The sequence below is a fragment of the Pectobacterium araliae genome (assembly GCF_037076465.1).
Classification (GTDB): domain Bacteria; phylum Pseudomonadota; class Gammaproteobacteria; order Enterobacterales; family Enterobacteriaceae; genus Pectobacterium; species Pectobacterium araliae.
Map to the genome: position 1 here is coordinate 634,388 of NZ_AP028908.1, position 57,671 is coordinate 692,058.

47 protein-coding genes, 1 tRNA gene, 1 pseudogene and 1 riboswitch (2 of these 50 running past the window's edge) are annotated in these 57,671 nt (G+C 52.2%); of the genes and pseudogenes, 25 read left to right on the plus strand and 24 right to left on the minus strand.

Annotation, left to right across the window (positions count from 1 at the left end; translation table 11 throughout):
* Nucleotides 1–1,686, minus strand: partial view of an LPS assembly protein LptD gene (gene lptD / locus AACH44_RS02885; RefSeq protein ID WP_261849012.1) — the 5' portion only. 684 nt of this gene lie to the left of the window's left edge; 1,686 of the gene's 2,370 nt are visible here — the first part of the coding sequence; its start codon is at nucleotides 1,684–1,686; its stop codon lies off the left edge, out of view.
* Nucleotides 1,687–1,873: 187 nt separating this feature from the next.
* On the opposite strand from lptD, the gene djlA reads away from it, so the two are divergent.
* The gene (gene djlA / locus AACH44_RS02890) at nucleotides 1,874–2,749 is read left to right on the plus strand and encodes a co-chaperone DjlA (RefSeq protein WP_261849013.1); all 876 of its coding nucleotides are present in this window, start codon (nucleotides 1,874–1,876) and stop codon (nucleotides 2,747–2,749) included.
* A 96-nt stretch (nucleotides 2,750–2,845) separates the two neighbouring features.
* Here djlA and rluA read toward each other — a convergent pair whose 3' ends face one another.
* The 4 genes from rluA to AACH44_RS02910 all read right to left on the minus strand — a co-directional run bounded on the left by rluA (nucleotide 2,846) and on the right by AACH44_RS02910 (nucleotide 10,821).
* Nucleotides 2,846–3,499: a bifunctional tRNA pseudouridine(32) synthase/23S rRNA pseudouridine(746) synthase RluA gene (gene rluA, locus AACH44_RS02895; protein ID WP_261849014.1), complete on the minus strand. Its 654-nt coding sequence runs from the start codon at nucleotides 3,497–3,499 to the stop codon at nucleotides 2,846–2,848.
* 184 nt (nucleotides 3,500–3,683) lie between these two features.
* Complete coding sequence (gene rapA, locus AACH44_RS02900) at nucleotides 3,684–6,587, minus strand: RNA polymerase-associated protein RapA (protein ID WP_261849015.1); 2,904 nt, start codon at nucleotides 6,585–6,587, stop codon at nucleotides 3,684–3,686.
* A gap of 162 nt (nucleotides 6,588–6,749) precedes the next feature.
* Nucleotides 6,750–9,116, minus strand: a complete 2,367-nt coding sequence (locus tag AACH44_RS02905) for a DNA polymerase II (protein ID WP_338659493.1) — start codon at nucleotides 9,114–9,116, stop codon at nucleotides 6,750–6,752.
* Between the two features lie 124 nt (nucleotides 9,117–9,240).
* On the minus strand, nucleotides 9,241–10,821 hold the full coding sequence (locus tag AACH44_RS02910) for a sensor domain-containing diguanylate cyclase (protein ID WP_261849017.1): 1,581 nt from the start codon (nucleotides 10,819–10,821) through the stop codon (nucleotides 9,241–9,243).
* A gap of 147 nt (nucleotides 10,822–10,968) precedes the next feature.
* On the opposite strand from AACH44_RS02910, the gene AACH44_RS02915 reads away from it, so the two are divergent.
* A complete protein-coding gene (locus AACH44_RS02915; RefSeq protein WP_261849018.1) occupies nucleotides 10,969–11,739 on the plus strand; it encodes a DedA family protein in 771 nt (256 codons plus the stop codon).
* Between the two features lie 35 nt (nucleotides 11,740–11,774).
* On the opposite strand, the gene ilvN (AACH44_RS02920) is transcribed toward AACH44_RS02915, so the two are convergent.
* From ilvN (AACH44_RS02920) to AACH44_RS21160, 3 genes are all read right to left on the minus strand, one after another.
* Entirely contained in the window at nucleotides 11,775–12,068 is a 294-nt protein-coding gene (gene ilvN, locus AACH44_RS02920) for an acetolactate synthase small subunit (RefSeq protein WP_201877942.1), read from the minus strand.
* Between the two features lie 5 nt (nucleotides 12,069–12,073).
* Nucleotides 12,074–13,738 carry an acetolactate synthase large subunit gene (gene ilvB / locus AACH44_RS02925; RefSeq protein WP_261849019.1) on the minus strand — a complete coding sequence of 555 codons (1,665 nt, stop codon included), beginning with the start codon at nucleotides 13,736–13,738 and terminating at the stop codon, nucleotides 12,074–12,076.
* Between the two features lie 110 nt (nucleotides 13,739–13,848).
* On the minus strand, nucleotides 13,849–13,956 hold the full coding sequence (locus tag AACH44_RS21160) for an ilvB operon leader peptide IvbL (RefSeq protein WP_072012954.1): 108 nt from the start codon (nucleotides 13,954–13,956) through the stop codon (nucleotides 13,849–13,851).
* A 272-nt stretch (nucleotides 13,957–14,228) separates the two neighbouring features.
* Between AACH44_RS21160 and AACH44_RS02930 the strand changes: the two genes are divergently transcribed.
* Nucleotides 14,229–15,851: a family 43 glycosylhydrolase gene (locus AACH44_RS02930; protein WP_338659494.1), complete on the plus strand. Its 1,623-nt coding sequence runs from the start codon at nucleotides 14,229–14,231 to the stop codon at nucleotides 15,849–15,851.
* Between the two features lie 4 nt (nucleotides 15,852–15,855).
* Here AACH44_RS02930 and thiQ read toward each other — a convergent pair whose 3' ends face one another.
* The 4 genes from thiQ to sgrR form a co-directional block, all read right to left on the minus strand.
* Complete coding sequence (gene thiQ, locus AACH44_RS02935) at nucleotides 15,856–16,566, minus strand: thiamine ABC transporter ATP-binding protein ThiQ (RefSeq protein ID WP_261849021.1); 711 nt, start codon at nucleotides 16,564–16,566, stop codon at nucleotides 15,856–15,858.
* Nucleotides 16,553–18,160: a thiamine/thiamine pyrophosphate ABC transporter permease ThiP gene (gene thiP, locus AACH44_RS02940; RefSeq protein ID WP_338659495.1), complete on the minus strand. Its 1,608-nt coding sequence runs from the start codon at nucleotides 18,158–18,160 to the stop codon at nucleotides 16,553–16,555. The genes thiQ and thiP overlap by 14 nt, the downstream gene beginning before the upstream one ends.
* The gene (gene thiB / locus AACH44_RS02945) at nucleotides 18,136–19,119 is read right to left on the minus strand and encodes a thiamine ABC transporter substrate binding subunit (RefSeq protein WP_338659597.1); all 984 of its coding nucleotides are present in this window, start codon (nucleotides 19,117–19,119) and stop codon (nucleotides 18,136–18,138) included. Before thiB ends, thiP begins: the two co-directional genes overlap by 25 nt.
* Before the next feature lie 80 nt (nucleotides 19,120–19,199).
* Nucleotides 19,200–19,296: riboswitch (TPP riboswitch) on the minus strand.
* Nucleotides 19,297–19,333: 37 nt separating this feature from the next.
* The gene (sgrR, locus tag AACH44_RS02950) at nucleotides 19,334–20,992 is read right to left on the minus strand and encodes an HTH-type transcriptional regulator SgrR (RefSeq protein WP_261849023.1); all 1,659 of its coding nucleotides are present in this window, start codon (nucleotides 20,990–20,992) and stop codon (nucleotides 19,334–19,336) included.
* Nucleotides 20,993–21,082: 90 nt separating this feature from the next.
* On the opposite strand from sgrR, the gene sgrT reads away from it, so the two are divergent.
* The 4 genes from sgrT (at nucleotide 21,083) to AACH44_RS02970 (ending at nucleotide 23,444) form a co-directional block, all read left to right on the plus strand.
* Nucleotides 21,083–21,247 carry a glucose uptake inhibitor SgrT gene (gene sgrT, locus AACH44_RS02955; RefSeq protein ID WP_010299720.1) on the plus strand — a complete coding sequence of 55 codons (165 nt, stop codon included), beginning with the start codon at nucleotides 21,083–21,085 and terminating at the stop codon, nucleotides 21,245–21,247.
* A gap of 213 nt (nucleotides 21,248–21,460) precedes the next feature.
* On the plus strand, nucleotides 21,461–22,300 hold the full coding sequence (locus AACH44_RS02960; RefSeq protein ID WP_261849024.1) for an AraC family transcriptional regulator: 840 nt from the start codon (nucleotides 21,461–21,463) through the stop codon (nucleotides 22,298–22,300).
* Between the two features lie 101 nt (nucleotides 22,301–22,401).
* Nucleotides 22,402–23,136: an AzlC family ABC transporter permease gene (locus AACH44_RS02965; protein ID WP_338659496.1), complete on the plus strand. Its 735-nt coding sequence runs from the start codon at nucleotides 22,402–22,404 to the stop codon at nucleotides 23,134–23,136.
* Nucleotides 23,133–23,444, plus strand: coding sequence for an AzlD domain-containing protein (locus AACH44_RS02970; protein ID WP_261849026.1), 312 nt, complete (start codon nucleotides 23,133–23,135; stop codon nucleotides 23,442–23,444). Before AACH44_RS02965 ends, AACH44_RS02970 begins: the two co-directional genes overlap by 4 nt.
* Nucleotides 23,445–23,531: 87 nt before the next feature.
* Here the strand turns inward: AACH44_RS02970 and ltrA (AACH44_RS02975) are convergent, their stop codons facing one another.
* The 5 genes from ltrA (AACH44_RS02975) to leuA form a co-directional block, all read right to left on the minus strand.
* On the minus strand, nucleotides 23,532–24,920 hold the full coding sequence (gene ltrA, locus AACH44_RS02975) for a group II intron reverse transcriptase/maturase (protein WP_338659228.1): 1,389 nt from the start codon (nucleotides 24,918–24,920) through the stop codon (nucleotides 23,532–23,534).
* A gap of 512 nt (nucleotides 24,921–25,432) precedes the next feature.
* Nucleotides 25,433–26,035 carry a 3-isopropylmalate dehydratase small subunit gene (gene leuD, locus AACH44_RS02980; protein ID WP_338659497.1) on the minus strand — a complete coding sequence of 201 codons (603 nt, stop codon included), beginning with the start codon at nucleotides 26,033–26,035 and terminating at the stop codon, nucleotides 25,433–25,435.
* Nucleotides 26,036–26,048: 13 nt separating this feature from the next.
* Entirely contained in the window at nucleotides 26,049–27,449 is a 1,401-nt protein-coding gene (gene leuC, locus AACH44_RS02985; RefSeq protein WP_338659498.1) for a 3-isopropylmalate dehydratase large subunit, read from the minus strand.
* A 2-nt stretch (nucleotides 27,450–27,451) separates the two neighbouring features.
* Entirely contained in the window at nucleotides 27,452–28,543 is a 1,092-nt protein-coding gene (leuB, locus tag AACH44_RS02990) for a 3-isopropylmalate dehydrogenase (protein ID WP_338659499.1), read from the minus strand.
* Entirely contained in the window at nucleotides 28,543–30,141 is a 1,599-nt protein-coding gene (leuA, locus tag AACH44_RS02995) for a 2-isopropylmalate synthase (RefSeq protein WP_261849030.1), read from the minus strand. The genes leuB and leuA overlap by 1 nt, the downstream gene beginning before the upstream one ends.
* Nucleotides 30,142–30,551: 410 nt before the next feature.
* Here leuA and AACH44_RS03000 point away from each other — a divergent pair, with 410 nt between their 5' ends.
* The 4 genes from AACH44_RS03000 (at nucleotide 30,552) to ltrA (AACH44_RS03015) (ending at nucleotide 36,837) form a co-directional block, all read left to right on the plus strand.
* Nucleotides 30,552–32,357 carry an AMP-dependent synthetase/ligase gene (locus AACH44_RS03000; RefSeq protein WP_261849031.1) on the plus strand — a complete coding sequence of 602 codons (1,806 nt, stop codon included), beginning with the start codon at nucleotides 30,552–30,554 and terminating at the stop codon, nucleotides 32,355–32,357.
* A gap of 362 nt (nucleotides 32,358–32,719) precedes the next feature.
* On the plus strand, nucleotides 32,720–34,438 hold the full coding sequence (ilvI, locus tag AACH44_RS03005) for an acetolactate synthase 3 large subunit (protein WP_338659500.1): 1,719 nt from the start codon (nucleotides 32,720–32,722) through the stop codon (nucleotides 34,436–34,438).
* A gap of 2 nt (nucleotides 34,439–34,440) precedes the next feature.
* Nucleotides 34,441–34,932: an acetolactate synthase small subunit gene (ilvN, locus tag AACH44_RS03010; protein WP_261849033.1), complete on the plus strand. Its 492-nt coding sequence runs from the start codon at nucleotides 34,441–34,443 to the stop codon at nucleotides 34,930–34,932.
* Nucleotides 34,933–35,448: 516 nt separating this feature from the next.
* The gene (gene ltrA / locus AACH44_RS03015; protein WP_338659501.1) at nucleotides 35,449–36,837 is read left to right on the plus strand and encodes a group II intron reverse transcriptase/maturase; all 1,389 of its coding nucleotides are present in this window, start codon (nucleotides 35,449–35,451) and stop codon (nucleotides 36,835–36,837) included.
* 75 nt (nucleotides 36,838–36,912) lie between these two features.
* On the opposite strand, the gene AACH44_RS03020 is transcribed toward ltrA (AACH44_RS03015), so the two are convergent.
* On the minus strand, nucleotides 36,913–37,176 hold the full coding sequence (locus tag AACH44_RS03020) for a helix-turn-helix domain-containing protein (RefSeq protein WP_039303153.1): 264 nt from the start codon (nucleotides 37,174–37,176) through the stop codon (nucleotides 36,913–36,915).
* Nucleotides 37,177–37,364: 188 nt separating this feature from the next.
* Between AACH44_RS03020 and AACH44_RS03025 the strand changes: the two genes are divergently transcribed.
* Together AACH44_RS03025 and AACH44_RS03030 are read left to right on the plus strand one after the other, a co-directional pair.
* A complete protein-coding gene (locus tag AACH44_RS03025; RefSeq protein WP_261850121.1) occupies nucleotides 37,365–37,754 on the plus strand; it encodes a DNA-binding protein in 390 nt (129 codons plus the stop codon).
* A 248-nt stretch (nucleotides 37,755–38,002) separates the two neighbouring features.
* The gene (locus AACH44_RS03030; RefSeq protein ID WP_261850122.1) at nucleotides 38,003–38,377 is read left to right on the plus strand and encodes a DNA-binding protein; all 375 of its coding nucleotides are present in this window, start codon (nucleotides 38,003–38,005) and stop codon (nucleotides 38,375–38,377) included.
* A gap of 78 nt (nucleotides 38,378–38,455) precedes the next feature.
* Here the strand turns inward: AACH44_RS03030 and ispB are convergent, their stop codons facing one another.
* Nucleotides 38,456–39,427, minus strand: a complete 972-nt coding sequence (gene ispB / locus AACH44_RS03035) for an octaprenyl diphosphate synthase (RefSeq protein WP_261850123.1) — start codon at nucleotides 39,425–39,427, stop codon at nucleotides 38,456–38,458.
* A 256-nt stretch (nucleotides 39,428–39,683) separates the two neighbouring features.
* Between ispB and rplU the strand changes: the two genes are divergently transcribed.
* The 4 genes from rplU (at nucleotide 39,684) to cgtA (ending at nucleotide 42,757) form a co-directional block, all read left to right on the plus strand.
* The gene (gene rplU / locus AACH44_RS03040) at nucleotides 39,684–39,995 is read left to right on the plus strand and encodes a 50S ribosomal protein L21 (protein ID WP_010283026.1); all 312 of its coding nucleotides are present in this window, start codon (nucleotides 39,684–39,686) and stop codon (nucleotides 39,993–39,995) included.
* Between the two features lie 19 nt (nucleotides 39,996–40,014).
* The gene (rpmA, locus tag AACH44_RS03045; RefSeq protein ID WP_005971498.1) at nucleotides 40,015–40,272 is read left to right on the plus strand and encodes a 50S ribosomal protein L27; all 258 of its coding nucleotides are present in this window, start codon (nucleotides 40,015–40,017) and stop codon (nucleotides 40,270–40,272) included.
* An 89-nt stretch (nucleotides 40,273–40,361) separates the two neighbouring features.
* Nucleotides 40,362–41,324, plus strand: a complete 963-nt coding sequence (locus tag AACH44_RS03050; RefSeq protein ID WP_261850124.1) for a DMT family transporter — start codon at nucleotides 40,362–40,364, stop codon at nucleotides 41,322–41,324.
* Between the two features lie 260 nt (nucleotides 41,325–41,584).
* The gene (gene cgtA, locus AACH44_RS03055; protein ID WP_261850125.1) at nucleotides 41,585–42,757 is read left to right on the plus strand and encodes an Obg family GTPase CgtA; all 1,173 of its coding nucleotides are present in this window, start codon (nucleotides 41,585–41,587) and stop codon (nucleotides 42,755–42,757) included.
* Nucleotides 42,758–42,824: 67 nt separating this feature from the next.
* Here the strand turns inward: cgtA and dacB are convergent, their stop codons facing one another.
* A complete protein-coding gene (gene dacB, locus AACH44_RS03060) occupies nucleotides 42,825–44,258 on the minus strand; it encodes a serine-type D-Ala-D-Ala carboxypeptidase (protein WP_261850126.1) in 1,434 nt (477 codons plus the stop codon).
* A 268-nt stretch (nucleotides 44,259–44,526) separates the two neighbouring features.
* On the opposite strand from dacB, the gene greA reads away from it, so the two are divergent.
* Nucleotides 44,527–45,006: a transcription elongation factor GreA gene (greA, locus tag AACH44_RS03065; RefSeq protein ID WP_005971506.1), complete on the plus strand. Its 480-nt coding sequence runs from the start codon at nucleotides 44,527–44,529 to the stop codon at nucleotides 45,004–45,006.
* Between the two features lie 128 nt (nucleotides 45,007–45,134).
* On the opposite strand, the gene yhbY is transcribed toward greA, so the two are convergent.
* Nucleotides 45,135–45,428 (minus strand): ribosome assembly RNA-binding protein YhbY, encoded by a 294-nt coding sequence (yhbY, locus tag AACH44_RS03070; protein WP_261850127.1) that lies wholly within the window; start codon nucleotides 45,426–45,428, stop codon nucleotides 45,135–45,137.
* A 143-nt stretch (nucleotides 45,429–45,571) separates the two neighbouring features.
* Between yhbY and rlmE the strand changes: the two genes are divergently transcribed.
* The 7 genes and pseudogenes from rlmE to AACH44_RS03105 form a co-directional block, all read left to right on the plus strand.
* The gene (gene rlmE / locus AACH44_RS03075) at nucleotides 45,572–46,201 is read left to right on the plus strand and encodes a 23S rRNA (uridine(2552)-2'-O)-methyltransferase RlmE (protein ID WP_261850128.1); all 630 of its coding nucleotides are present in this window, start codon (nucleotides 45,572–45,574) and stop codon (nucleotides 46,199–46,201) included.
* 56 nt (nucleotides 46,202–46,257) lie between these two features.
* On the plus strand, nucleotides 46,258–48,192 hold the full coding sequence (ftsH, locus tag AACH44_RS03080) for an ATP-dependent zinc metalloprotease FtsH (RefSeq protein WP_261850129.1): 1,935 nt from the start codon (nucleotides 46,258–46,260) through the stop codon (nucleotides 48,190–48,192).
* Nucleotides 48,193–48,324: 132 nt separating this feature from the next.
* Complete coding sequence (folP, locus tag AACH44_RS03085) at nucleotides 48,325–49,158, plus strand: dihydropteroate synthase (RefSeq protein WP_261850130.1); 834 nt, start codon at nucleotides 48,325–48,327, stop codon at nucleotides 49,156–49,158.
* Nucleotides 49,159–49,165: 7 nt separating this feature from the next.
* Entirely contained in the window at nucleotides 49,166–50,503 is a 1,338-nt protein-coding gene (gene glmM, locus AACH44_RS03090) for a phosphoglucosamine mutase (RefSeq protein WP_261850131.1), read from the plus strand.
* 248 nt (nucleotides 50,504–50,751) lie between these two features.
* Complete coding sequence (gene secG, locus AACH44_RS03095; protein ID WP_261850132.1) at nucleotides 50,752–51,084, plus strand: preprotein translocase subunit SecG; 333 nt, start codon at nucleotides 50,752–50,754, stop codon at nucleotides 51,082–51,084.
* 24 nt (nucleotides 51,085–51,108) lie between these two features.
* A tRNA-Leu gene (locus tag AACH44_RS03100) sits at nucleotides 51,109–51,195 on the plus strand.
* Between the two features lie 196 nt (nucleotides 51,196–51,391).
* A pseudogene (locus AACH44_RS03105) lies at nucleotides 51,392–52,469 on the plus strand (tyrosine-type recombinase/integrase); the annotation flags it as partial.
* A 322-nt stretch (nucleotides 52,470–52,791) separates the two neighbouring features.
* On the opposite strand, the gene AACH44_RS03110 reads toward AACH44_RS03105, so the two are convergent.
* The 3 genes in view from AACH44_RS03110 to AACH44_RS03120 are tightly spaced (each overlapping or abutting the next) and all read right to left on the minus strand, a layout consistent with a single transcriptional unit that may run on beyond the window.
* Nucleotides 52,792–53,193 carry a hypothetical protein gene (locus tag AACH44_RS03110; protein ID WP_261850133.1) on the minus strand — a complete coding sequence of 134 codons (402 nt, stop codon included), beginning with the start codon at nucleotides 53,191–53,193 and terminating at the stop codon, nucleotides 52,792–52,794.
* Nucleotides 53,190–57,479: an RHS repeat-associated core domain-containing protein gene (locus tag AACH44_RS03115; RefSeq protein WP_338659502.1), complete on the minus strand. Its 4,290-nt coding sequence runs from the start codon at nucleotides 57,477–57,479 to the stop codon at nucleotides 53,190–53,192. The genes AACH44_RS03110 and AACH44_RS03115 overlap by 4 nt, the downstream gene beginning before the upstream one ends.
* Nucleotides 57,472–57,671: the 3' end of a DUF1795 domain-containing protein gene (locus tag AACH44_RS03120; protein ID WP_261850220.1), read on the minus strand. Its footprint extends 244 nt past the window's final position; the window shows 200 of its 444 coding nt (coding positions 245–444); its start codon lies beyond the right edge, outside the window — the gene reads right to left on this strand; the stop codon is at nucleotides 57,472–57,474. The genes AACH44_RS03115 and AACH44_RS03120 overlap by 8 nt, the downstream gene beginning before the upstream one ends.

Below are 57,671 nucleotides of genomic sequence, written 5' to 3' on the forward strand. Positions count from 1 at the left end.
TGCGGAGGCGATACGATCCAAACCGCTGTAGCTGCGATCGCGGAATAGGCCGGAATAGTCGGTCTGCATCAGCGTGGAGTCATAGGTATGGATGCTGCTCTGGTCGCGGTAAGGCACGTACAGGTATTGTGCGCGAGGCTCCAGCGTCTGGGTATAGGCCTGCGACCAGTCCATTTCGCGTTCAAAGACCATCTTACCGTCGACTTTATATTGCGGCATGACCCGATTCACCGAGTCTTTCAGTGCATCTTTTGTACTTTGGTCAATATTTGGTGTCGAGGAAGCACGGTAACGATCCAGATTATCCTGCTGGTAGTGCGTCGCTAACAGCTTGGCTTCGGTATTCAGGCTGGCCCAGCGGTTTGCCAGCGGGAGATTTAGCGTTGGCTCAACGTGCAGACGCGTCGCTTCCGGCCGATTGTCGTTGACGTTGGTAAATTTTACCGCTTGACCGTAAAGGTGCATATCAACCGGGCCGATATCATTCTGGTAATAATTGATATCAAGCTGTGGTTCTGCGCGATAGACATCACGGCTGGTTGCATTAGAAAAAACCTGGAACTGCTTGGTGGACAGCGTGGTGTTCCAGTTTTGGTTTGCATAACCTGCACTGAGTTTTTGGGTGATGTAGCCGTCAGTGGTTGAACCATAGTGCGAGTCCAGATCGGTGAAGTAACGGTCGTCACTGACTTTTGTATAGTCCGCGTTAAAACGCCACACTTGATCCATCACGCCGCTGTGACCCCAATGGAACAACCAGCGGGTATCATTATCGTCTTGCGGTGCGACTTTGGCGTATTCATTATCGCTGGGCAACCAGTCAAATTGAATAACGCCAAGGCCCGGTGTGGTCAAATAGCGGAATTCGTTCTGCCACTGCATGCCGCGTTTGGTTTGCAGATGTGGCGTGATCGTGGCGTCAAAATTAGGGGCGATATTCCAGTAATAGGGCGTCAGCAGTTCGAAGCCATTGCTGCTACCATATTTCGCATTGGGGATCAGGAAACCAGAGCGTCGTTTATCGCCGATAGGAAGTTGTAAATACGGGCTATAGAACACCGGTACGCCACCAATCTTAAAACGTGCGTTCCAGATTTCAGCAACCTGCTCTTCTCTGTCTTGAATCACTTCCGAACCGACGACACTCCAGCTATTATCTCCCGGCAGGCAGGAAGTGAAGGAGCCGTTTTCCAGAATGGTGTAGCGATTGCTGTCACGCATTTTCATTTTGTCGGCGGAACCACGCCCTTGACGGCCTACCATCTGATAATCGCCTTCATAGACGTCGGTATCTTTGGTGTTCAGGTTGGCCCAGGCTTTAGGGCCCTTTAGGATGACCTGATTGTCGTCGTAGTGGACATTCCCCGTTGCGGTAATGGTGCGCGTCGGTGTGCTGCCCTGTGTTGCCGGGTCCAGTTGGTTCAGCTCCACCTGCTCGGCAGTCATGACGCTGTTACCCTGCTGGATGTTAACATTGCCGATGAATTTGGCATTGTCGGGATAGTTGGCTTCGGTTTTGTCGGCCTGAATATTGACCGGCAGCTGATTGGGCTCGCCTGTGACCAGCGGCCTGTTGTACGTGGGTACACCCAGCATGCACTGTTCAGCGAGATCGGCCAGCGCGTGCTGGCTGTAAAGCGCGGACCAAACCAGAGTGGCCAGCAGAGTTGGGAAACTTTTTTTCATACGTATTATCAGGTGTTCCGTCATCAGGGGCATCATGCCGGCAAACGGTCAGAGACTATATCACTCGTTGGCGTTGCGCCAGTGTTAAATCCCCACCGCTTATATACGCACCGCCGTTAGGTGCAAAGATAAATGACAGGTATGATAAAGCAATTTTTAGCTGACGGCATGAGGATTTGAGGAGTATATGCGGTATTGGGGAAAGTTGCTGGGGTTGGCGCTGGGAATTGTTTCAAGCGCTGGCATCTGGGGAATGATCATGGGCTTACTGATGGGGCATTGGATTGACCGAGCCCGGGCATCGCGTCGCCGTGATTATTTCTCCGCTCAGTCTACCCGTCAGTCATTGTTCTTTCTCACCACCTTTCAGGCCATGGGACACCTGACCAAATCTAAAGGTCGGGTGACGGAAGCTGATATCAAAATCGCGACCAAAATGATGGATCGCCTAGAGCTGTTTGGTGAGGCCAGAGCGGCTGCCCAGCGTGCTTTCCGTGAAGGAAAGACCAGCCATTTCCCGCTGCGAATAAAATTACGCAAGCTGCGCGATGCCTGTCTGGGACGTTTTGATTTAATTAAGATGTTTCTGGAAATTCAGCTTCAGGTCGCGTTTGTCGACGGGGTACTACACCCAAATGAACGTCGTGTGCTGTATGTGATTGCTGATGAATTGGGTGTGACGCGCGAGCAGTTTGAATTTTTTCTGCGGAATATGGAAAGTACTACAGGGCAGCAGTCTCGGCAAAACCAGTCACGACAGAATGGTAAATCACATCAGCGGCGCAACAGTAGTTATTCTAACGGGCATTCTTATGGTGGCCAACGCCCGCCTTCGGCACCGCGCGAGCCAACGGTCGAAAGTGCCTGTCGTACATTGGGGGTACGCAGCAGCGATGATGCCGCTACGATCAAACGCGCCTACCGTAAACTCATGAGTGAACATCATCCCGACAAGCTGGTTGCGAAGAAGCTTTCACCAAGGATGATGGAGATGGCCAAGCGTAAAGCACAGGATATTCAGGCTGCCTATGAATTGTTGAAGAGTGCGAATCAGGCAAAATAATCCGTATTCTTCCCTTTTTTAATGCCTCTCTGTTTACCATTCGACCATATCTGATTAAAAACACCTGATATAAAAAATACCGTCAGCGCATTCGGCTCAAAAATCGGCTTCGCAACGAAAGTGCATTGGTGTGTTGAACGCTGGGTGTGTGATAGCCAGTTCTTGTGCGTGCAGTAACAGGCGGGGTGCCATTGCTTTGGCATCGGGATGTGCATAAAAGCCATCGCCGAGGATCGGGTGACCCAGTGCGAGCAGGTGGACGCGCAGTTGATGAGAGCGACCGGTAATCGGCATCAGCTTGACGCGTGTTGTACCGTCATCGTCACGCGAGAGTACCTGATACGCTGTCTGCGCTGATTTTCCTGTTTCAAAGCAGACTTTCTGTTTCGGGCGGTTCGGCCAGTCGCAGATCAGCGGCAGATCGATGACGCCTTCATCCTGTGCCATATGACCCCAGACGCGGGCAAGGTAGGATTTCTTGGGCTCGCGTTCGCGAAACTGGCGTTTTAATTCGCGCTCTGCGGCTTTTGTGAGTGCCACGGCAATCACACCGCTGGTTGCCATATCCAGACGATGAACAGATTCTGCCGTGGGGTAGTCGGCTTGAATACGGCTCATGACGCTATCTTTGTGTTCTGGCGCGCGGCCGGGAACCGACAGCAGACCGCTGGGTTTATTCACCACCATGATGTGCTGATCCTGATACAGAATATGCAACCAAGGATCGGTAGGCGGATTATAGGGTTCCATTCGCGCTCCAAAATACGCAAGAGACAGAGACGTCGTTGCTGTTTGATCGAGATACTCGGGCTTATCACGGGGCGAGGTGTTCCTGCGGAAACCTCATCCCCGTGCTTTCCCTAATATGCAGCTATCCGTGTGCTGAAAAATCTGGCTGCCCATAGTACGCATAACGCATAGTACGGGCGGCACATTACTGATGCGTCACTACGACCAGACGAATTGCATCCAGACGCCAGTTGGCTTCGTGCAGGTTGCTCAGCACCTGTTCGCGCTGGTTTTCCAGTGCAGTCAGCTCATCTTCACGAATGTTCGGGTTGACGGCTTTCAGCGCTTCCAAACGTTCCAACTCGCGGCGCAGTTGCAGATCAGCCTGTTGTTGCGCTTCAGTGATAAGCTGGCGCGCCTGCGTTTCTACCAACGCTTCCGCCTGTTGTAGCATCGCATGAACATCGGATTGTACCGCATTCACCAGTTTGCTGGACGTATGACGGTTTACCGCATTGAGCTGGCGGTTGAAGCTTTCAAATTCAACCTGTGCCGCCAAATTGGTGCCTTTACGATCCATCAGCAGGCGAACCGGCGTGGGTGGCAGGAAGCGGGTCAGTTGCAGGTGTTTTGGTGCCTGTGCTTCTACGACGTAAACCAGCTCCGCCAGCAGTGTGCCGACTGGCAGCGCTTTATTTTTCAGCAAAGAAACCGCACAGCTTCCGGTATCGCCGGACAGCACCAGATCGAGCCCGTTACGGATAAGCGGGTGCTCCCAACTGATAAACTGTGCGTCTTCGCGGGAGAGCGCCTGATCGCGATCGAAGGTGATCGTACAGCCGTCCTGCGGCAGACCAGGGAAATCCGGCACCAGCATATGATCGGATGGCGTCAGGATGATCAGGTTATCGCTGCGATCTTCCTGATTGATGCCGACAATATCAAACAGGTTCAGAGCGAATGTCACCAGATTGACGTCATTATCCTGTTCAGCAATGGCCTGCGCCAACAACTGAGCCTGTTCGCCACCGTTAGAATGCATTTCCAGCAGACGATCGCGCCCCTGTTCAAGCTGTTGCTTCAGGCTGTCGTGTTGCTGGCGGCAGGTATGGATAAATTCATCCAGACCCTGCTGTTCGCCGACGGTCGTCAGTCGCTCAATCAACTGTGTATGGTGGGCATCATAGATAGTGCGACCTGTTGGACAAGTGTGCTCAAATGCATCCAGCCCTTCGTGATACCAACGTACCAGCAAGGCTTGAGCGGTGTTTTCCAGATACGGCACTAAAACCTGAATTTCTTTTGCCTGCCCGATTCGGTCCAGACGACCAATACGCTGTTCCAGCAGGTCGGGATTGAACGGCAGATCGAACATCACCAAATGGCTGGCAAACTGGAAATTCCGGCCTTCGGAACCGATCTCTGAACAGATCAGCACCTGTGCGCCTTCTTCTTCGGAAGCAAAATAGGCGGCGGCGCGGTCACGTTCCAGAATCGACAACCCTTCATGGAAAACGGCGGCACGAATGGCTTCGCGCGTGCGCAGCACTTGCTCCAACTGTAACGCCGTGGCGGCCTGTGCACAGATCACCAGCACTTTTTCATCGCGGTTAGCCGTCAGGTAGTTCAGCAACCATTCCACGCGTGGGTCGAAGTTCCACCAGGTGGCATCGTCCCCTTCGAGCTGTTGATAAATTTGTTCTGGATACAGCATGTCGCGGGCGCGGGTTTCCAACGGCTTATTCGCGTTCATAATGCCGGACACTTTAATCGCCGTTTGGTACTGCGCTGGCAGCGGCAGGCGGATTTGATGCAGGACACGCTGCGGGAAGCCTTTAACACCCTGACGTGTGTTACGGAACAGCACGCGGCTGGTGCCGTGGCGATCCATCAGCATGGTGATCAGTTCCTGACGCGCCTTTTGATTGTCATCGCTGTCGCTGTTAATGGCTTTCAGCAACGGCTCGATGTTCTGTTCGCCGAGCAGATCGCTCAGTGCATTCAGTTCAGTCGTTTGGGCTTTTTCGCCCGCTAATAGTAGTGTGACGGCATCGGCAACCGGACGGTACTGCTGCTGTTCGGCAACGAATTCCTGATAGTCATGGAAACGGTTGGGGTCGAGCAGGCGCAAGCGTGCAAAGTGACTCTGCTGACCAAGCTGTTCCGGCGTTGCAGTTAAGAGCAGAACGGCAGGGGTGGCGCGTGCCAGCGTTTCAATGGCCTGATATTCCGGGCTGGGATTTTCTTCGCTCCAGACCAGATGGTGGGCTTCATCCACCACCAGCAGATCCCAGTCGGCGTTGACGAGCTGCGCAAAACGCTGGGCGCTGCGTTGAACAAATCCCAGTGAGCAGATTACCAGTTGTTCGGTTTCAAATGGATTGCTGCTGTCCAGCTTGGCTTCGGCATAGCGCTCGTCGTCAAACAATGAGAACAGCAGATTAAAGCGGCGCAGCATTTCGACCAGCCACTGGTGTTGCAGGGTTTCCGGCACGACAATGAGCACGCGGCTGGCACGACCCGCCAGCAACTGCTGATGGATGATCATACCGGCTTCAATGGTTTTTCCCAGACCGACTTCGTCCGCCAGCAAAACGCGCGGCGCATGGCGTTGGCCAACTTCGTGAGCGATATGAAGCTGATGGGGGATGAGGCTGGCACGCATGCCGCGCAATCCGCCCCATTGTTGTAACGCCTGCTCGTTCTGGTGCTTGCGGGCGCGATAGCGCAGGGCAAAGCGATCCATGCGATCTATCTGTCCGGCGAACAGGCGATCTTGGGGTTTGTTGAACGTGAGCTTGCTGTCCAGAAAGACTTCACGCAGTTCTGCCTGCGTTTCATCGTCCAGGCGTTGGCCGCAATACACCAGCAACCCTTTTTCTTCTCGCACGTCATCAACTTTGAGCTGCCAGCCTTCATGGCTGGTCACAGTATCGCCGGGGTTGAACATCACGCGGGTGATGGGGGCGTCGCTGCGGGAATAAAGTCGGTTTTCACCGCTGGCAGGGAAAAGCAGCGTAATCATACGCGTATCGACGGCAACAACCGTTCCCAGTCCAAGTTCGCTTTCTGTATCGCTGATCCAGCGCTGACCAAGTGTAAAAGGCATAAATTCTTAGCTCGATGTCGTTTGTGTCGGGGGGAATGTCTGATTACATTATCGGGTGCCAATAATGCTGCTGATGCAAATTCAGAAAGGGCGTTATGGTAATGGATGATGGCGCGTTCGTCACCTCTCAAACTTGCTGCGCAGTGAATTAACCGCTTCTATTTAAAATAATCCCATCTGACCTGTCACCAGTGTAGCAAAATCGTCATGCAGAAAAGGAAGAATGGCGTCCGCGACGGGCTGGAGCTGGCGTTCTACATAATGCTGGTAGTCTAGTGGTGAATGCCGGGTTTCCAGCGGTTCAGGGCCGTTGACGGTCATTACATAGCTGATCCAGCCACCGTTTTGGTATTGCAGCGGCCGCCCTTGCTGGCGGTTATAGTCATCGGCGACTTTCGCGGCTCTGGCGTGTGGCGGCACGTTGCGCTGGTAATCGTCCAGCTTGCGGCGCAGACGTTTACGGTAGATCAGTAGATCGTCAAAATCACCGTTCAAAGTACGGTCAACATAGTCCCGTAGCCAGTCCTGATAAGGCTGTTGTTGAAAGATCAGCAGATAGAGCTGCTGCTGAAACTGCTGTGCCAGCGGCGTCCAGTCGGTGCGCACGGTTTCCAGCCCTTTGAACACCATTTTTTCGCCTTGTGGCGTGTCGATCATTCCGGCGTAGCGTTTTTTACTGCCTTGTTCTGCGCCGCGAATCGTTGGCATCAGGAAACGGCGAAAATGGGTTTCAAACTCTAGCTCCAGCGCGCTGCTCAACTGCTGGGTGTCTTGCAAATGCTGTGTCCACCACTGATTAACGTGCTGTACCAGCGTTTTGCCAATTTTTTCGGCGTCTTCTTCACTATGCGCGTGCTTAAGCCAGACGAACGTGGAATCGGTATCGCCATAAATTACCTGATAGCCTTGCTCCTCAATTAGCTCACGCGTTTTACGCATGATTTCATGGCCGCGTAGCGTGATAGAGGAAGCGAGGCGCGGGTCAAAGAAACGGCAGCCTGTGGCACCCAGCACGCCGTAAAAGGCATTCATGATGATCTTCAACGCCTGCGACAGCGGCTTATTGTTGGTGCGCTTTGCCGCTTCACGCCCTTGCCAGATGTGTTCGACAATGGCAGGCAAACAGTGTTGATCGCGGGAAAACCACGCGCCGCGAAAGCCGGGGACGGCGTGCTGAGCGTCTGGATTCTGTGTTCCCACCGCCAGCCCGACCGGGTCGATCAGAAAAGTACGGATAATCGAGGGGTAGAGGCTCTTGTAATCCAGTACGAGTACCGAATCATACAGGCCGGGACGTGAATCCATCACAAATCCGCCGGGGCTGGCTTCCAGCGCGACCTCGCCCAGATTGGGGGCGACGTAGCCCATGCGGTGCATGCGCGGTAAATAAAGGTGGGAAAAGGCCGCGACAGAACCCCCGTTGCGGTCGGCCGCCAGCCCGGTGACGCTAGCGCGTTCCAGCAAGAAAGGCAGCAGCTCGGTTTTGTCAAAAATACGCGTGACGAGTTCGCAATCTTGCAGATTATAGCGAGCGAGTGCGGGCTTATCTTCGGCAAAGCGACGGTCAATTTCATCCATCCGCTGATAGGGCGTGTCGATGGCTTTGCCTTCTCCCAGCAGCGATTGTGCGACAAACTCCAGACTGAATGAGGCAAAATTCCACGTTGCAGATTTGAGCGCTTCAATGCCGTCGATAATCAAACGGCCAGTGGCGCTGGCAAAAAAATGCCCCTGTTTAAAACCGTGTTCTCGCCACTCCAGCGCCTGCCCATTACGCCCCAGCTTGAGAGGAATGTGGTAGCGCTCAGCATGTTTCTGCAACACGCGTAGGTCAAACTGCACTAGATTCCAGCCGATGATGGCATCGGGATCGTGTTGCTGCATCCAGGTATTCAGTTTTTCCAACAGCAGCGGGCGGCTGGCGACGTACTCAAGATTAAAATCTTCGTGTTCGGCAGGCGTGCCGTTCGGCGGGCCGAGCATGTAAACCTGACGTTGTCCGCAGCCTTCCAGCCCAATGCAGTAAAGCTCGCCGTGGCGGTTGGTTTCGATATCCAGTGACACCAGTTTGAGCGTCGGGCGGTAATCGGGATTCGGTTTCATACGGGCTTCCGTCAGCAGGCGACCTGACGTTGAGTTACCGCTAAACCACACGGGTGCGGTGATAAAGCGTTCCATTAGAAAACGTTCCGTCGGGCGAATATCCGCTTCGTAGACCTGAACGCCACCTTCACGCAGTAACTTTTCCAGCCGCAGCAACTGACGGTATTGCGGGCAATACAGCCCTAGCTGCGGTTGATGGTGGAAATCTTGCATCGCGAGTGGCTTTAACTGCCAGCGTTTTTCCTGCTGTAAAAGCGTTCTTGCGCGGGCTTCCTGCTGTGCGGGAATAAAGGCAACAGCCTCTTGTACTGGCAGCCGTGCGAGCAGCGGGCCCTCATCGGTGGCCAGCCAGAATTCGACCTGCGTGCCTGCTGGCGTATCGTTCCAGTGGCGGGTCAGTAGAAACCCCTGACGAACCTGAGTCACTAAGCGGCCTTTTTATTTATAGCAAGCGGGATAAAGAAGGGTGGTCGTGCTAAGTATGGTTATTTATACAGGTGATGTCCAGTATCTAGCGACATCACCTATTTATAAAGAAGAGGGGGGGGGATTACTGCTCGCCGCTGGGGGCTGAAGCCACGCGGTTGCGGCCTTCCTGTTTAGCCTGATATAGGGCTTCATCCGCAAGCTTGAACGTTCGCTCGATCGACATATCGCTGGTGCCCGGTTCCCACAGGGCAACACCTAATGAGATGGTGATATTGCCCACGACAGGTATGGTGGATTCCTGCGTGCGTTGGCGTAATCGTTCAGCAATATTGAGAGCCTCATTCTGACTGGTTTCGGGCAGCAGTATCAGGAATTCCTCACCGCCGCTGCGGCACAGAATGTCAGCATCGCGCGAGCTGGTGCGAATAAGCTGTGATAGATAGCGAATGACGGTATCCCCTACGTCGTGGCCGTGGGTGTCATTGATGCGTTTGAAGCGGTCAATATCAAGCGCGATGACCGCAAAACTTTTTTGTCCCATCTGCCAGTAGCGGAGAACGCTATCCAACCCGCGGCGATTGAGCAGTTCGGTCATCGGGTCTGAGTGTGCCTCGGAGCGTAACTTACCAATTTTGCGCTGCAATAAATCGATACCCAGCAACATTGCCTGCTTGAGTTGAGAGGCTTCAAAATACCAGGAGTGGATGTTTCTGATATCGTCGGAAACGTCCGTCGCATCCATCTTATTGGCGCTGCGTGCCAGTAGCCAGAGAGGCTGCGCGATGAGCCGAGCCAGCAGCCAGACGCACAAGATCGTGAGTAGCGCGAGAGGAAGCGTGTGACGCAGAACGTTCAGCATCAGCCCATCCAGTGGTTTCAGCGTGGTACCCGTTGGGCGAAGCGCCACAATCTCCCATTGTGAGGTAGATTCCACGGCGTAACCTGCTAACATTTTTTCGCCCAGATAGTTAACCATATGCTGGCTACCATTATCTTCGCGCTGCGCATCGATCTTCAGATCGTTGGTTTCTACTTTACCAATACGCTCCATATCGCGGTGATACAGCATCCTTCTGCTTTTATCGGTGACATAAATATAAGAGCCGTCACGGTAATAGTGTTTATCTAGTAGCGTATTAAGAACGCTGGGCTGCTTAAGATAGATCGATCCACCGATAAACCCTTTGTAACGTCCATCCCGTGTGAAGATCGGCGTCGATATCAGCACAATAAAGTTATCGGCGGCAGACATATAGGGCTGGCTGATGAGGGGCCGTTTTTCTTTCAAGGCGTCGAGTGCGCCATCTGTTGTCAGGTTTCTCCCGATTAATTGGAACGTATCGGGTGACGTGGCTCTGACGATACCTTTTTCATCGGCAATGACGACAGAATTGAAGTTGCTGGTCTGTAGCCGCAGGCGGTCAGCTTCTTTTAGCAGGCTGGTCTTGTCATCCATCTGGGAGGCAACGATGTTTGCGCTGTAGGCTAACTGCTGCTGAGATTCTTTAAAGAAAGTGTGGGTCATTGCCGCGAGTTTGGCGGCGTAGACGCGATTGGCTTCCAGTGTGTTATCAATCAGAAGCTCTCGCTGGACGCGATAGCTGGCATAAAAGCCGTTCGCCAGCGTCACTAATGCGCTTGCCACTGCCAGTAATAGGATAAGACGTCGTAATCCGAAATGATTGAGTAGTTTAAAAAACATAGTGGCAGTGCGGCACAGTGGTAAAAAATGACCGCTATCATAAGTGTTGATGCCTGTCGGTGCAAAAGAATTGACCAGCAATCAGGAGTTGACGGCTTCTGCTATGATCCAGACAATCTTTGTTTTTATAAAGAACGGGTAGGTTTCATGGAAGCGTGGCTGGATCATCTGGTTACCCAATCACTCGCGTATTCACTGATCGCCGTCATGCTGGTTGCTTTTCTGGAGTCGTTGGCTCTGGTGGGGCTGTTGTTGCCAGGCACGGTGATGATGGCGACCCTGGGGGCGCTGATTGGCAGCGGACAAATGGGGCTATACCCAGCGTGGGCGGCTGGGATTATCGGTTGTCTGCTAGGAGACTGGATTTCCTATTTTATTGGTATACGTTTTAAGGCACCGTTGCATAACTGGTCTTTCCTGAAAAAATATCAGGTGTTACTGAATAAAACCGAATACGCCCTGTATCAACACCCAATGCCGACAATATTGATTGGGCGTTTTGTCGGCCCGACTCGTCCGCTTATTCCGATGGTGGCGGGGATGCTGGGGTTACCGCCTTATAAATTTGCTGTGCCGAATATCATCGGCTGCCTGCTGTGGCCTCCGGCCTATTTCTTACCCGGTATTCTGGCTGGGGTTGCGATTGATATTCCCGCTGGGACGAACAGTGCGGGCTTTAAGTGGTTATTACTGGCAACGGCCATCGTGGTATGGGTCGCAGGCTGGTTAAACTGGCGCTGGTGGCGCAGCGATAAGCGTAAACATCATGATTGGTTTAGCAGAAAGATGCCGCTCAGACGCCTGCGTTGGGTCGCACCCGTGATGTCCGTAGCGGCGGTTGCTTTGTCGATCGTACTGGTTCAGCACCCGCTGATGCCGGTTTACCGTCACCTGCTATGGCAGGTGTTAAACGGGTAAGATTGGGCAGGCCGGGGAAGACCCGGCCACGCCGTTTAACAGTAAAATTCGGCGACCTGCTCAAAAATACGCATTTCTTCACCGTGACGACGAACCTGAAGGACATCCTCCAGTTTTTCTACCTGGCTGATCATTTGCTGTAGCCGCTGGTCATCTTTAACCAGTAGCCAAATCCGGCTTTCCTCACCGTTTGCCAGTGGCATACACAGAATGCCTTCTACGTTAAATGCCCGGCGGGCAAACAGACCGCAAACGTGTGACATCACGCCGGGGTGGTTGCGCACGGAGAGTTCTAGCGTGACCTGATTTGAAGTTGGCTGAGTTGACATAGTCATTAATCTCCGATCATATCGATGTTCGCGGCACCCGGTGGCACGATGGGTAACACTTTTTCATTGGCGTCAATAAGTACGTGGATCAGTACAGGACCCGGCTGATTGAGCGCCTCTTGCAGGGCGGCCTGTGGATCGGCGGCGGCGTTCAGATCGCAGGTTGCAAAGCCGAAACCTGCGGCAATCGCGAGAAAATTGGTTCTGTAACGGTAATCGGCAGCAAAGATGCGCTTCTGGAAAAACATATCCTGCTGCTGATGTACCAGACCCAGTGACTGGTTGTTCATCAGGACAATTTTTACGTTAAGCCCTTCTTCTGCTGCGGTCGCCATTTCCTGAATATTCATCATCAGGCTGCCATCACCAGAGAAACACACCACGGTGCGATCGGGTTCAGCCAGCGCCGCGCCAATCGCCGCAGGCAGGCCAAAGCCCATCGTGCCAAACCCGCCGGATGTCAGCCACTGACGTGGGCGACGCAGCGGATAAGACTGTGCCACCCACATCTGGTGTTGGCCGACATCGGTCGTGATGATGGCATCATCCGTCAGCGCCTGCGCCGTAGCCTGAACCAGACCATAATGGCTTAACGGATCGTCAGCATTCGGCATGTTGAACGGGAATTCCTGTTGCAGTCCACGGACGGTGGCACGCCATACGTCACGCTGCTGCGGCGCAATATGCGGCAGCAACTGATCCAGTGCTTGCGCGACATCGGCATTGATCGCCACGTGTGGCTGGCGGATCTTACCCAGTTCGGCCGGATCGATATCGATGTGAATGATGCTGGCATTCGGGCAAAACTGTTCTGCTTTACCAATTGCGCGATCGTCAAAACGTGCCCCCAGCACAATTAACAAATCCGCTTGCTGTAAGATCAGATTGGTTGATCGTGCGGCGTGCATACCCAGCATACCCAGCGACAGGGGATGATCGACAGGCATCGTACCCAGTGCCATCAGTGTCATGGTGGTTGGCAGGCTGGAACGTTCCGCCAGTTGAACCGCCTGTTCGTGCGCGACGCTGCTAATAATCCCGCCGCCGAGATAGAGCACCGGACTCTGAGCTGCGTTGATCATGGCCGCAGCACGCTCGATTTCCTGCTGGGTGATAGCGGGTGGCGTATCGAGAGGAAAGACGTCCGGCAATTCGCTCAGTTCAATGGTCGCATTCTGAATATCTTTTGGAATATCGATCCACACAGGGCCGGGACGACCCGACTGCGCGATGCGAAACGCTTCTGGGATCACGCGCGGCAGTTCGGTGATGTCACGCACCAGATAATTATGCTTAGTGACGGGGATAGAGATGCCGTAGGTGTCGACTTCCTGAAACGCATCGGTGCCGATCATACTGGAAGGTACCTGACCGGTGATGCACACCAGCGGGATTGAATCCAGTTTGGCATCGGCAATGGCGGTGATCAGATTCGTCGCTCCCGGGCCGCTGGAGGCCATACAAACGGCGGCTTGCCCGCTGGCGCGCGCCATGCCTTGTGCCATAAACCCCGCGCCTTGTTCGTGGCGTGCCAGAACGTGGCGAATCGTTTTACTTTGACCCAGTGCATCATATAACGGCAGAGCTGCGCCGCCGGGAATACCCGCTACGGTGGTGATGCCCTGCTGTTCGAGCAGCCGAACAATCAACTGAGCGCCTGTATAACGCATGTTTACATCCTTCATCAGAGCCGGTGCAGTGTCGGAGCGGGGAGGGGAGAAACAAGAAACCCCGCTCGGCTGGCGCCGGCGGGGTTTGAGAATCTTCGATTCGGAACCCGTTACGGCGCGCTGCCGACGACGACCACGACGACCACGCGCACGACGACGACCGCGTCAACATGCGCGGTGTGTAGTAGTGCTGAAGTGGAAGAAGAGTAGTGCGTCACGGGAATCCTATTTATGTTCGAGTTATTTATGGTTGAGTGTTGTGTTCGAATGAATAATCAATCGTCAATTCATATAAGCACAGCAGTACAAAAAGACACAATACCCACAAGGAATAAAAACTGAATATGTCGAATTGGTCACAGTATATTGAAAATTTCACCGCTTGATTTTTCGCCGTATAACCGAGAGAAGCGTGATTACTTTCACAATTGGAACAGGGTTTCAATGTTATAAATTACAAAATAATCATTGGGATAGTGGGTGGTGACAAATGGGTGTTTCCCGAGTGGTAGGGAAAGGTGTATTGAGCGGTATCTTACTGATGGCAATGGGTATTGGCCAGGCGATAGCGTGTCAGGCTGGCCCTGCCAACGAATGGATGCGGGGTATTGAACAGCAGCGTCAGGCGGATTTGGGCAATGGCTGTTATCTCAATCCAATTATTGCGGGCGATCACCCCGATCCCACCCTTATCAAGGATGGCGCTGATTACTACATGACGTTTTCGTCCTTTGACGACATCCCCGGACTGCTGATTTGGCACTCGCGCGATTTAGTGAACTGGGAACCACTAAGCCCGGCGATCACGACGCCCGTTGATGCCATCTGGGCACCGGATTTGGTGAAGCATAACGACAAATACTTCATCTACTTCACTACAAACCGGATTATTGACGCCAAAGGGACGAAAAAGAAAACGCTGTATGTGATCACTGCTGATGATATTCATGGCCCGTGGACGCCGCCGAAAGATATCGGTTTGAAAAATCCGGCCAGCGATCCCGGTCATGTGGTAGGAGAAGATGGTAAGCGTTACATCTTTATGTCTGGCGGCAATCGCGTGCAGTTAACTGATGACGGGCTGTCGACGGTCGGCGACATGGAAGTGGTCTATCAGGGATGGCAATATCCGGAAGAGTGGGATGTGGAAAGCTTCTCGCAGGAAGGGCCAAAAATGCTGCGCCACGGTGATTACTTCTACATGGTGCTGGCGGAAGGTGGAACGGCTGGGCCGCCAACGGGACACATGGTGATTGCCGCCCGATCGAAATCGATCAACGGACCGTGGGAAAACTCGCCGCATAACCCGATTATCCGCACACAGGATCGTTCAGAGAAATGGTGGTCGCGCGGGCATGCGACGCTGATCGAAGGGCCGGATAAAAACTGGTACATGGTGTACCACGGTTATGAAAACGGCTTTATGACACTGGGGCGGCAGGCGATGCTGGAGCCGATCGTCTGGGGTGATGATGGCTGGTTTACATCCGCTGGATTCGATACCGGCAAACCGATTCGCAAGCCGGAAGGCGGCGAGGCAGTGCCTCATGGCATCGGCTGGTCTGATAGCTTTACCGACGAGAAATTTCCAGCCCGCTGGCATTTCTACCGCGCCAATGCAGAAGAGCTGAAGCGGGTCACGCTTAAAGACGGCAAGCTGCACCTGAAAGCAAAAGGCACGTCGCCGAAGGACAGCGCGCCGCTGACGATGATCCCCGGCGATCAGGCTTATCAGATTGAAGTCACGGCGAATTTTGCCCTAGGAGCGCAGGCCGGTTTACTGCTGTTCTATAACGCGAAGCTGTACGTTGGGCTGTCGTTTAATCAGGATGGCACCGTCATGCACCGCTATGGGCTGGAAAGGGCGGAGAAGAAACTGCCGCATATCACGGGTAATGAGGTGCAAATTCGGATGAAAAACGATCGCCATATCGTGACGTTTTACACCCGCACCTCGGATCAGGGAGCGTGGGAGAAATATCCGGTGCAAATGGAAGTGTCCGGTTATCATCACAACGTCGCGTATGACTTTCTCAGTTTGCGGCCTGCCCTGTATGCTTCAGGCGAGGGCGCCGTCACGTTCAGCAACTTGCGCTATCAGGCTTTGCCTTAATTCTTCAATCCGAAGACGGACGTGAAATTCCCAGGATGGTGGACGCTTCGGCGCTGCCATCCTGTAGCGCCTGAGTCGATCCATCATAATAAATTTGTCCGTCCACGATCAGCACCGTGCGCTTTGCGATCCGCATGGCGTCATCCAGATTGTGCGACACCATCAACAGCGTGAACTCACGCTCCTGACACACGCTTTCAACCAGATCGAGCATCTCCTGACGCAGCGCCGGATCGAGAGCCGAGAACGGTTCATCTAGCAGCAAAATGGGCTGATGACGCACCAGACAGCGTGCCAATGCCGCGCGCTGGCGCTGCCCGCCGGAAACCTGCGAGGGCAGACGATCCAGCAGATCCGCCAAACCCACCCGATCGGCGATCTGCTGTAGCGTTTCACGCTGTGCGGTACTGAGCCGCAGGCCGGGGTGCAGCCCCAGCGCGATGTTCTGCCCAATCGTCAGGTGAGGGAACAGATTATTTTCCTGAAACAGAATCGAAACTGGTCGTTTAGCCGGAGGCGTCTCGCGGTGAGATTCGCCGTTCAGTCGTAATTCCCCGCTGTCAGCCATCAGGAAGCCCGCAACCAGATTCAGCAGCGTGCTTTTCCCCGCACCGCTGGGGCCGAGGATGGTGATGCGCTCGCCCGGTTTGACGTGAAAATCAAAACGCATGGGCAAGTGTTGATAAAAGTAGGTCAATTTCTCAAGCGCGATCATGACGGCCTGCCAGTTTCTCAATCAGGGTAAATAATATAAAGCACAGCAGCATCAACAACAGCGCTGTGACTGCGCCGTCGGCGCTGCGATAGGAACCGATTTGCTGGTACAGATAGAACGGCAGCGTGCGGAACTGCTCATTGCCGAATAGCGCGATGACGCCGAAATCACCAATCGACAGCACGCAGGCAAAAGCCAACGCCTGCGCGAGCGGTTGTTTCAGCGCGGCGAGTTCGATCAGCCTTAGCCGCTGCCAGCCGTGAATATCCAGCGACGTACAGAGTCGGTTATAGCGCTCGGCAACGTCCAGCATTGGGTTTTCCAACACTTTGATCGCATACGGAATGGCCATCAGCGCGTTGGTGAACACCACCAGTGCGTAAGGGGATTGCGGTAGCCCGATGCTGTTATTCAGCAGCAGGAAAAAGCCGGTTGCCAGCACAATGCCCGGCATGGCGAGGATGAGCATACCGCTCAGGTTCATCAACTGCCCGAACAGTGGCTTTTGGCGTAGCTTGAGCTCGCGACTGCTCCAGAGCAGCATCATGGTTAGCACCAGACACAGGAGTCCCGCGCCTAAGGCAATGCGCAGTGAGGTAAACAGCGTTTGCCAGAGCACAGGTTGTTGCAGGACGGAAACCAATGAGCGGTTCACACCATCGACCACCACGGCCAGCAAAGGAGGCACGACCAGCAGCAACAGCGCACCAATCAGCAGGCCGTCGGTGAGGCGGCTTAAGGCGCTATCCTGCGGGTTACGCCAGGCAAGCTGCTGTGTGCTGCCAACGGGCAGAATCCGTCCCAGCCGCTGGCTCAGCAGCACCAAACCGAGACAGCAGACCATCTGAATTAACGCCAGCAGTGCCGCGCGCCCCGGATCGTAATCAAAGCTTAATGCCTGATAAATAGCCAGCTCAATGGTGGTCGCCTGCGGGCCACCGCCCAGCGACAGCACCGTGGCAAAACTGGCAAAGCAGAGCATAAAAATCAATGCGCCAGTGGGTAAAATCTGCCTGCGCAGGGCGGGCCATTCCAACAAACGGAAATGCTGCCAGCTGTTCATACCCAGATTGGCGGCTAGCTGGCGCTGCTCGGTGGCAATACCTTCTAAGGATTGCAATAGCAGTCGGGTTGCCAGCGGCAGATTGAAGAACACATGCGCCAGCAAAATTCCCTGCAACCCATAGGGCGAAAACGTGTATTTCAGGTCAAACCAGCCCAGCGCAGAGGCCAGCCAGCCTTGTCTGCCATAAACGCTGAGCAGGCCAAAAACGGCTACCAATACGGGCAGCACCAGCGTCATCGCGCACAGGCGCAACAGCCAGCGATGGCCGGGAAAGCGCCGTCGATACAGCGCTCTGGCAAGGAAAATGGCTGGAGCGGTAGAAAACAGCGCAGAGAGAAAGGCCTGCCAGAAGGTAAACCGAATGACATGCCAGAGATAGCTGTCATGCCATAGCGTGCGCCACTGGCTTTCGGGCGCCTGTATCCACAGTGCGCCGAAAGCCAGTACGGCAACGGAAATTAACAGCGTGGTGGCCAGCAGCCCCGGCCACAGACGTCCGCCGATTAGTGGCTGACGGCGCGTTGCCATGCCTGAATCCACAGCGTCCTTTGGTCGGCAACATCTTGTGCGCTGAACTGCATGGCTTTCTCAGGCACGGCGAGCGTCGCGAAGCCCGCAGGCAGGTCGGTTTTCACCGCCGGATACATCCAATTCGTCGTCGGGATAGCCTGTTGGAAGGTTGGGCTCAGGATGAACTGCATAAAGCGTTTTGCCAACTCGGGATTTTTGCTGGAAGCCAACTGCCCGGCGATTTCGATTTGCAGGTAATGTCCTTCGCTAAAGGTCGCTGCGGCGTAGTTGTCTTTCTTCTCTTCGATGATGTGGTAGGCCGGCGATGTGGTGTAGCTCAACACCAGATCCGCTTCCCCTTTCAGGAACAAACCGTAGGCTTCACTCCAGCCTTTGGTGACGGTAACGGTTTTTTTCGCCAACTTCTGCCAGGCTTGTGGCGCATCGTCGCCGTACACTTTCTGCATCCATAACAACAAACCTAGCCCCGGCGTGCTGGTGCGCGGATCCTGATAGATCACTTTCCACGGTGCATTGCTGTCCACCAGTTCATGCAGGCTTTTCGGCGGGTTTTTCAGCGTGTCTTTGTTATACACAAACGCGAAATAGCCGTAGTCGTAAGGAACGAAGGTTTTATTGCTCCAGCCGCCCGGCACCGTAACCGCACGGGTGTCCTGACCGTGTGGCGCAAACAGGCCGGTTTGCTCCGCTGCCTGCAACAGGTTGTTGTCCAGTCCCAGAATGATGTCCGCTTTGCTGTTTTTGCCTTCCATACGCAGGCGGTTTAGCAGCGATGCGCCATCCTCCAGTGCGACAAAATTCAGTTCGCACTCACACTCTTTTTCAAACGCGGTCTTGATGACGGGGCCTGGACCCCACTCGGAAGCGAACGAATCATAGGTATAAACGGTAAGCGCAGGTTTGGCGAAAGCGGATGCTGAGAGCAGTAACAGACAAGGCAGGCTGGTTTTCAGCACGGTGGCTGAACGGTGTAATAATTGATTTAACACTTTGCACTCCTGAGAATCATAGGGTGGCAAAGGACTTCGAGGCAGCAATAAGCCGCACTCTCAAATCCCTTCGCCGGTATTAACCGGATCAGGTTCGACGGGTATCTTCTCAGCGAAAAATTTTCCGCACCCCGTTGAGAACGGCACATTGTAAAGGGTTAAGTCGGGCAGCGAAAGGCTCTCAGCGTTCCGGCGGCGCAAACCAGGCGGATTTAAAATCAAACCAGCCCAACATATTCATCCTGACGCCGCGCATACTGCGCTGCCCTTGAAGTTGCAGCCAGTGATGCAATAGCGGATGCAGTTGCCCGCTTTTGATGAGTTTTTCACTCCATTCTGCCATTGAGAGTGTGTTATTACGCCACTGCTGTGCGTCGGTATCCAGGTCGTCGTTCAGGCAATGTTGCACCAGTGGCAGCTCATAGAGCATCGCAAACAGAGAGAATTCGAGCGGCAGATAACAATTCAGGCTACCAAACCAGATATCGCTTTCGGCATTACCCTGATACCAATCTTCGTAGCTGATGGTCTGAACATGCAACGTGACGCCCTGCTGCGCCAGCAGCGTACGCATAATCTCGCTCAATATCCGGTATTCTGGGTGCTCCTGATAGAACGTGAGCGTGACGTCGGTTAGTCCTTTGGGTATGGACTGTGGCGTATCGGGGTGATGATGATGCCAGCGCGGTAGCAGGCTATAGGCCGGTGACCAGTCGCGCTGGTTACTGATATTGGCGTGGTTGAGCAGCGAAATAGGATTAAATACCTGCCTGAGCCATTGCTGAGTCTCTGGGCGCTTGTTCAGCGGCGAGCGTTTGTCGAACAACAGGAAATAACCGCCTTCTTCCATTCTACTTTCCAACTGTTCGTGACGAGAATTGTCGGACTGGAACTGAACGAAGACGGGCATTTCTTCCGGTTCGTCCGGTAGGACCCAGATGTTGACCTCATCAATCAGCGCCCGATAGCCAAAATAGTCATCGAAAGCGCGGATCTTCAATTGGCTGCTGTTATTGCGCACCACGGCATAAGGGCCGGTGCCAATCGGGTGTTGGGCGAAATTCGGCAGCGTTTGCCACTCTTGTGGCAGGATCATGGCGTGTACGCTGGCTAAAAGCCACGGCAACCACGTATCTGGGTTGTGTAAGCGGATATCAATCACAAACGGCATCGGTGAGGTCACGGCCTCAATATGGGAAAAGAGCGGAAGCGAGGTGAGGCGCGATAACGATGTGGTGATGTCGTCCATCGTGAGTTCACGACCATGATGGAAGCGGATGGCCGGACGCAGATAAAAGCGCCAGTGCAGAGGAGATAAACTCTGCCAGTGATGAGCCAGATCGGGTTTCAGTTCCCCATTTTCCTCATTTATATTGGTGAGTCCGCTGAATATTTGTCGCGCAATGTGCATTTCCGAGCGTCGCAGTGCCGAGCTGGGCAATAAATTGTGTAACGGGCGGTAGTAGAGGATGCGCAGAATGTGCTTTCCTTGCCGGAAGCTCCGTCCAAGGTGGGCGAGTAGCATCTGGCGCACCGCTTCTTTGTCACCGACCAACTGCACCAGTTGCTCAATACGATCTTGTTCCAGCAAATCTTCGGCACGCTGCTGTTGTAGCGCTAATCCGGTATACACAAAGGAAAGTTGCGAACGTTTTCCTCTTCCGGCTTCGGCTTGCCAGATGAGCCAGCCTGCTTGTTGCATGGCGTTCAATAACGAGCGGATATGGCGGCGTGAGCAATTCAACACACCGGTCAGCTCTTGCAGTGTGGTGTCGGTGGTTTGCCCCTGAAAGTGCTGCCACAGGCGGATGAACTGTTGTTGCAATCGAGGGGAAGACATAAAAGAGGAACTCCCTGCACTAAAGTCATCAATTTATCTTTCCCTATATTACGTCGATACTTTCTAACAAGGAAAGAGAGGAGGTGGCTTATGGCAATTTCCCGTTTGTCCCAGTTCTATCGAGCCTACTTATCGACCTGTAAAGCGAAGTGGTTGCGGTGGATGTCTACCCAACAGCGCATTGCATTACTACAGCAGGCGACGCAGTGGCACCTGAAAGACATGTCCGACGACGAATACCGTCATTGGTTCTAGGTGGTGTGAGGAAACGTATTCTGAGTAATGGTGATGTTTCACCAACCAGCGAGTTCTCTCGCTGGTTTTTTTTCGCTGTTTTTTCCAGCATGGGGATGTTAATCCGTTTCTGATAGAATCGGTGAAACAGGTACACCGTTTCTGGATGATGAAGATCGCCTATTTTTCTTCTCTGTCTGAGCAATTTTGTACAAATGACAAGAGGGTTAACGCGTGCATAAAAAGCTGGTTGCGCAAGAGCAGACACATTTCAGACACCTGGAGGCACTCGGTGGTCTGGATATGTTGCAGGCGCAGTACTACCAGCAGCGTTTTCCTCGTCATGTGCATGATACCTATTGCATTAGCGTGATTGAGCAGGGGGCTCAACGCTTTTATCGTTCTGGTGCTGAGCACGTTGCGCCCAAAGGCGACATCATTCTGGTGAATGCAGACGATGTGCACACGGGGAGTTCTGAGGTAGAAACGGGATGGGCCTATCGCGCTATTTATCCTCACCCTGACCTTTTTCGCTCAATTAATCAGGATCTTCAACGCGCAAAAGATGCCATTCCGTGGTTTTCTGATGCGGTGGTGCACGATCCAGGATTAGCGGAACAACTGCTCATGACCTTCGATATGCTTGCTCAGCCGGGCAATCTGTTACTGAAAGAAACGCTGCTGCTGTCGTCATTAACCTGGCTGACGATGCGCTATAGCAAGACGCGCCTGACGCCACAGACACTACCTGTTGCGACCCAAAATATACTGAATGTTAAAGCCTTTATGGACAGCTATCCCGAGAGAGAACTCGCTCTTGTTGAACTGGCAGCGCTCGCTGAGCTTAGCGTATGGCACTTCTTACGGCAGTTTAAAGCCGTTGTCGGTATCACCCCCCACGCTTATTTGATCCAGGCACGTTTGCGTAAGGCGAAAGATCTACTGCGTAAAGGTCACTCTATCCTCGATGTTTCGGTGCAGTGTGGTTTTACCGATCAGAGTCACTTCCACCGCCATTTCAGAAATTCGTTGGGATTGACGCCGGGCGAGTTTACTAAGGGTAATTCACTCTAAACGCTATCCCTATTCTGAGGGGAAGCAACTTTATCCAATACTATTAAAAACCGTTTTGTTAGTTTTTCGCTATCGATTTATTTCTGGTAGTGCAATGTTATATGGAAAACGCCGTAACCCGTTCATCGTCTGAATCAAAAGACACCGTTAGTCCGTGGAAGCATTTTATGACCGGCGTGGTTGAAATGCTTCCACTCTGTTTATCCGTGGTGCCCTGGGGCATTCTGGCTGGTTCTATGGCTATTCAATCGGGATTATCTGTCGGACAAAGTATTGGGATGTCCGCGATTATTTTTGCGGGAGCAGCGCAGTTAGTCTCACTAGGGCTGCTTATGTCTGGCGCGAATGTCGTGACGTTATTAATCTCCGTTTTCTTTATCACCGCACAGCATCTTATTTACGGACTGACGTTACGTGAATATGTTTCAACGTTGAGATTAAGCAAGCGACTTCCTATCGGATATCTATTGTCCGATGAGCTTTTTGCACTCAGTGAAAAGAAAGACAGGAAGAACAATGTCAGTGCCAGTTATTTAATTGGTGCGGGATTCACCTTTTATATTTTCTGGAATATCTTCAGTATTCTTGGCGTGGTCATGGCGTCATCTGTGCCGGATTTGGATAAATATCACCTTGATTACTCTATCGTTGCTACGTTCATTACCATCGTTGTGCCGATGATAAAAAAGATCAGCACCTTCTCTGGTGTCCTATTCTCCCTGCTTCTGTCAATGCTATTGACCTATTTCAAGATAGAAGGTGCCATCGCGATTGCGGGTGTCGGTGGTATGTTTTTCTCTGTGTTTATTGCGTCCGTGCTTAAGGAAGAAAAATGAGTTGGTTATTGATATTTGTTCTGGCAGGGATCGTGTTTTTTAATCGCTATATTTTTCTCGAACCCGCTGTACCGGTAAAAATCCCTGTTTTACTGCATCGTGCGTTAAAGTATTCAGCTCCCTGTTTACTCACGGCAATTTGTGGGCCGATTATTTTAATGGAACACGGCGTTATCCGCGCTTTTCCTGATAATCCGTATTTTCTCGGCGCGATGGTGAGCATCGTGATTTCATTTTTTATCAGAAATATTGTGGTCGCTGTGCTTTTGAGTATGTTGGCGTTCTATATCATTGCCGCCTTGCTTTAGCGCTTAATGTAATCGAGTAGGAGGCGAGATTACTCCCGCCGTCCTCTCACACCACCGTACGTGCGGTTCCGCATACGGCGGTTCATGTTAACTCTGGAACTGCCGTTGCTGCTCCACTAGTGATATCAAGCCGAGTCGTCTGAACTGCGCCGTCTTTATCGCATCATTCATGTGACTCGACCCCGCGTTCCACCACGCTCCTCGCTGGTTACTCGCCGACCTCCACGCTCGCTTTTCACACAAGCCCGCTCGCATTAGCATTCGGGCTCGCGTATACGTTCGTTTCCATTGCCGCCACAGTAGACTGCGCAGTTTACGCCTGACCCAGCCGTCAATCTTCTCCAGAACTCCTTTTACTTCCGTGTATCTGAAGTAGCTCATCCAGCCTCGCAGTATCGGTGTGAGTTCATTGATTACGCCTTTCACTGATTTCGTCGCGTGCCCTGTCGTCAGGCTACGGATCTTCTCCTTCAGCCTCTCGACACTGCTCCCTGCGATCTTCAGTCGGGTCTGTTTGTGCCGTGTCACGCTGTATCCCAGGAACTTACGCTCCCACGGTCGCGCCACCGCACTCTTCTGCTCATTGACCTTTAGCTTCAGTATGTCTCTCAGGTACACCCTGATTGCCCTAAAGATATGCTCGCCTGCTTTGCGACTGCTCACGTAAATGTTGCAGTCATCCGCATAGCGACAGAAGCTGTGACCTCGACGCTCCAGTTCTTTATCCAGTTCATCCAGCAGAATGTTCGACAGTAGCGGCGACAACGGTCCGCCCTGCGGCATTCCCTTACCTCGCTTCTCTGTCTCGCACCCGTTCGTCATTTCCGCTTCAAGGTAGCGACGTATCAGTTTCAACAGCCGTTTATCCCTGACATGCCTCGCCAGACGTGACATCAAAATGTCATGATCCACCCGGTCAAAGAACTTTTCCAGATCCAGATCGACCACCCAGCGTTTCCCGCTTTGTATGTAGCGCTGTGCCTGTTGCACTGCCTGCCACGCATTGCGGTTACTTCTGAACCCGTAACTCGATTCGCAGAAGTGCGGCTCCACGACCGGACTGAGTTGTTGTGCTATCGCCTGCTGGATAAGCCTGTCCACTACCGTCGGGATACCCAGGGTTCTCACGCCGCCGTCCGGCTTTGGGATATCCACTCTGCGTATCGCCTGCGGCTGGTAGGCGCCCGTAATCAATGCCTGCCTGATACTCGCCCAGTTCTGTTTCAGCCACGGCTTCAACTCCGTCACTTTCAGGTTATCTACCCCTGCCGCGCCGTTGTTTTCCACCACGCGCTGATAGGCCAGCATCAGGTTCTCTCTCGTTATCACCGTTTCCATCGTCAACGGCATTTCCGCTTTCGTTTGCCCACCGACCGCCGTGGGGATTTCAGCACCCTCATGCAGCACTGACGGATACTGTCCGTCTCCTCTGCCGCTGGCCGCAGTGCTCTGCGCTTGTGCCTCATTAATTCCCATCGAGTATCGGTGTCCTAATCACGGTTAATCATGTTCAGCCCTTCATGCTGCCAGTTATGCAGCACTACTACGGCTTCGGCTGACTGCTGCACGTTCATCCCGTCGCCTCTCGACGCTCGGTAGCCCTGAAGCAAACGTGCAGCCCTCCCGGGGTAATTCGCGCGACCTTCCTGCTTATGCCTGTCAGCTTTACGTCACAGCGTTCTGTGCAAGTATTGGGCTTTGATGATATTTGCCACCTTACCCCGCTGTGCCGCCTAAACTGCTTCCTGTTCGTCAGGCCAGCATTTTGCCTTCAGCTTCCTTCAGATCCCACCTCGCGGTGGGCACCCTTGCCGTTCGGCTAACACTTCCCCTTGCCGGGTGTGTAGAGGACTTTCACCGCCAAGTCGCCCCTTGACCACTACAGTCAACGGACAGCGCCCGTCAAGGCGCTACGCGCCATGCCCGGCGCACAAAAAGAAAAAGCCCGCAATAAAACGTGCGGGCTTTGTGTTATCAATGATGCTAAATCAGTTCAAAAATGCAGGCTGATTCTTTTCGTATTCGGTGATAGACGCTTCGTGTTGCAGCGTCAGACCGATGCTGTCTAACCCGTTGATCATGCAGTGACGGCGGAAGCTGTCGATTTCAAACGGATAGCTTTTGCTGCCTGCTTGAACGACCTGATTTTCCAGATCGACGGTGAAGGTAATACCTTCCTGCCCGTTAACCAGCTTGAACAGCTCGTCCACTTCTTCGTCGCTCAACTTTACTGGCAACAACTGGTTGTTAAACGAGTTGCCGTAGAAGATATCGGCAAAGCTTGGGGCGATAACGACGCTAAAGCCGTAATCAGTCAGCGCCCATGGTGCGTGCTCACGGGAAGAGCCGCAGCCGAAGTTTTCCCGCGCCAGCAGGATGCTTGCTCCCTTGTAATGCGGCTGGTTCAGCACAAACTCAGGGTTGGGTTGTTGGCCTGCATCGTCCAGAAAGCGCCAGTCGTGGAACAGATGTTGGCCGAAACCCGTACGTGTTACCTTTTGCAGAAACTGCTTGGGAATGATGGCGTCGGTATCGACGTTAGCGGCATCCAGAGGAACCACCAGACCTGTATGTTGAGTAAATTTAGCCATGTCGGTTTCTCTCTTAATTCAACTCGCGGACGTCGGCAAAGCGACCCGTCACCGCAGCAGCAGCAGCCATCGCTGGGCTGACCAAATGGGTGCGGCCTGCGCGCCCCTGACGGCCTTCAAAGTTACGGTTGCTGGTTGAGGCACAACGCTCGCCGGGGTTCAGACGGTCATTGTTCATCGCCAGGCACATGGAACAGCCCGGTAAGCGCCACTCAAAACCGGCTTCGATAAACACTTTATCCAGCCCTTCCAGCTCCGCCATGGTTTTTACTGGGCCGGAACCGGGTACGACGATAGCCTGAACGCCCGCGGCGACTTTACGCCCTTTGGCGATTTTTGCCGCTGCGCGCAAATCTTCGATGCGCGAGTTGGTACAGGAACCAATGAAGACTTTATCGATCTTCACGTCGGTCAGTTTAATGCCGGGTTGCAGATCCATATACGCCAATGCTTTGGCCGCAGAAGCACGTTCTACCGGATCGCTGAAAGAATCAGGGTTAGGGATTTCCTGATTGACGGCAATAACCTGACCGGGGTTGGTGCCCCAGGTAACCTGCGGCGCGATCTGTGCGGCGTCCAGTGTAACGACAGTGTCGAACTGTGCATCATCATCGGATTTCAATGTGCTCCAGTAGGCAACAGCGGCGTCCCAGTTGGCGTCTTTCGGTGCGAACTGACGGCCTTTCAGGTAGTTGAAGGTGGTTTCATCCGGTGCAACCAGACCCGCCTTCGCCCCCATCTCAATGGCCATGTTGCACAGCGTCATACGGCCTTCCATGCTCAGTGCACGAATAGCTTTGCCACAGAATTCAACTACATGGCCCGTGCCGCCCGCGCTACCGGTTTTACCGATGATCGCCAGCACGATATCTTTCGCGGTGATGCCGTGTGCAGCATCACCGGTGACTTCAATCTTCATGGTTTTGGCACGACCCTGTTTCAGGGTTTGCGTCGCCAGCACATGTTCTACTTCCGATGTACCGATACCGAAGGCCAGTGAGCCAAACGCGCCGTGTGTTGCGGTGTGGGAGTCACCGCAGACGATGGTCATACCCGGCAGTGTCATCCCTTGTTCTGGGCCGATAACGTGAACGATACCCTGATTCGGGTGGTTCAGGTCATACAGCTGAACGCCGAATTCCGCACAGTTTTTGATTAACTCCTGCATCTGAATGCGAGCCATCTCACCGCTGGCATTGATGTCTTTGGTTTGCGTGGACACGTTGTGGTCCATGGTCGCGAAGGTTTTCCCCGGTTGACGAACCTTACGACCCATCGCACGCAGGCCATCAAACGCCTGCGGGGATGTCACTTCGTGTACCAGATGCCTGTCGATATACAACAGCGGTGTTTCGTTCGGCGCTTCATGAACGATGTGCGCGTCGTACAGTTTTTGATATAACGTCTTACCCATGGTTATGCCCCTTGCGCCACGAAACGCGCAATCACGTCGCCCATTTCACTGGTTCCGATCGCGTTGTTGGCGTTTGCCAGATCGGCGGTGCGGTAACCTTCAGCCAGCGCAGTATTGACGGCTTTTTCGATCGCCTCTGCGGCATCATCCGCACCCAGGCTATAACGCAGCAGCAGCGCCAGCGACAGAATCTGCGCGATCGGGTTGGCAATGTCTTTACCCGCGATATCCGGTGCGGAACCGCCAGCAGGCTCGTACAAACCGAAGCCTTGCTCATTCAGGCTGGCGGAAGGCAGCATACCCATTGAGCCAGTAATCATGGCGCACTCGTCGGACAGAATGTCACCGAACAGGTTAGAACACAGCATCACGTCAAACTGAGACGGATCTTTAATTAACTGCATTGTCGCGTTATCGATATACAGATGCGACAGCTTCACATCTGGGTAGGCTTTGGCGACTTCTGTGACGATCTCGCGCCACAGAATAGAACTTTGCAGTACGTTGGCTTTATCGATGGAAGTGACGATGCTGCGACGTTTACGTGCGGATTCAAACGCGATATGTGCGATGCGCTCAATCTCGAAACGGTGATACACCTCAGTATCGAAAGCGCGCTCATACTGACCGCTACCTTCGCGTCCTTTCGGCTGACCAAAGTAGATCCCCCCCGTCAGTTCGCGGACGCACAGGATATCAAAGCCTTTCGCGGCGATGTCGCTACGCAGCGGACAAAATGCTTCCAGTCCTTGATACAGGCGTGCAGGACGCAGGTTACTGAACAGTTTGAAGTGCTTACGCAGGGGCAATAACGCACCGCGCTCCGGTTGTTCTGCGGGTGGCAGGTGTTCCCATTTCGGGCCGCCAACGGAACCGAACAGAATCGCATCGGCCTGCTCACAACCCGCAACGGTCGCCTGCGGCAACGGTGTGCCCTGATGGTCAATGGCGATACCGCCAACGTCGTATTCACTGGTGGTAATGCGGATACCAAAACGCTGACGTACCGCATCCAGTACTTTGTGGGCCTGTGCCATTACTTCTGGGCCAATGCCGTCTCCGGGTAAAACGGCGATATGGTAGCTCTTTGTCATCACACTGTTTCCTGACTGTTTTGTTGTTTGCTATCGTTTTGTTGTTGGTTATTGTGCTGTTGCAGACGTTGAATTTCTTTTTCTACCTGTTGAGCACGTTTGATGTTGTTTAATACATTTACCATTGCTTGCGCGGAAGATTCAACGATATCCGTTGCCAAACCGACGCCGTGGAAACGACGACCTTGATAATCCGCGACGATATCAACCTGACCCAGTGCATCACGCCCCTGACCTTTGGCGGTCAGTTGGTATTTAACCAGCGAAACCTGATAACCCGTAATGCGGTTGATCGCCTGATACACGGCATCTACCGGACCATTACCCGTTGCGGCTTCTGACTGGGTTTCTTCACCACAGACCAGTTTGACTGAAGCGGTTGCCATCACGCTGGAACCAGACTGAACGCTGAAATAGTCCAAACGGTAGAATTCGGGCTCTTCCTGCTGACGGTTGATAAAGGCCAGCGCTTCCAGATCGTAATCAAACACCTGACCTTTTTTATCTGCCAGTTTCAGGAACGCGGAGTACAAATCGTCCAGATTGTAATCGCTGTCCTGATAGCCCATCTCTTCCATGCGGTGTTTCACCGCTGCGCGACCAGAACGGGAAGTCAGGTTCAACTGCACTTCTTTCAGGCCGATGGATTCCGGCGTCATGATTTCGTAGTTTTCACGATTTTTCAGCACGCCATCCTGATGAATGCCTGAAGAGTGAGCGAAGGCGTTGGCACCGACGACCGCTTTGTTGGCCGGAATCGGCATGTTGCAAATCTGGCCGACCAGTTGGCTGGTGCGGTAGATTTCCTGATGATTGATGTTGGTGTGGACATTCAGGAGGTTATGGCGGGTTTTGATCGCCATGATGACTTCTTCCAGTGAACAGTTACCGGCACGCTCACCGATACCATTCAACGTGCCTTCGACCTGACGAGCGCCTGCGTGAACCGCGGCCATCGCATTGCCGACAGCCAAACCCAGATCGTCGTGAGTGTGAACAGAAATGATGGCTTTATCGATGTTGGGAACATGCTGGTACAGTGAAGCGATGATATTGCCGAACTCGTGCGGCATGGTGTAGCCGACGGTATCTGGGATATTAATGGTGCGAGCACCGGCGTTGATGGCGGCTTCGACCACGCGACACAGATCGGGGATTGGTGTGCGACCTGCATCTTCGCAGGAGAATTCGACGTCGTCTGTATAGTTACGTGCGCGTTTGATCATGTAAATCGCACGTTCGATCACTTCATCCAGTGTGCTGCGCAGCTTGGTGGCGATGTGCATCGGTGAGGTCGCGATAAAGGTGTGGATACGGAAAGCCTCTGCGACACGCAGCGCTTCCGCGGCGACATCGATATCCTTTTCGACACAGCGGGTCAGGCCGCACACACGACTATTTTTGATGTTGCGAGCGATGGTCTGAACGGATTCGAAGTCGCCGGGAGAGGACACCGGAAAGCCAACCTCCATGACATCAACGCCCATACGCTCCAGGGCGAAGGCAATTTGCAGCTTTTCTTTTACGCTCAAACTCGCCTGTAAAGCCTGTTCACCATCGCGTAATGTGGTATCGAAAATAATGACTTGCTCGCTCATAGGTTTAGTTCCTTGTCGTGTCTACTTGTACTTAGCGCTCGGCGAGTAAAAAAAAACCCGCGCATCAGCGCGGGTTTTTGTATCGTGTGGCGAGAAACTTAGTTCTTCACTCTGCCCACAGACCTACCGCGCAAGAAGGATGCGTTTAGTAGTAGGCCTAGTAGGAAAGTAAAATTGAACATGGGATCTCGTCATCCAAAATTCGGTATTGCAATATTGGTACGCGATTATCAGGGTTATGTCAACGTTTGATTGATGTGACGTGCGTCAAGTAAACCAGCGATAGCCCGCGGCGAATGAACGAAAGATCGTTGCGGTTTTGAACAATGGCGGTAGACTGCACGCCAAATAATGTACAGCTGTACGCTGAAATGCTGTCGAATTCATTTCCCTTATAAATTCTTTTACAGATGACTAATCATTTACAGCCATACCATGTGGTGCACCGGGTTCAAGATCGGATCAATCACTGCGCAGGTCGTATTGCGTTGCGCGAGTGGACGCCTGCGGGCGAGCAGCAACTTACCTGGACACAGGCAGGGCAGCGCATTCAGCGCATTGCCAGCGCGCTTTTAGCGCAGGGCGTGGATGTTCAGGAACGGGTTGCGATTTTCTCTCACAACTCGATGAATTGGTCGCTAGCCGACCTGGCGCTGTTGCACCTGCGTGCGATCAGCGTGCCAATTTATGCCACGAATACGGCGGCACAGGCGGCGTTCATTATCAATGATGCGGATATCCGCACGATATTCGTCGGTGGTCAGGAGCAGTTGGATGCGCTGCTGGTGCTACGCGATACCTGCCCACAGTTGCGAAATATTATCGTGATGGATGAGAGCGTTAACCTGCACGGTAGTGATATTGCCCAATCGCTGCATGAATTTGAAGCGCAGGCGGTAGACGATTTCTGGCGTGATGAATGGCAACAGCGCATCAATAGTCGCGATCTCAACGATCTGTTTACCTTGATTTATACCTCTGGCACCACGGGTGAGCCAAAAGGCGTCATGTTGGATTACACCAACATGGCGATGCAGCTTAAGCTGCACGATGATCGTCTGGATATGTCCGAGAACGACGTGTCGCTCTGTTTCTTGCCGCTTTCTCACGTATTTGAGCGCGCATGGAGTTTTGTCATCATGCACCGTGGCGCGCAGAACGTGTACCTCAGCGATACCAATCTGGTGCGTGCCGCGATGCAGGCGGTGAAGCCGACGGTGATGTGCGCCGTACCGCGTTTTTATGAGAAGGTTTACAGCGCCATTAATGAAAAAGTGGCACAGGCACCGTGGTATCGCCAGCGGCTTTTCAACTGGGCTATTACGCAGGGGCAACACGCTTTTCTGGCTAGCCAAGCCGCGAAGAAAGGCGGACTTTTCCACCGCGTGATGCATCGCTATGCAGACCGACTGGTGTTAGGGAAGCTCCGCCAACTGCTGGGGGGCGAGATTCGCTTTATGCCAGCAGCAGGCGCAAGACTGGATGACAATATCATTCTGTTTTTTCAGTCGATCGGGATTCGCATCATCTATGGTTACGGCATGACCGAAACCTGCGCGACGGTTTCCTGCTGGGAAGAGAACCGTTTCCGCTTAGGTTCTATTGGCACGCCGCTACCGGGCATTGATGTCCGTATTGGCGAGGAAAAAGAGATTCAGGTGCGCGGGGCAACCATCATGCGGGGGTATTTTCATCGTCCGCAAGAAACCGCAGACGCTTTTACCGAAGACGGCTGGTTGAAAACCGGCGATGCGGGGGAACTGGATACCAATGGTAACCTGTTTATTACCGAGCGCTTGAAAGATCTGATGAAAACCTCGGGCGGTAAATACATCGCACCGCAGCATCTGGAAGGCACGCTGGGGCAGGATCGTTTTATCGAACAGGTTGCGATTATCGCGGACACGCGTAAGTACGTGTCTGCGCTGATTGTTCCCTGTTTTGAGGCGCTGGAAGAATACGCTCACTCTATTAACCTGAAGTACCACGATCGTCTGGAATTGCTGCGTCACAGCCATATTATTGAGCTGTTCGAACAGCGTCTGCGGGAAATGCAGAAGGAATTTTCTCGCGTTGAGCAGGTGAAGAAATTCACGCTACTTCCTGTGCCGTTTTCGATGGACGAAGGGGAGCTGACGCCAACGCTCAAGCTGCGCAGGAAGATCATCAACCAGCGTTACCAGTTGGAAATTGATGCGATGTACGCAGAGTCTTGATGATGTCGTAGGCCGAAAAATTCGTTTCCTGAAAAGAAAAGGGGGTTTTCGGCCTCAAGATTTCACTCTGTAATTTATGGCCTTTATGGACGATCTCTCAGGTCTACAGGTCCCTGATTAGTATTTTATCTCAGTTCTTTTTTCACTCACGTTCGATTTCCCCTAGTTCTGATTAAGAACGGTGGTTTTTTGCCGTTTGTCTGCGTCATAATCTGGCGTTATGTTAATGGGTTATTAGTCATCCCTATAATATTTCGTATTCTTGTACTAAAAGTTAACAGTATTAACACAACGTGAGCGCGGGGATTTCCCCCGATCAATACAGAAACGGGCTCCGTTTTCTGAACAAAAGAGGCAGATCCATGGAGATGTTGTCAGGCGCCGAAATGGTGGTCCGATCGTTGATCGATCAGGGCGTAAAACATGTGTTCGGTTATCCGGGCGGTGCGGTGTTGGATATTTACGACGCCCTGCATACGGTTGGCGGTATCGAGCATATTTTGGTGCGGCATGAGCAAGGTGCGGTACATATGGCCGATGGCTATGCGCGTGCGACGGGTGAGGTCGGTGTTGTGCTGGTTACCTCCGGTCCCGGCGCGACAAATGCCATTACCGGTATTGCTACGGCGTATATGGACTCTATTCCTATGGTGGTGTTGTCTGGTCAGGTTGCCACCTCGCTGATTGGCTATGATTCCTTTCAGGAATGCGACACGGTCGGAATTTCCCGCCCTATCGTGAAGCACAGCTTTTTGGTCAAGAAAGTTGAAGATGTCCCGACGATCCTGAAAAAAGCGTTTTATCTGGCATCAACCGGACGTCCGGGGCCGGTAGTCGTCGATCTACCCAAGGACATCATGAATCCGGCGAATAAATTGCCGTATGTTTATCCCGAAAGCGTCAGCATGCGTTCCTATAACCCGACGGTTCAAGGGCATAAAGGTCAGATTCGCCGTGCGTTGCAAACCCTGTTGGCGGCAGAAAAGCCGATTATCTACAGCGGTGGTGGCGTGATCAATGCGGAGTGCCACGAAGAACTGCTGACGCTGGCGGAAAAACTCAATCTGCCAGTGACCACCTCTCTGATGGGACTGGGCGGCTTCCCTGGAACGCACCGCCAATGCCTCGGCATGCTGGGGATGCACGGGACGTATGAAGCCAACATGGCTATGCATAACGCCGATGTGATTTTTGCCGTTGGGGTGCGCTTCGATGACCGTACGACCAACAATCTGGCGAAGTACTGCCCGAATGCGACGGTGTTGCATATTGATATCGATCCCGCATCGATTTCCAAAACGGTAAACGCCGATATTCCTATCGTGGGCGATGCCAAACAGGTGTTAAGCCTGATGCTGGAATTGCTGGCGCAGGATGGTGCACCGCAACAGTTTGATGCACTACGCGACTGGTGGCAGGGTATCGAACAGTGGCGTGGTCGTCACTGTCTGAAATACAACACCGAAAGCGACAAGATTAAACCGCAGGCGGTGATTGAAACGTTGCATCGGCTGACCGAAGGTAAAGCCTATGTGGCATCGGATGTCGGCCAGCACCAGATGTTTGCCGCGCTGTATTATCCGTTCGATTTACCGCGCCGCTGGGTGAATTCCGGTGGGCTGGGAACGATGGGCTTTGGTCTGCCTGCCGCGTTGGGGATTAAGCTTGCGCTGCCGAGAGAAACGGTCATTTGTGTCACGGGCGATGGCAGTATTCAGATGAATATTCAGGAGCTTTCTACGGCACTGCAATACGATCTGCCGGTTGTGGTGATCAACCTGAACAACCGTTTCCTCGGCATGGTGAAGCAGTGGCAGGATATGATCTACTCTGGCCGCCATTCCAGTTCTTATATGGAATCGTTACCGGATTTCGTTAAGCTGGCTGAAGCGTATGGCCACGTCGGGATTTCTATCGATACGCCGGACGAACTGGAAAGTAAGCTGTCGCAAGCGCTGGCGCAGAAAGATCGCCTGGTGTTTGTTGATATCAACATCGATAGCAGCGAGCATGTTTACCCCATGCAGATTCGTGGCGGGGCGATGGATGAGATGTGGTTGAGCAAAACGGAGAGGACCTGATCATGCGGCGGATTTTATCAGTATTACTTGAGAATGAATCAGGCGCCTTGTCACGTGTCGTCGGCCTGTTTTCACAGCGCGGCTACAACATCGAAAGCCTGACAGTTGCACCAACTGAAGACCCGACGCTATCCCGTATGACTATCCAAACGGTAGGCGATGAGAAGGTGCTGGAGCAGATCGAAAAGCAACTGCACAAGCTGGTGGATGTCCTACGCGTCAGTGAACTGGGGCAGGGGGCGCACGTTGAGCGTGAGATCATGCTGGCGAAGCTACAGGCGACAGGTTATGGCCGTGAAGAGGTGAAACGGTGCGCCGATATTTTCCGTGGCCAGATCGTGGATGTCACCGCCTCGCTGTATACCGTACAGCTTGCTGGCACCAGCGATAAACTGGATGCGTTCCTCAGCGCCGTGCGTGAAGTTGCCGAAATTGTTGAAGTAGCGCGTTCGGGAATCGTTGGTGTATCGCGCGGCGATAAGATCATGCGTTAATCGATTTCGCTGCTTTTTCCTTTAAAAGGCTCGATATCATCGTATCGAGCCTTTTTATTTGTGCGCCGGGCATGGCGCGTAGCGCCTTGACGGGCGCTGTCCGTTGACTGTAGTGGTCAAGGGGCGACTTGGCGGTGAAAGTCCTCTACACACCCGGCAAGGGGAAGTGTTAGCCGAACGGCAAGGGTGCCCACCGCGAGGTGGGATCTGAAGGAAGCTGAAGGCAAAATGCTGGCCTGACGAACAGGAAGCAGTTTAGGCGGCACAGCGGGGTAAGGTGGCAAATATCATCAAAGCCCAATACTTGCACAGAACGCTGTGACGTAAAGCTGACAGGCATAAGCAGGAAGGTCGCGCGAATTACCCCGGGAGGGCTGCACGTTTGCTTCAGGGCTACCGAGCGTCGAGAGGCGACGGGATGAACGTGCAGCAGTCAGCCGAAGCCGTAGTAGTGCTGCATAACTGGCAGCATGAAGGGCTGAACATGATTAACCGTGATTAGGACACCGATACTCGATGGGAATTAATGAGGCACAAGCGCAGAGCACTGCGGCCAGCGGCAGAGGAGACGGACAGTATCCGTCAGTGCTGCATGAGGGTGCTGAAATCCCCACGGCGGTCGGTGGGCAAACGAAAGCGGAAATGCCGTTGACGATGGAAACGGTGATAACGAGAGAGAACCTGATGCTGGCCTATCAGCGCGTGGTGGAAAACAACGGCGCGGCAGGGGTAGATAACCTGAAAGTGACGGAGTTGAAGCTGTGGCTGAAACAGAACTGGGCGAGTATCAGGCAGGCATTGATTACGGGCGCCTACCAGCCGCAGGCGATACGCAGAGTGGATATCCCAAAGCCGGACGGCGGCGTGAGAACCCTGGGTATCCCGACGGTAGTGGACAGGCTTATCCAGCAGGCGATAGCACAACAACTCAGTCCGGTCGTGGAGCCGCACTTCTGCGAATCGAGTTACGGGTTCAGAAGTAACCGCAATGCGTGGCAGGCAGTGCAACAGGCACAGCGCTACATACAAAGCGGGAAACGCTGGGTGGTCGATCTGAATCTGGAAAAGTTCTTTGACCGGGTGGATCATGACATTTTGATGTCACGTCTGGCGAGGCATGTCAGGGATAAACGGCTGTTGAAACTGATATGTCGCTACCTTGAAGCGGAAATGACGAACGGGTGCGAGACAGAGAAGCGAGGTAAGGGAATGCCGCAGGGCGGACCGTTGTCGCCGCTACTGTCGAACATTCTGCTGGATGAACTGGATAAAGAACTGGAGCGTCGAGGTCACAGCTTCTGTCGCTATGCGGATGACTGCAACATTTACGTGAGCAGTCGCAAAGCAGGCGAGCATATCTTTAGGGCAATCAGGGTGTACCTGAGAGACATACTGAAGCTAAAGGTCAATGAGCAGAAGAGTGCGGTGGCGCGACCGTGGGAGCGTAAGTTCCTGGGATACAGCGTGACACGGCACAAACAGACCCGACTGAAGATCGCAGGGAGCAGTGTCGAGAGGCTGAAGGAGAAGATCCGTAGCCTGACGACAGGGCACGCGACGAAATCAGTGAAAGGCGTAATCAATGAACTCACACCGATACTGCGAGGCTGGATGAGCTACTTCAGATACACGGAAGTAAAAGGAGTTCTGGAGAAGATTGACGGCTGGGTCAGGCGTAAACTGCGCAGTCTACTGTGGCGGCAATGGAAACGAACGTATACGCGAGCCCGAATGCTAATGCGAGCGGGCTTGTGTGAAAAGCGAGCGTGGAGGTCGGCGAGTAACCAGCGAGGAGCGTGGTGGAACGCGGGGTCGAGTCACATGAATGATGCGATAAAGACGGCGCAGTTCAGACGACTCGGCTTGATATCACTAGTGGAGCAGCAACGGCAGTTCCAGAGTTAACATGAACCGCCGTATGCGGAACCGCACGTACGGTGGTGTGAGAGGACGGCGGGAGTAATCTCGCCTCCTACTCGATTAATCGGGGCGGATGAGTTTTTTTCTATCGATAAGCTCATTAGTTTCTGGATTGTAATATCGGCTGGGCCAAATCTCTGATGGGTGAATGTTTAGCGCATCGGCGATAAGCCATTCCCCTTTGGGCCAAGGGCGTGATAATGCGTTAGCTAATGTAGATGAGCTTAATCCGGCCGCTCGCGATACTGCCGCCAGCGTCGTATTTTTCTTTCGCAGTGCAGCAATGATATCAGCGGGATGCCAGTCTTGTTTCCTTAAAATCATAATCCTTCCCTTATTTGCTATAAGACGACTGTAGATTAGTGGTATAAATAACGGATGTTAGTTATATGCCGAGCTAACATGACATTATTATTTGGAAATAATATAGCATTAAATTTCCTTAAAATTCTCAATTAATTTCCAAAATAAATGCGTTTTTGTTAGGGATGGCACTATCAGGATGAAAGGCAATGAAAAAAGAGTGGTTTGCTACCAGCGAATTGGTTGGAGTCGGCGGCCTTCCGAAATCAAGACAAGGATTGAATAAGCGCGCCCGCGAGGATGGCTGGGAGAAACGTCGCCGTAAAGGCGTCCAGGGAAGGGGAGTAGAGTACTCAATTCACAGCTTGCCGGAGACGGTAAGAAAGTCCCTATTACTACTCGAAATCGAGCCTTCCGCCTACTCGGCGAGGCAGCCTGCGGCACTGGCCGTATGGATGCAAATCTATCAACAACTATCTGAAAAAGAAAGAGATGAGCTAATTGCTTATATCCTGCGAGTCGGGGTGTCTACTACGCTGAGCCAGTTGGGTATTACACCATCGAATGGGGACATTGCCTCATCAATGGAGATTAGCTGATTTGCTGCTGATGTGTGCTCTGATCGCGACGCTTAGCGAAGAGGAGAACCCGTATTTTCTTTTGCTTTGTAGCATTGTTCTGGCCGCAATGTTTTTGGCATTGCGCTGAATTTAATCATTTCTTCTATTACTTAGGTGTGTCGATAACGCGTAAAAGTTAGCGGTTTAGGTAATTATAGTCTATTATATGGAAACTTTTGGGCGAGTTGACGTAATGCCTGTTCAAAACAAACAAGGGAGTGACGAGTATGGACAAAGAATGGTTTGCAACAAGTGAGCTGGTTGGCGTAGGTGGATTGCCTAAGTCACCGCAGGGGCTGAACAAACGAGCACGAGACGACGGTTGGGAAAAGCGCAGGCGGAAGGGGGTTCAAGGACGTGGCGTCGAATACTCTATTCGCAGTTTACCGAATGAAGTCAGAAGCTCTTTGCTAGTGAAAGAGAATCCGCCAACAGAGTATTATCGCATCGATAATGATCCGACTTTGCTGTCATCTTGGGTGCATATTTTCCATCAGCTATCCGTTGATGAACGTGCCCAACTGATTAATTTCATCTTGCGTGAAGGAACAATAGCGATGTTGTCTCGGTTGGATGATGTCAACATTGATCAAACTGCCTAATTTGTTGAGCGAGTAGCGCTGCAAGGCAGCGCTACTTAGGCTGAATCAATATTTTGTCAGGAAAAATCGAACGCCACGTTAGAAATCGCGCTGTACAGCTAAGTGGGCGAGCCCTTCAAGTGCCACACGGTACGGCGTTTCCGGTAGTAACTGTAGCGCGCTGATCGCTTTATCCGCCTCTTCTTCGGCACGCTGACGCGTATAATCGAGTGAACCGCATTGCTGCATTGCGGCCAGAACTGGTTCCAGCAGATGACGCCCGTTTCCTTCTTCAATTGCTTGACGAATCAGCGAACTCTGTTCCGCATTGCCATTGCGCATGGCGTGCAGTAGTGGCAGCGTTGGTTTGCCCTCATTAAGATCATCACCCGTGTTTTTGCCGAGCGTTTTACCGTCTGCACTGTAGTCAAGCAGGTCGTCAATTAACTGGAATGCAGTACCCAGGTAGCGACCGTAGTCCTGAAGTGCTTTTTCTTGCTCTGGCGTCGCGCCTGCAAGAATAGAGGATGATTGCGCTGCGGCTTCAAATAAACGCGCCGTTTTGCTGTAAATGACGCGCATATAACTCTCTTCCGTGATATCCGGGTCGTTGCAATTCATTAACTGCAAGACTTCCCCTTCAGCAATCACGTTTACTGCTTCTGACATCAGAGCCAGCACGCGTAACGATTCAAGGCTGGTCATCATTTGGAAGGCACGGGTATAGATGAAATCTCCAACCAGCACGCTCGCCGCGTTGCCAAAGGCAGCATTGGCCGTCGCTTTACCCCGGCGCATGTCGGATTCGTCTACTACGTCATCATGTAACAGCGTTGCCGTATGGATAAATTCGATCAGTGCGGCAACAGTGACATGTTTATCTCCGTCGTAGGCGAGGGCTTTGGCTGCAAGCACGGCAATCATCGGACGTATCCGTTTTCCACCACCGCTGATGATGTAATGCCCAAGCTGGTTGATCAAAACGACGTCGGAATTCAGTTGCTCAAGAATGACTTTGTTAACAGCCGCCATATCCTGCGCGGTTAATGTTGTAATTTGTTCTAGATTCATGGTTTATGCCAACGTATATCTTCAACACTGCCGTAAGATTGCTGTTGCATATCGGCAAGATGGAACTGATTAGGCCGATTGTACTTGAAAAATGAGAGAGATAAACGGCAGTTCATACGTTGTATTCTTTTTCTTCACATCCGTTGATTATGCACTTGTCATCCTCAGTATTTTTGCGTAGAATTCGCGCCCTATTATGAATATTTATAGTGCGCTCTGAAACCTATTAACGGGTGCGCGGAAAGCGGAGTTTTATATGTACGCAGTTTTCCAAAGTGGTGGTAAACAACACCGAGTAAGCGAAGGGCAAACCGTTCGCTTGGAAAAGCTGGACATCGCAACTGGTGAAGCCGTTGAGTTTGACCAAGTTCTGATGGTTGCTAATGGTGAGGAAATCAAAATCGGCGTTCCTTTCGTCGATGGCGGTAAAATCAAAGCTGAAGTTGTTGCTCATGGTCGTGGCGAAAAAGTGAAGATCGTTAAGTTCCGTCGCCGTAAACACTACCGTAAGCAAGCAGGCCACCGTCAGTGGTTCACTGACGTGAAAATTACCGGCATCAGCGCTTAAGATTAGGAGAGCGGATTAAATGGCACACAAGAAAGCTGGCGGTTCAACCCGTAACGGTCGTGACTCTAACGCACAACGTCTGGGCGTAAAACGTTTTGGCGGCGAAAGTGTATTGGCTGGCAACATCATCGTTCGTCAACGCGGCACTAAATTCCACGCAGGAACTAACGTTGGTTGCGGGAAAGATCATACTCTGTTTGCTTTGACTGATGGTAAAGTTCAGTTTGAAGTTAAAGGCCCAAAAAACCGTAAATTTATCAGCATCGTTGCTGAATAATTTTTCGCGTTAGGTCTTACGGATTTAAGCCCCGCAATTCTTTGCGGGGCTTTTTACATTCTGATTCTGAGTAAACCATCTGGATAAGTATGAATACTAAACAACAGACGGGTATCGGTCTTTGTCTGGCGCTTACCACGGCTGTTTGTTGGGGGGCGTTGCCGATAGCGATGAAACAGGTTCTGGTGGTGATGGAACCTTATACGATTGTTTGGTATCGCTTTCTTATCGCATCGATTGGGCTTGGCATTATTCTGTCGTCCCGTAAGAAGTTACCTCCCATGCGGGTTTTCCGTTATCGGCGTTGGTGGGTTCTGCTGCTGATTGCGACGGCGGGACTATTAGGCAATTTTGTTTTCTTTAGCTCATCCCTACAATATCTGAGTCCGACGGCGTCTCAGGTTATTGGACAGCTTTCCCCGGTTGGCATGATGTTCGCCAGCGTCCTTATCCTGAAGGAAAAGATGCGTGGCACGCAGATCATTGGCGCAATCATGCTGATCTGTGGCCTAATTCTGTTCTTTAATACCAGCCTGATTGAGATTTTTACCCGATTAACGGACTACACGCTGGGCGTATTGTTGGGCGTTTGTGCCTCGGCAGTATGGGTATCCTACGGTGTGGCGCAGAAAGTCCTGTTACGGCGTCTGACATCGCAGCAGATTCTGTTTCTGCTGTATGTGCTGTGTGTTGTCTTTATTACGCCTTTTGCCAAGCCTGACGTCATTTTCCAACTTAGCGGTTGGCAGTTGATCTGCCTGTTATTCTGCGGTGCGAATACATTAATTGGGTATGGTGCGCTTGCGGAGGCAATGGCACGCTGGCAGGCTTCACAGGTTAGCGCGGTCATTACGTTAACGCCGCTGTTTACGCTGCTGTTTTCCGATCTGCTGGCGTTAGGGTGGCCGAATTTCTTTGCTGCGCCAGTGTTGAACTGGGTTGGCTATGTCGGTGCATTTGTCGTGGTTGCTGGCGCGATGTTTTCCGCTATCGGGCATCGTTTCCTTCCTGGAAAAAAAGAACCTATGCCACCATTGATAGCGAAAAAGTAGAGTAAAGAAAGTGTATTTCGGTGGGTCTCTGGCATTTTTTGACATGCAGTATGCGTTGTTTATTTTTAATACAGATGAAATTATTGGAGCAGGCAGGTACAATCCTGCTCCTTTGCTGGAATGCGTTCTGGTGCGTCAGTGTTTTAATGGTGGGTAGAAATGTATTACCTACCGTAAAATCAAAAAGTTACGCCAAAGAGAACCAATAACAAGCCTAAAACACGTAGATGTTCTCTATTGGTTTTTTGCGGAGAGAATCAATGAAGTTTGTAGATGAAGCCACAATTCTCGTTGTGGCAGGCGATGGCGGTAACGGTTGTGTGAGCTTTCGCCGTGAAAAATATATTCCTAACGGTGGCCCGGATGGGGGTGACGGCGGTGATGGCGGTGATGTTTATCTGCTGGCAGACGAAAACCTGAACACGCTGATCGACTATCGTTTTGAAAAATCCTTCCGCGCAGAGCGGGGACAAAATGGACAAAGCCGCGACTGTACCGGTAAACGCGGTAAAGATATTACGATTAAAGTCCCTGTTGGTACCCGTGTTCTGGATCAGGGTACCGGCGAGGTGCTGGGTGATATGACGCGCCATCAGCAGAATCTGATGGTGGCGAAAGGCGGCTGGCACGGTCTAGGTAACACGCGTTTTAAATCGTCCGTCAACCGGGCTCCTCGTCAGAAGACCAATGGAACGAAAGGTGAAGAACGTGAGCTGACGCTGGAACTGCTGTTGTTGGCTGACGTGGGCATGCTTGGCTTACCGAATGCAGGTAAATCGACCTTTATCCGTGCCGTATCCGCGGCGAAGCCGAAAGTAGCCGATTATCCGTTTACCACGCTGGTGCCGAGCCTCGGTGTGGTCCGTATGGATAGCGAGCAGAGTTTTGTTGTGGCAGATATTCCTGGGTTGATCGAAGGGGCATCCGACGGCGCCGGGCTGGGGATTCGTTTCCTGAAGCACCTTGAACGTTGCCGCGTACTGCTACATTTGGTTGATCTGGCACCGATTGATGAGTCAGATCCGATTGAAAATGCCAAAATCATTATCAATGAATTAGAGCAGTATGGCGCAGGTTTGGCAGAAAAACCGCGTTGGTTGGTTTTCAACAAAGTTGATTTGATCGATAAGGCTGAAGCGGAAAAACGTGCCAAAGAGATTGCGACCGCGCTTGGCTGGGATGACAAATACTATCTGATTTCTGCGGCGAACCGTGAAGGTGTCAACCCACTTTGCTGGGATGTGATGAATTTCCTGAAAGCCAATCCGAAAATGACGGCAATGGCTGAAAGCGCGCCGGAAAAAGTGGAGTTCATGTGGGATGATTATCACCGTGAACAACTGGCAGAAGTAGAAAAAGAAGCCGAAGAAGAGTGGGATGATGATTGGGACGATGAAGATGATGAAGGTGTTGAGATCATCTATCAAAAATAATTCGTTTTCCTGCTAATCTGATCTCGCCAACGCGGCCTTACCCTCAAAGTAAGGCCGCGTTGTTATTTTAGTTGCTCTGATAAATATCTTTGTAGAGGCGGCTTTCAAATCTCACCAGAGGGACGCGACGTGCGCGTTGGTCTTCTGGCGGAACGGCATAGCCTGACAGGAACTGAACGAATGCCATGCGCTGGCCGCTCGCGGTGGTAATGAAACCTGCCAGGTTGTATACGCCCTGTAAGGCCCCCGTTTTAGCTGAAACCTTACCATCAACGCCCGCTTCGTGCAGGCCGCCGCGATAACGTAGCGTACCGTCATAGCCGGAAAGCGGAAGCATTGTGATGTAATTCAGCTCATTATCGTGCTGCGCGATGTACTGTAATACTTGCATCATCGTTTCCGGTGAAACCAGGTTGTGTCGTGACAGGCCCGAACCGTCAACAACAATGCTGTTTCCTAAATCTACACCTGCTTTCTGACGCAGAATCTGGCGTACAGCATCGGCACCCGCGCGCCATGTTCCCGGTACACTAAAGCGTTCATGCCCAATGGTGCGAAAGACCGTATCAGCAATCATGTTGTCGGATTTTTTTAGCATGATAGTAAGAAGGTCATGCAGCGGCGCTGATTGTGTCTGGGCAAGCACGCTTCCTGCAGCACTTGGCTGTGTTTGTCGGCGTAGGGTGCCTTTAATGCGGATATCAGCCTGCTGCAATTCATCTTTAACGATTGCACCGGCATAGCTGGCTCCATCCTGAATAGCGAATGCAAGCGGAAGGGGGTCTGTACGCTGAGTCAAACAACCTGTGAGTGTAAAGCGATTTAATTCTCCGGGAACCACATCCAGTTCGCAGTATTGGGCATCGGGAGAGCCTTTAGCCAGCGTGCGTACTTCGCTGAACATTTGCACAGGATAATAGGATGCAACGCGGATGAATGCGTTGTCACCCGCTTTAGGCGCGCTGTAGAGCGAAACGGAAAAACAGTTACGATCGACAATGGCAGCACCCGGCGGGGCGCTGAAACACTGTGTCATGTCGTTCCAGGGCCAGCCTGGTGCTTTATCGTGACTCGCAAAAACGGAGGTGTCGATCAGCACATCGCCTGCGATTTCCTGTATTCCTCGTTTCCTTAATTCCTGCACCATATTCCGTATTTGCTGGCGTTTCAGGGTAGGGTCGCCGCCAAACCGTACGATGAGGTTACCGTTCAGAATTCCGCGGGTGACAGGGCCATGGCTTTCCATCGAGGTGATGAATCGATAATCTGGACCCAATTGTAGTAATGCAGCTAATGCGGTTATCACCTTTTGCGTACTGGCGGGAAGCGCCATTTGCTGGCTATTGAAGGCCATGCTGGGTGTTGTTGCGCCAACTTTCTGTACCAATAACGCCAAATTGGCGCCGTCTGGCAAATATTGACGATGATCCTCAACAGAAGCTGCATTGGCATGCAGAACAAAAGCGCAGGCAAGTCCGGTAACAATCGATGAAAAACGCATAATCTCAGCTAAGAACGGGGTAACGTGTGGTCATACTACGGCGCAATAAGGTCTAAAGTAAACGATGACCCTCATTGAACTCTGGGGTAAAATACGTATCAAAATGCAAAACCGCTGCTAGCCTGGAAATTTTGTTCCGGGGCTGGTTGCTTTTGTTTTATGTCCAGTGGGGACTGGCACGTTGCAGAGACTCCGTCGCCTTTGATTTTTAGCGCGTCAGGATGACGATTATTTGAGTCTTACAGACTTTTTTAGAGGTATAGATAATATGAAACAATTTCCGATGACGTTGCGTGGTGCTGAGAAATTGCGCGAAGAGCTTGATCACCTGAAATCTGTGCGCCGACCTGAAATTATTGCGGCGATTGCTGAAGCGCGTGAGCACGGCGATCTGAAAGAAAATGCAGAATATCATGCTGCACGTGAGCAGCAGGGCTTTTGTGAAGGTCGTATCCAGGATATCGAGGCAAAACTGTCTAACGCACAGGTTATCGATGTCACGAAAATGGCCGCGAATAACGGACGTGTCATTTTTGGCGCGACCGTGACGGTGATGAATCTGGATAACGATGAAGAGCAAACTTACCGGATTGTTGGCGATGATGAAGCGGATTTTAAGCAGAATCTGATTTCTGTTAACTCCCCAATCGCGCGTGGCCTGATTGGCAAAGAGCAAGATGACGTTGTGGTCATTCGTACGCCGGGCGGCGACGTGGAATACGAAGTTCTGAAGGTCGAATATTTATAAATTTTGCCATATTGTTGATTAAAACAGCAAAAATTGTAAAGAAAAGAAAAAGGCCGCTTGCGGCCTTTTCTCTAACCGAGAGGCATGGCACCTTTCCGTTAAAACCGAGTATCCTGAAATAAAAAGTGTTATCGTGGTAACACAATTTTACGTTCTTTCGCTGGGCGATAGATCACCAGTGCATGGCCAATAACTTGAACGTTAGCGGCGCCTGTTTCGCGAACAATCGCTTCAACAATCAAGGCCTTGGTTTCGCGATCTTCTGTCGCTACTTTTATCTTGATCAGTTCGTGATGCGATAATGCTTGTTCGATCTCAGCCAGAACACCTTCGGTGAGACCGTTATTGCCTAGCATGACAACCGGTTTTAACGGGTGGGCCAAGCCTTTCAGGTGTTGTTTTTGTTTATTACTTAGGTTCATTGTCTTTTTTACTTAGGTTGGGATTGAAAACGGTTCATTCTACCGCCATCTCATGATTATAACCAATTTGACTGTTCTGATTGGTAATATGTGAGAAGTTTCTCCCCACCACGAGCGTGTTACTGAGAATAGTTGGAAAATCGATGGCGAATAAAAAGCGTTCTGCAAGTTCCAGTCGCTGGTTGCAGGAACACTTTAGCGATAAATATGTGCAGCAGGCTCAGAAAAAAGGGCTGCGCTCACGTGCTTGGTTTAAACTTGACGAAATACAGCAGGGCGACAAACTGTTTAAACCCGGCATGACGGTTGTAGATTTAGGCGCTGCACCTGGCGGCTGGTCACAATATGTGGTCACGCAAATTGGTGGGAATGGGCGAATCATCGCGTGTGATATTTTACCGATGGATCCGATTGTTGGCGTCGATTTCCTGCAAGGGGACTTTCGTGATGAACTGATCCTCAAAGCGTTGCTCGAAAGGGTTGGCGATAGCAAAGTTCAGGTGGTGATGTCTGACATGGCCCCTAACATGAGTGGTACACCAGCCGTTGATATTCCGAAGTCGATGTATCTGGTTGAATTAGCACTTGGTATGTGTCGAGATGTATTAGCCCCAGGCGGAAGTTTCCTGGTGAAAGTGTTTCAGGGAGAAGGCTTTGATGAATACCTGCGGGAAATTCGCTCCCTGTTTACGAAGGTGAAAATTCGTAAACCAGACGCCTCACGTGCCCGGTCTCGTGAAGTGTATATTGTAGCGACAGGGCGCAAACTGTAGTACCCTAACGCTGTTTTTTAACACAGTTGTAATATGAGGTTAATCCCTTGAGTGACATGGCGAAAAACCTAATTCTCTGGTTAGTCATCGCAGTTGTGCTGATGTCTGTTTTCCAGAGCTTTGGGCCCAGCGAGTCGAATGGCCGTAGGGTGGATTATTCAACCTTCTTGACTGAAGTGAATCAGGATCAGGTCCGTGAAGCACGTATTAATGGGCGTGAGATCAGTGTTATCAAAAAAGACAGCAACAGATACACGACCTACATTCCTGTCAATGACCCCAAGCTACTGGATAACCTGCTAACGAAGAATGTGAAAGTCGTTGGCGAGCCACCGGAAGAACAGAGCCTGTTGGCTTCTATTTTTATTTCCTGGTTCCCGATGCTGTTATTGATTGGCGTTTGGATCTTCTTCATGCGTCAAATGCAAGGCGGCGGCGGTAAAGGTGCCATGTCCTTCGGCAAGAGCAAAGCACGTATGTTGACTGAAGATCAGATCAAGACGACGTTTGCTGATGTAGCCGGTTGTGACGAAGCGAAGGAAGAAGTTAGCGAACTGGTCGACTACCTGCGTGAACCTAGCCGTTTCCAGAAACTGGGCGGTAAAATTCCGAAGGGCATTCTGATGGTCGGCCCACCGGGAACAGGTAAAACGTTGCTCGCGAAAGCGATTGCTGGTGAAGCGAAAGTGCCTTTCTTTACGATTTCCGGTTCTGACTTCGTTGAAATGTTTGTGGGTGTCGGTGCTTCCCGTGTTCGTGACATGTTCGAGCAGGCGAAAAAAGCCGCACCTTGTATCATCTTTATCGATGAAATTGATGCTGTTGGCCGTCAGCGCGGTGCAGGTTTAGGTGGTGGCCACGATGAGCGTGAACAAACGCTGAACCAAATGCTGGTTGAGATGGATGGTTTTGAAGGCAACGAAGGCATTATTGTCATCGCAGCGACAAACCGTCCTGATGTTCTGGACCCTGCTTTACTGCGTCCAGGCCGTTTTGACCGTCAGGTTGTGGTTGGCTTGCCAGATGTTCGCGGTCGTGAACAAATTCTGAAAGTGCATATGCGCCGTGTGCCACTGTCTCCTGATGTCGAGCCATCGGTGATTGCGCGTGGTACACCTGGTTTCTCCGGTGCGGATTTGGCTAACCTGGTTAACGAAGCTGCATTGTTCTCTGCTCGCGGTAATAAGCGTGTAGTTTCGATGGTCGAGTTCGAGAAAGCGAAAGACAAAATCATGATGGGTGCAGAGCGCCGTTCAATGGTTATGACTGAAAAGCAGAAAGAATCAACGGCGTATCATGAAGCCGGGCACGCCATCATCGGCCGGCTGGTGCCAGAGCACGATCCGGTACACAAGGTGACGATCATTCCACGTGGCCGTGCACTGGGTGTGACGTTCTTCCTGCCAGAAGGTGATGCGATCAGCGCCAGCCGTCAGAAGCTGGAAAGCCAGATTTCTACGCTGTACGGTGGTCGATTGGCCGAAGAAATTATTTACGGTGTGGAGCATGTTTCGACTGGTGCGTCCAATGACATCAAAGTTGCGACGTCGATTGCTCGTAACATGGTGACGCAGTGGGGGTTCTCTGAAAAACTCGGTCCATTGCTCTATGCAGAAGAAGAGGGTGAAGTTTTCCTCGGTCGTTCCGTGGCAAAAGCCAAGCATATGTCAGATGAGACGGCGCGTATCATCGATCAGGAAGTAAAATCTCTGGTTGAGCGTAACTATGTGCGTGCTCGTGAACTGTTGATGGCAAATATGGATATTCTTCATTCAATGAAAGATGCGTTGATGAAGTATGAAACCATTGATGCACCGCAGATCGACGACCTAATGGGACGTAAGAAAGACGTACGCCCGCCAGCAGGTTGGGAGGCATCTCGCTCCGATAACGATTCAGGCAATGGCGGTACACCTAAAGCCCCTACGCCAGTAGATGAGCCGCAAACGCCTAATCCAGGCAGCAACCCCGGTAACACAATGTCTGAGTAAGCGGACGACAAATAATTCGCCCGTGATAGACATCTGTAACATGATGAAACCCCAGCCCAGGCTGGGGTTTTTTACTGGGAATGCTCTTGAAACACATTTCACGCTAACTACACCAGAATGCGGAGGTAAATCATGCAACTGGTTGCCAGAGATTCAACGTTGGACCTTTCCTGCCCACACATCATGGGTATTCTTAACGTCACTCCAGACTCTTTTTCAGATGGCGGTAAACACAATAAGCTCGATGCGGCATTACTGCACGTTCAGGAGATGGTTACTGCTGGCGCGACCTTGATCGATATTGGCGGTGAATCAACGCGTCCTGGTGCGGCTGAGGTGAGCACGGAAGAAGAGTTGGGTCGTGTGGTGCCTGTGGTTGAAGCCATTGCTAAACGTTTTGACGTCTGGATTTCGGTCGATACCTCAAAGCCGGAAGTGATGACGGCGTCAGCGCAGGCAGGTGCACACCTGATTAATGATATTCGCGCTTTGCAAGAGCCTGGTGCTCTGGAGGCGGCAGCGTCAACGGGGTTGCCTGTGTGCCTGATGCATATGCAGGGTATGCCGAGAACCATGCAGCACAAACCGCATTATGCTGATCTGCTGCAGGATATCGGAAATTTCTTTCAACAGCAGATAGAACGTTGTGTGAGTGCCAACATTCCGAAAAATAAGCTATTACTGGATCCTGGGTTTGGATTCGGTAAGAATCTTGCTCATAATTACACGCTTCTGGCTCGTCTGAGCGAGTTGCATCGCTTTGAGCTGCCTCTGCTAGTTGGCATGTCGAGGAAATCCATGATTGGACAACTCCTTAATGTGCCGCCAACGCAGCGTGTTCATGGAAGCGTCGCCTGCGCAGTCATTGCGGCGATGCAAGGCGCGCAGATTATTCGCGTCCACGATGTTAAAGAAACGGCTGATGCTATGCGCATTGTTGAAGCCACCCTTTCTGCGAAGGAATAAAAACAAGATGAGTAACCGCAAATATTTTGGTACCGATGGTATACGTGGCAAGGTCGGCGATACGCCGATTACACCTGACTTCGTACTTAAATTGGGCTGGGCTGCTGGGAAAGTACTCGCGCGGCATGGTTCGCGTAAAATTATTATCGGTAAAGATACCCGTATCTCTGGCTATATGCTGGAATCGGCACTAGAGGCTGGGCTTGCCGCCGCAGGGTTATCGGCCTCTTTTACTGGCCCGATGCCTACGCCAGCAGTTGCTTATCTTACTCGGACATTCCGTGCTGAAGCCGGTATCGTTATTTCTGCTTCTCATAACCCCTATTACGATAACGGTATTAAATTTTTCTCCATTGATGGCACCAAACTGCCGGATGAAGTAGAAGAGGCGATAGAAGCTGAGCTGGAAAAGCCACTGACGTGTGTTGAGTCCGCGGAGTTAGGCAAAGCCAGCCGGATTGTTGACGCTGCTGGGCGTTATATCGAGTTTTGTAAGGGGACATTCCCGAGTGAACTGAGCCTCAATGGCTTGAAGATTGTCGTCGATTGCGCCAATGGTGCTACTTATCATATCGCCCCAAGCGTATTGCGTGAGCTTGGGGCTAAAGTCATCGCGATTGGCTGTGAGCCGGACGGTATGAATATCAATGAAGAGTGTGGCGCGACGGACGTTAGGCAGTTACAGGCGCGCGTGCTGGCTGAAAAAGCGGATGTTGGGTTGGCATTTGACGGCGATGGCGATCGGCTCATCATGGTCGACCATTTGGGCAACAAGGTCGATGGTGATCAGATTCTGTATATCATCGCCCGTGAGGGCTTGCGCCAAGGGCAACTCCGTGGTGGTGCGGTAGGAACCCTGATGAGCAATATGGGGCTTGAGGTTGCGTTAAAGCAACTGGGTATCCCGTTTGCTCGCGCCAAGGTGGGCGATCGCTATGTGTTAGAAATGATGCAGGCAAAAGGGTGGCGCATTGGTGCGGAAAATTCTGGTCATGTCATCCTGTTGGATAAAACCACAACGGGAGACGGTGTGATCGCTGGTTTGCAAGTACTTACTGCGATAGTGAAAAATCATATGAGCCTGCATGATCTATGCAGTGGCATGAAGCTGTTTCCACAGATCTTGGTTAATGTACGGTTTACTGGCGAAAATGATCCGCTGGAAGACAGCAATGTGCAGCAGATTACGCAGGATGTAGAAAAAGAATTGGCCGGACGCGGACGAGTATTGCTGCGTAAGTCTGGTACTGAGCCACTGATTCGCGTCATGGTTGAGGGTGAACACGAAGAGACGGTGATTGTGCTGGCTAATCGTATTGCTGATGCAGTGAAAGCTGTCAGTTGAGGTTTTTTTGATTCACCAATCAGGTAGATAAGGCTTTCGATATGTGCAGTATGTCGAAAGCCGCTGTTTTTTTCTGCAATCAAGCGGTGGTCGCTAAATTACCCTTGCGTAGGTTACATCCTTTGGTTAGTATTCAGACCCGCTTCATAAGGGATGTTCTACATCCTGTTTAGCGGAATGACACGCGGTTTGCCGCCAGAATATAGCATCTCCATGAATTATGGGGAAAACGGTTAACGGGTACGACTATGTACGAAGCTCTATTAGTGATTTTCCTGTTAGTATCGATCGGGCTTGTTGTCTTGATCATGCTTCAGCAGGGTAAAGGTGCTGATATGGGGGCCTCGTTCGGAGCAGGTGCTTCTGCCACTTTGTTCGGTTCGAGCGGTGCGGGTAATTTCATGACCCGCATGACTGCGATATTGGCGACCCTGTTCTTCATTATCAGTCTCATTCTGGGCAACTTGAGTTCGCTGCAGAAAAGAGGCGGTGCATGGGATAACCTAAGCCAGCCAGAAAAAGTGGAGCAGACGACAACGCCTGTTGCACCTTCAACGCCAGCGAGTGACATTCCGAAGTAAGCGTTTTGAAGCAGTAATTGTGATGCCGTGGTGGTGGAATTGGTAGACACGCTACCTTGAGGTGGTAGTGCCCGATTGGGCTTACGGGTTCAAGTCCCGTCCTCGGTACCAACATAAAATCAATAGACGTCAACTGACGTCTATTTTTTTATCTGAATCCCATGGATTTGCTGGTTTTCCTTTCTGTTCTAACTCTCCGACGTCAACCTGATTCAGCCCACATCAACATACTGGTGAGTATATATTTTGGCACTATGATGTCTTATATACTCAATCCTCACCGCAAGCACATGCGAGGACATTGATAATGGCCCTGACAGATACCAAAGCGTTCTGCAAAACCAGAAGAAAAAGAGTATTCACTGACGGACGGTGATGGCATGTTTCTGTTGGTTCATCCCAATGGTTCCAAATACTAGCAGCTTGCGATTTCGTTTTCCCGGTAGGCAACATTTGATGGCGCTGGGCGTCTATCCTGAAGTTTCCCTTTCAGATGCGCGTCAGAAACGTGATGACGCGAGAAAGTTGGTCGCGGCAGGCATCAACCCACGCGAACACAAGAAAGCAGCACAGGCTGAACTACAGTACAGGATGAAGCCAAAACGTTTGAAGCGGTAGCCAGAGCTTGGCACGGCGATAACAAGAAATGGTCGGAACTGCATGCGAACGCATCCTGAAGGGATTAGTTGAACATATCTTTCCCTATATCGGCAAAAGGCCCATTGCGGATCTGCGGACAAAAGATCTGTTACCACCCATCAAAGCGGTAGAGCGTTCAGGTCGGCTAGAGGTCGCCACGCGATTGAAGCAACGTGTCACTGCGATCATGACCTATGCCGTACAAAATGGCTGATTGATTATAATCCGGCGCAAGACATGGCTGGTGCAGTTATCTCTGGCAAAGTCATGCATCGACCTGCCTTGCCGCTTAACCGTCTCTCTGAGCTTCTGGAGAAGATTGATGGCGCGAGTTTACCAAATTGGTTATTAACCTCTCCTTGCTGATATTTATCCGCTCCAGTGAACTGCGTTTTGCCCGCTGGCCTGAAATTGATTTTGATAATGCCATGTGGACGATTCCCCCTGAACGTAAACCTATCCCCGGTGTGAAGTTCTCTGAGCGAGGTTCAAAAATGCACACGCCGCATCTGGTGCCGTTGAGCCGTCAAGCGTTAGAGATTCTCAGAAAAATACGGGAAATCAGTGGTCACTGTGAACTGGTTTTTATTGGCGATCATTCGCCCAGAAAACCGATGAGTGAGGGAACGGTAAACAAGACACTACAAAATATGGGCTATGACACCAAAATGGAAATCTGCGGCCACGGCTTTCGTACCATGGCCTGTAGTTCACTGATTGAATCGGGATTATGGTCGAAGGATGCCGGTCAGTATCACCGCGTTCGATGAACAGGCGGTGGCACAGTGGCTGAGGGGATTTCCGGGTGGGCTTAATCTGGCAGGGATGGAGAACGGGCGGTAAATAACCGCCACGGAGCGGCGGATAAAATAAAGCCGGAAGGATCATTGGGATCGCTTCCGGCTTTATTTTATTTCTGGCTAAATCTGCTTATCCATCCATCTTCCGTGAATAATATCACCAGATAAGCCATCACTTATTTCATTAATATTAACATCTGACACTACTATTTAGCAGGTAAAATAAAGCCGGAAGGATCGTGGGATCGCTTCCGGTTTTTATTTTATATCACCATGATTTCATTGCGGTTGAAAATAAATTTTCTTCAAAATAAATTTTCACACCTTGGTTCGTTATCAAAATAATTTGCCCGTCCTTTTCTTCTTCTAAATAACGAATATCAATTTCATCTAAATAACCTTTAAAGTCATCGATAGATGTACTTCCAGTTATTTTGTTTTTATTAACATATAATTGTAACACGCGAGATATTTCATACTGAACCAAGCACAACTTATAATTATCAAACAAAAACTCGATGCCCATATAGTAAATAGCAAAAGAACCCGATCGTCTATCTAACTCAAATGATTTACTATTTTTTAAACCACCCAATACAGTTTCATAAAACTCACCAAAAACAAAAGACGTTCTTCCATTAATCAGAAAGGATTGAAAAGTCATGTTCATATTATTTCCCCCAAGATTTCTTTGAACCTAATCAAACCCCTTTCCGCCTGTTGATAAATACCTGAACTAGGCTTCCCATGATTAATTACCTGTTCAAATTCTTGGATCGCTCTTTTCGTTTGAGATACAGCTTCACTCATAACTTTAGAGTTATTTGCCATATCTTTAATGACTTTATCTACTTCTTTTAAAACCTTACGGTCATTTGTCATTTCACCCCATCTAAACCACTGACCGTCATTACCTAATCTTGCTTCAGATACCTTTCTTCCATTAACAAAAATATCAGCATGGGGTCCTTTAACAAGGACATCATCACGGTATGGTTGCATTTTTACAGAACAACCAGCCAACCCGAATGGGTCGATCCAACAGACTGGATTCTGAACATACCCGTAATTGCTTTCCCCACCCCCTATCCCTATCGGGTCAGGCGAGACATAGCATCCACCCGTCGGGTCATAGTACCGAAATCTGTTATAGCACAAGCCGCTTTCAGCGTCACGGTATTGCCCGGCAAACGCCAGTCCCGGATCGAGTTTTTCAATATTATCGGTATAGCGCTGGCCCCATAAGTTGGTACGCGGAGCCTGCCAGCGCAGTTCGCCTTGCGGATTAAAAATGGCCTGCGGTTCGCCGTTATGGCCGCTGGTGACAAAGTCCGTTTCCCAACTGCCGTCTGTATTTTGCCGCTGTTGTACCAGCAGCTCCCAGCCGTTATGTACCCAGTGGCGGCGGCTGATAAGCTGGTTGTCACGATAGTGCCGCACTTCGGCAATCTGGTCGCCGTCCCACAGGTAGCGGAGTTCGTCCTGCGTTTGCTCACAGCGTTTGCCGATACGTCGTCCGAACGGGTCGTAGCGGTAGTACCAGCGTTCTCCTGTCGGCGTGTCCACGACTCTAAGCTGATTACGGCTGTCCCAGCGGTAGTGCCACACCTGCGGCCGGTAGCCCGGCTGCACCACCTGTTTACGTATCAGCCGTCCGGCCTTGTCGTACTGGTAGTGAGTGTTATCCTGCTGGGTCAGGCGTCCGGCCTGCCAGTCGGTCAGGCGGGTGGCGTCCTGTGGCAGGCCACTGCGGGTGTAGCGGTATTGTTCTTCAGTATTGATGCTGCGCCCCGCGCCACCGCTCAGTACTGACAGCACCCGTCCGCTGGCATCGAGCTGATAGCCTGCCGCCTCGCGGTTGCGTCGGGTGCCGGTCAGGTTGCCTGCACCGTCGTAGAGGTATTCCCGCATCTGGGTGGGGTGCAGGCGACCGTCCACCGACTGGCCACTCATTTCCCGCGTCAGCCAGCCCATGGCGTCGTATTCACGCTGCTGTGTAAAACCGCCATTGCTGTGGCGGGTAGATTCACGTCCGGCGGCATCATGAGCCAGCGTTAACTCCGCGCCATCCGGCAACTGTACCTGGCGCAGTTCACCCGTCGCGCTATAGCGGAAGGTGCTGGTCAGTGCCGCACTGTCCTCTTCACCGTCCCAGTGCAGGCTGCGGGTAACGGTGTGCGATGCGTCCTGATAGTGGCGTCGGATGACCGAACCGCTGTTGTACTCCTCTACCACACGGTCGCGCTCGTCATACGCCAACTGGATATGACTGGTGGCGGACGTGACTTCAGTCAGCCGACCTGCCGCGTCATAGCGGTAGTGCAGGGTGTCGTCCGGCGCGGTTTCCTTAATCAGCAGTCCACGCCCGTCGTACAGAAAGTGGCGGGTTTCTCCTTCGCCGTTGCGCAGGCTGATGCAGTGACCGTCTTCATCGTAACCATAGTGGGTTTCCGTCCCCGCCATGTCACGTTCACGTATGACACGTCCGTCTGCATCCAGCCACCACTGCCAGCGGTTGCCGTCCGGTGCCGTAACGCAGACAAGCTGCTGGCTTTCTTTGTCGTACTCATACTGCCAGGTGCGGCCTGCCGCATCGGTGCGTGAGGTCAGCAGGTCGAACGCGCCATAGGTTTGTGCCCATACTGCGCCGTTACCGTCGGTGTAGTTCAGCAGGTTGTTATGTTTGTCGTACTGGCGTTGCTCTTGCTTGTCATCCGGGCGCAGCAGTTGCTCCGGTAGCTTCCAGCTTGCACGGCGATAACCGAGGCGGTAGGTTGAACCGTCCGGGCGCGTCCAGCTTGTGAGTCGGTCCTGCGGGTCGTAGCGCAGTTGCTGAGTGCGGGATTCTGCATCCGTGGCACTCATCAGGCGCTGCCGGTGGTCATAAAACAGGCTGGCCTGTACCTGACCGTTCTGGTCGCTGACTTCAGTCAGCAGGCCGTAACGGTTCCAGGCAAAACACACTTCGCTGTTGTCCGGCCCGGTCAGGCTCTGCGGATTACCGGTGCTGTCGTACTGCCACGCCCAGTGGCGCGCGAGCGGGTCGGTAATCCCGACAAGCCGCTCATGGTCGTCATACTGGTAGTGCCACTGGTGGCCGCTGCCGTCGGTAAAGGTACTGACCAGCCCGGTATCATCCAGATAGGCAAATTCCACCACCCGCCCTGCCGGAGAGATTTCCCGCAGCAGGTTGCCGACGTCATCGTATTCATAATGGGTGACATGGCCGAGTGGGGATTTCTCCCAGGCCATCAGGTAGAGGTCATTGAAGCCATATTCACTGCGTTGGCCCTGTCCGTCAGTCATCACCACGCGGTCGGTCAGGTACTCAAAACCGGCGGTCAGGTAGCCGTCAGCACAGGTGGTGTAAATGCACCGCCCCTGAAGGTCATACTCATAATGCGCCCAGGTTTTATCGTTGTCGTGCCAGCGAGTCAGACGGCTATGGTTGTCATACTCGTAAAACAGGTGATAGGCATGGGCGGCATCCGCCTCGACCAGTCGCCCCTGTTCGTCCTGCCGGTATTCGGCCAGCATGGTTTTCTGGCCGCCATCAATGCGCTGTATCTGACGCAGAAACTCACCCTGCCACACCAGCAACAGCTCGATGCTGTCGCTGTGCCGTATTTTACGCAGGTAGCCTTTGGGGTCGCGGAGAAAGTCGATACGATTCTGGTGGTTGTCGGTAATGGCCGACAACAGCAACTGGTCGCCCTGCTTGACGGTAAAGGCACGCCAGGTCTGGCTGTCGCGGTGCCACAGGTGAAAACCGTTATGCTGCTTGACCAGTTTAAATTCGGGGTATTCGGCGCAGTACACCACGGTGGCACCGAGCCCGAAAGTAAAGTCGATATCGTAGCCCTGCGCCAGCGTAATGGTGACATGGGGGTCACCGTTATCGTCGCTGAGGGTCGCGACTTCACTCCAACTATCGTGCCAGCCGTGTCCCAGCAAGCCAGTGTGGGGGCTACCAGAGCGGTAGGTGCGTTCAAACAACAGAGGAATGGTCTGGCCCAGTTCCAGATCGAGGCGTTTTTCAATGACCTCGCCACTGGCGATATAGACGGGGTCTTTCAGGAAGCCGCGAACGGATTCGGTGACACGCGCCAGTCCTTTACTGTTCTTAAAACCATTTTTGGCACACTCTACGGCACTACGGAGTCCTTTCAGGGCGAATGATGCCCCGGCCTGCATGCCCCTCAGCACCGCCATCGGCCCTTTAGTGAAGAGTTTGCCCAGTCCCCGAAACAGGCCCCGGCTGGGGGGCACCAGAAACTCCACCGCGAGTATCAGCGCCTTCTGCCAGCCACTGAACTCATCCTGAACCTTGAGCGGCGAAGCCTGACCGGAGCCGAAGAACACTGTTGAAGCCCCCTCTTTGAGGGTCGCGCCGCACACAGTTTTATCCCCCACCCGTGCGGCATGGTAGCCCTCAACGAACACGGTTTCACTGCCCTGGGCAATCAGTTGCGGGCCGTTATGTTTATCGCAAAGCACCGCATCGATTTCGGCGCGGGACACTGGGTTGCCCTCGACAAACACGGTCTTTGAACCACCTTTGACCATACCCGACGCAGGCATGACACTGTCTACCATGGCAGCGGTCTTTCGACTGACATCGGAGATTAAGCCACTCAACGCGAATACAGCCCCGAATCCAAGCGCCAGTTTGGCTGCACCGATAACCAGAGCCAGTCCTGCTCCGCCCGTTACCCCGGTTAACAATACCAGGCCGGCAACGACAGCAGAGGCAGCGGCAAACGCGACGGCGGCGACCAGCGCCCCAGCCACCGCACCAAGCAGCGCCCCCAGAAAGCTGCTGTGTTTGATAGCCTTGCCCGGTGAGGTCGGCGGCGAGCCGCTGCCGGGTGCCGGTAAATCAGGCGGTAACGTCGGTCGATTGCCCGCGTGCATCGCGCCCACCCGTGCAATACGGGAGAGGATTTCATCACGCATGGCGGCCAGCCTTATCCTCCGCTGTGGCAGGTTCAGCCGCATTAAACGTCTCAATCACGGCCAGCAGCTCCGCTTTACGGGCATCACTCAGCACCTCGGCAGCGGTAATGGTGAACGTCAGCAACAGGTTACCCCGCACCTGCATCACCACTACCTGATGCATTTTCCCTTCCGGTGACTGCCAGGTGTATT

What these genes read in the sequence shown, in the direction of transcription:
- djlA (WP_261849013.1), top strand. Translation starts at nt 1,874, where the DNA reads ATGCGGTATTGGGGAAAGTTGCTGGGGTTGGCGCTGGGAATTGTTTCA.
- rluA (WP_261849014.1), bottom strand. Translation starts at nt 3,499, where the DNA reads ATGGAACCCTATAATCCGCCTACCGATCCTTGGTTGCATATTCTGTAT.
- rapA (WP_261849015.1), bottom strand. Translation starts at nt 6,587, where the DNA reads ATGCCTTTTACACTTGGTCAGCGCTGGATCAGCGATACAGAAAGCGAA.
- AACH44_RS02910 (WP_261849017.1), bottom strand. Translation starts at nt 10,821, where the DNA reads ATGTTTTTTAAACTACTCAATCATTTCGGATTACGACGTCTTATCCTA.
- AACH44_RS02915 (WP_261849018.1), top strand. Translation starts at nt 10,969, where the DNA reads ATGGAAGCGTGGCTGGATCATCTGGTTACCCAATCACTCGCGTATTCA.
- ilvN (WP_201877942.1), bottom strand. Translation starts at nt 12,068, where the DNA reads ATGTCAACTCAGCCAACTTCAAATCAGGTCACGCTAGAACTCTCCGTG.
- ilvB (WP_261849019.1), bottom strand. Translation starts at nt 13,738, where the DNA reads ATGCGTTATACAGGCGCTCAGTTGATTGTTCGGCTGCTCGAACAGCAG.
- AACH44_RS02930 (WP_338659494.1), top strand. Translation starts at nt 14,229, where the DNA reads ATGGGTGTTTCCCGAGTGGTAGGGAAAGGTGTATTGAGCGGTATCTTA.
- thiQ (WP_261849021.1), bottom strand. Translation starts at nt 16,566, where the DNA reads ATGATCGCGCTTGAGAAATTGACCTACTTTTATCAACACTTGCCCATG.
- thiP (WP_338659495.1), bottom strand. Translation starts at nt 18,160, where the DNA reads ATGGCAACGCGCCGTCAGCCACTAATCGGCGGACGTCTGTGGCCGGGG.
- sgrR (WP_261849023.1), bottom strand. Translation starts at nt 20,992, where the DNA reads ATGTCTTCCCCTCGATTGCAACAACAGTTCATCCGCCTGTGGCAGCAC.
- sgrT (WP_010299720.1), top strand. Translation starts at nt 21,083, where the DNA reads ATGGCAATTTCCCGTTTGTCCCAGTTCTATCGAGCCTACTTATCGACC.
- AACH44_RS02965 (WP_338659496.1), top strand. Translation starts at nt 22,402, where the DNA reads ATGGAAAACGCCGTAACCCGTTCATCGTCTGAATCAAAAGACACCGTT.
- AACH44_RS02970 (WP_261849026.1), top strand. Translation starts at nt 23,133, where the DNA reads ATGAGTTGGTTATTGATATTTGTTCTGGCAGGGATCGTGTTTTTTAAT.
- ltrA (WP_338659228.1), bottom strand. Translation starts at nt 24,920, where the DNA reads ATGGGAATTAATGAGGCACAAGCGCAGAGCACTGCGGCCAGCGGCAGA.
- leuD (WP_338659497.1), bottom strand. Translation starts at nt 26,035, where the DNA reads ATGGCTAAATTTACTCAACATACAGGTCTGGTGGTTCCTCTGGATGCC.
- leuC (WP_338659498.1), bottom strand. Translation starts at nt 27,449, where the DNA reads ATGGGTAAGACGTTATATCAAAAACTGTACGACGCGCACATCGTTCAT.
- leuB (WP_338659499.1), bottom strand. Translation starts at nt 28,543, where the DNA reads ATGACAAAGAGCTACCATATCGCCGTTTTACCCGGAGACGGCATTGGC.
- leuA (WP_261849030.1), bottom strand. Translation starts at nt 30,141, where the DNA reads ATGAGCGAGCAAGTCATTATTTTCGATACCACATTACGCGATGGTGAA.
- AACH44_RS03000 (WP_261849031.1), top strand. Translation starts at nt 30,552, where the DNA reads ATGACTAATCATTTACAGCCATACCATGTGGTGCACCGGGTTCAAGAT.
- ilvI (WP_338659500.1), top strand. Translation starts at nt 32,720, where the DNA reads ATGGAGATGTTGTCAGGCGCCGAAATGGTGGTCCGATCGTTGATCGAT.
- ilvN (WP_261849033.1), top strand. Translation starts at nt 34,441, where the DNA reads ATGCGGCGGATTTTATCAGTATTACTTGAGAATGAATCAGGCGCCTTG.
- ltrA (WP_338659501.1), top strand. Translation starts at nt 35,449, where the DNA reads ATGGGAATTAATGAGGCACAAGCGCAGAGCACTGCGGCCAGCGGCAGA.
- AACH44_RS03020 (WP_039303153.1), bottom strand. Translation starts at nt 37,176, where the DNA reads ATGATTTTAAGGAAACAAGACTGGCATCCCGCTGATATCATTGCTGCA.
- AACH44_RS03025 (WP_261850121.1), top strand. Translation starts at nt 37,365, where the DNA reads ATGAAAAAAGAGTGGTTTGCTACCAGCGAATTGGTTGGAGTCGGCGGC.
- AACH44_RS03030 (WP_261850122.1), top strand. Translation starts at nt 38,003, where the DNA reads ATGGACAAAGAATGGTTTGCAACAAGTGAGCTGGTTGGCGTAGGTGGA.
- ispB (WP_261850123.1), bottom strand. Translation starts at nt 39,427, where the DNA reads ATGAATCTAGAACAAATTACAACATTAACCGCGCAGGATATGGCGGCT.
- rplU (WP_010283026.1), top strand. Translation starts at nt 39,684, where the DNA reads ATGTACGCAGTTTTCCAAAGTGGTGGTAAACAACACCGAGTAAGCGAA.
- rpmA (WP_005971498.1), top strand. Translation starts at nt 40,015, where the DNA reads ATGGCACACAAGAAAGCTGGCGGTTCAACCCGTAACGGTCGTGACTCT.
- AACH44_RS03050 (WP_261850124.1), top strand. Translation starts at nt 40,362, where the DNA reads ATGAATACTAAACAACAGACGGGTATCGGTCTTTGTCTGGCGCTTACC.
- cgtA (WP_261850125.1), top strand. Translation starts at nt 41,585, where the DNA reads ATGAAGTTTGTAGATGAAGCCACAATTCTCGTTGTGGCAGGCGATGGC.
- dacB (WP_261850126.1), bottom strand. Translation starts at nt 44,258, where the DNA reads ATGCGTTTTTCATCGATTGTTACCGGACTTGCCTGCGCTTTTGTTCTG.
- greA (WP_005971506.1), top strand. Translation starts at nt 44,527, where the DNA reads ATGAAACAATTTCCGATGACGTTGCGTGGTGCTGAGAAATTGCGCGAA.
- yhbY (WP_261850127.1), bottom strand. Translation starts at nt 45,428, where the DNA reads ATGAACCTAAGTAATAAACAAAAACAACACCTGAAAGGCTTGGCCCAC.
- rlmE (WP_261850128.1), top strand. Translation starts at nt 45,572, where the DNA reads ATGGCGAATAAAAAGCGTTCTGCAAGTTCCAGTCGCTGGTTGCAGGAA.
- ftsH (WP_261850129.1), top strand. Translation starts at nt 46,258, where the DNA reads ATGGCGAAAAACCTAATTCTCTGGTTAGTCATCGCAGTTGTGCTGATG.
- folP (WP_261850130.1), top strand. Translation starts at nt 48,325, where the DNA reads ATGCAACTGGTTGCCAGAGATTCAACGTTGGACCTTTCCTGCCCACAC.
- glmM (WP_261850131.1), top strand. Translation starts at nt 49,166, where the DNA reads ATGAGTAACCGCAAATATTTTGGTACCGATGGTATACGTGGCAAGGTC.
- secG (WP_261850132.1), top strand. Translation starts at nt 50,752, where the DNA reads ATGTACGAAGCTCTATTAGTGATTTTCCTGTTAGTATCGATCGGGCTT.
- AACH44_RS03110 (WP_261850133.1), bottom strand. Translation starts at nt 53,193, where the DNA reads ATGAACATGACTTTTCAATCCTTTCTGATTAATGGAAGAACGTCTTTT.
- AACH44_RS03115 (WP_338659502.1), bottom strand. Translation starts at nt 57,479, where the DNA reads ATGCGTGATGAAATCCTCTCCCGTATTGCACGGGTGGGCGCGATGCAC.